A 56,163-nucleotide genomic window follows, 5' to 3' on the forward strand; every position below is an offset into this window, starting at 1 on the left:
TGTTCACGCCGCACCTGGTGCCGATGACCCGCGGCATCCTCGCCACCCTCTATTGCCGCGGCCGCGCCAGCACGGGCCAGTGCCTGGCGGCGGCCCGGCGCTTCTATGCCGGGCGGGCCTTCGTCCGTGTGACCGACGCGCCGCCGCAGACCAAGTGGGCCACCGGCTCGAACCTCGCCTTTGTCAGCTATGCGGCCGATCCGGAGCGGAACCTGGTGATCGCGATGGGGGTGGTGGACAATCTCGGCAAGGGCGCGGCCGGCCAGGCGGTGCAGAACGCGAACCTGATCTGCGGCCTGCCGGAAACCGCGGGACTGGAGGGGGCGCCTCTCTGGCCCTGAGGCAAGCGGGCCCCGGGGGCGCTGTGCGGCCCGCCTCCCGGGCCCCGCCCGGGGCGGGGGCCGAAGCCGGGGCTCCGCCTGCGGCGGGCGGCGGATGCCTCGGCCCCCGCGCCGCGGGACGGTCCGGCGGCCGACCCTCGCAGCCGGGACGGAGCGCCGGGCTCCGGCGGGGCCGCCCGGCGCAGGCCAAGCGGCGGGCATGAAAAAAGCCGGGCAACGGGTGCCCGGCTTCGTTCGGTCGGCATGGCGGCCCTGGCCTCAGGCGGCGGCGGCGCGCCCGGCCTGGGGGTCGAGGCGGTAGCCGCCACCCTCGGTCAGCAGCAGGGCGGCGTTGGCCGGGTCCGGCTCGATCTTCTGCCGCAGGCGGTAGATGTGCGTCTCCAGCGTGTGCGTGGTGACGGCGGCGTTGTAGCCCCACACCTCGTTCAGCAGGATCTGCCGCGCCACCGGCCGGCCGCCGGCCCGGTAGAGGAACTTCAGGATCGCGGCTTCCTTCTCGGTCAGCCGGATCTTGCGGTTCTTCACCGGCTCCATGAGCATCTTCGCCGAGGGGCGGAAGGTGTAGGGGCCGATGACGAAGACCGCGTCCTCCGAATTGTCGAAGACGCGGAGCTGGGCGCGCAGCCGCGCCAGCAGCTCGCCCACGCGGAAGGGCTTGGCGATGTAGTCGTTGGCGCCGGAATCGAGCCCCCGCACCACATCCTGCTCGCCATCCGCGCCGGTCAGCATGATGATGGGGATCTTCACCCCCTCCTGCCGCAGGCGTGCGCAGAGCTCGCGGCCGTCGCCATCGGGCAGGCCGATGTCGAGCAGCACGGCGTCGCACCGCGAATCGGGCGAGAGCAGCTGTGTCGCCGCCTCGTTCGCCGTGGCGGCTTCCAGAGGCGCGAATTCACCATCCAACGCCAATTGCTCGGACAACGTCGCGCGCAGCGCGTCATCGTCGTCCACGATCAGGATCGGCCGCGGGCCGGTCATGCGCTCTCCCGACTTAGCCTATTGCAAAACATGGCTTCTACCTCCCGGAGTTAGCCGGGCAGCCGGAAGGCCACCAAGCCCTATCCTGACCGTGATGGCCTCACAGGGCAAGACCCACCACCGCGATACGATCATGGGATTCATTTTTCACCACTTTTCTGGGTGGGGTGGCAAGCTGGAACCAAGCGCCACATTGGGGATAACGGAAGACACACCCCATGTGCATGGCTCCCGTGAGAGGCGGAGCGGCACGGGGGCGAGCGGCACACGGAAGGCATCGGATGACCAGCACTGGAAATGTCGCGCCGGATCTGCGGCATGAGGCGGAACTCGGCGCGATCGTGCCGGATGCCGTGGCACTGGCCCTGCGGGCGGTGCATCGCGCGGCCAGCGAGCTGCGCCGCGGCACGCCGGTCCTGATCGCCGAGGCCGGGGCCACGGCCGGGGGGCCGCGCGGCGCGCCGCTGGTGGTGGCCGCCGCCGAGACCGTGGGCGCGCGCGGCCTGGCCGAGATCGCCGCCGCCGCGCTTTCGCCGCCCCTGCTGCTGCTGGCGCCGGTGCGGGCCGCGGCGGTGCTGCAGCGGCCCGTCGCCACCGGCCGGGCGCCGGCCCACGGGCCGGAGGGCCGCCGGCTGGAGGAGGGCGCGGTGGCGCTGCGGCTGCCCGCCGCGCTGCTGGCGCCCGAGGCGCTGCGGCGCCTGGCCGACCCGGTGGCCGAGCGGCTACTGCCCGAGATGCCCGAGTTGCAGGCCACGCCCCCCCTGGCGCCGGCGGCGCTGGCGCTGGCCAAGCTGGGGCGGCTGCTGCCCGCCCTGGTGGTGGCCCCGGCGCGGGAGGATGCCGCCGCCACGCTCGACCTGCTGACCGTGCCGGCGGCCGAGGTGCTGGCCTATCCCGCCGCCGCCGCCACCAGCCTGACGCGCGTGGCCGAGGCGCGGGTGCCGCTCGAGGATTCCGCCGAGAGCCGCATCGTCGCCTTCCGCGCGGCCGATGGCGGCATCGAGCACCTCGCCATCCTGGTGGGCGAGCCGGAGAAGCTGGCGGCGGCGGGCGGCGCGCCGCTGGTGCGCGCCCATTCCGAATGCTTCACCGGCGACCTGCTGGGCAGCCTGCGCTGCGATTGCGGCCCGCAGCTGCGCGGCGCCATCCGCCGCATGGCGCAGGAGGGGGCCGGCGTGCTGCTCTACCTGGCGCAGGAGGGGCGCGGCATCGGTCTCGTCAACAAGCTGCGCGCCTACACGCTGCAGGACCAGGGGCTGGACACCCTGGATGCCAACCGGGCACTCGGCTACGGCGCCGACGAGCGCGGCTTCCTGGTGGCGGCCACCATGCTGGAGCAGCTCGGCATCCGCCGGGTGCGGCTGCTGACCAACAACCCGGACAAGATGGCCGGCCTCGCCGCCTGCGGCATCGCGGTGGAGGGGCGGGAGGCGCACCAGTTCGAGGCCAATGGCGTGAACGACGGCTACCTGGCGACCAAGGCGGCGCGCTTCGGCCACCTGCTGGGCTGAGGCCGCCGGCGCGGGCGGCGGGGGATCCCTCCCCGCCACCCCCCTCCCCGCCACCTCCCTCCCCGCCACCCCTTGCCAAACCCGGCCGCCGCCGCATCCTGCGGGCATGGCCAGCACCGACCCGAACACCGCACTCGTCTTCCCCGATGGCCGCCTGACGCTGCGCGGCACCACCTGGCGCTGCGCCCTCGGCAAGGGCGGCGTGCGCGCGCACAAGGAGGAGGGGGACGGCGCCACCCCCGCCGGTCCGCTGCCGCTGCGCCGCGTGCTCTACCGCGCCGACCGCGGCGCCCCGCCCCGCTGCGCCGTGCCGGTGGAGCCGGTCGCGCCCGAGGATGGCTGGTGCGACGATTCCTCCCACCCCGCCTACAACACCCGCATCCGCCTGCCGCACGACGCCCGGCACGAGGAATTGTGGCGGCAGGACAGCCTCTACGACATCGTCGGCGTGCTGGGCTGGAATGACGCGCCGGTGGTGCGCGGGCGGGGCAGCGCCATCTTCCTGCACCTCGCCCGGCCGGGCTACGCCCCCACCGAGGGCTGCATCGCGCTGGAGGCGGGCGACCTCCGCGCCCTGCTGGCCGCGGGCGTCACCGGCTTCCACGTCCTCGCCCCCTGAAGGCCCCGCCCCATGCCCGAGCTTCCCGAGGTGGAGACGGTGATGCGCGGCCTGGCCGCCGTGCTGGAGGGCCGCACCCTGGTGCGCGCCGCGACCCACCGCGCCGGCATGCGCTGGCCCTTCCCCGAGGGGCTGGCGCAGCGCCTGACCGGCGCGCGGGTGGAGGGCTTCCGCCGCCGCGGCAAGTACATGCTGATGCGCCTCTCGGGCGGCGATTCGGCGCTGATCCACCTCGGCATGTCCGGCCGCATGGTGGCCCGCCCCGCCCGCGCCAACGCGCCCCCGCCCGCGCATGAGCACCTGCTGCTGGAGACCGATGACGGGCAGGTGGTGGGCTTCGTCGACCCGCGCCGCTTCGGCAGCGTGGACCTGGTGCCCACCGCCGCCGAGGACGCCCACAGGCTGCTCGCCGGCATGGGGCCGGAGCCGCTGGAGGCGGGCTTCACCGCCGCCATCCTCTCCGCCGCCCTGGCCGGCCGGCGGACGCCCATCAAGGCCGCGCTGCTCGACCAGCGCGTGGTGGCCGGGCTCGGCAACATCTACGTGGCCGAGGCGCTGTTCCGCGCCGGGCTCTCGCCCCGCCGGCTGGCGCACACCGTCGCCGGCGCGCGCGCGGCGCGGCTGGTGCCCGCCATCAGGGCCGTGCTGGAGGAAGCAATCGCCGCCGGCGGCTCCTCGCTCCGCGACTATGTGCAGGCCGATGGCGAGCTGGGCCACTTCCAGGACCGCTTCCAGGTCTATGACCGCGCGGGCGCGCCCTGCCCGCTCTGCCCCGGCCCGCCGGGCTGCGGCGGCGTCTCGCGCATCGTCCAATCGGGCCGCAGCACCTTCTTCTGCGCCCGCACCCAACGCTGAGAGGAACGCGCCCATGGCCGAGTACACGATGATCCTGACCGAGACCCAGGGGCCCGCCGGCATCATCCGGCTGAACCGCCCGGCGGCGCTGAACGCGCTGTGCAACACCCTGACGCGGGAGATGGCGGCGGCGCTGCGCGACTTCGACGCCGACCCCGCCATCGCCGCCATCATCATCACCGGCAGCGAGAAGGCCTTCGCGGCGGGAGCCGACATCAAGGAGATGCAGCACCTCCGCCACCCGGAGACCTACACGGCCGACTTCATCGCCGAGAGCTGGGAGGCGGTGCTGACGGTGCGCAAGCCCGTCATCGCCGCCGTGGCCGGCTTCGCCCTGGGCGGCGGCTGCGAGCTGGCGATGATGTGCGACATGATCCTGGCCGCCGACACGGCGAGGTTCGGCCAGCCGGAGATCAACCTCGGCATCATCCCCGGCGCGGGGGGCAGCCAGCGGCTGACGCGCGCCATCGGCAAGTCCAAGGCCATGGAGATGGTGCTGACGGGGCGGATGATGCCGGCCGAGGAGGCGGAGCGCGCCGGGCTGGTGGCGCGGGTGGTGCCGGCGGCCGAGCTGCTGCCCGAGGCGGTGAAGGTGGCGGAGAAGATCGGCGCCCTCTCCGCTCCCGCCGTGGCGATGGCCAAGGAGGCGGTGAACGCCGCCTTCGAGCTGCCGCTGCGCGAGGGGGTGCGGCTGGAGCGCCGCCTGTTCCTCAGCCTGTTCGGCACGGAGGGGCAGAAGGAGGGCATGGCCGCCTTCGTCGAGAAGCGGAAGCCGGCCTTCCGCGGCTGAGGCGGCTGAGGCGGCGCCATTCGCCGCCATCCGGCGGCCGGGGAGGGCCGCCGCCGCGCCGTGGCGGCCCGAGTCCCGGCCCTCTCGCTCCCCCCGCCCGCGAGGCCGCCGGGCGGGGCGGAAAGCCGGATTCGCCCTGGCCCCAGGGGCGCCGCGGCCGCCATGTGCCCCCACCGGGGCGGCCATGCCACGCGGCGGAAGCGGCTGCGCATTGACTCTGCGCCCCCCCGGCGGCTAGAAACCGCGCCTTCCCGCAGTGGTCCCGGGCTCGCCTGGGTTGCCTGCGTTCCTGAGACACAGACGACTGGTTCGAAACACCGCCATGGCGAACACGGCTTCCGCGCGCAAGCGCATCCGACAGACGGCCACTCGCAACGAGCGCAATCGCGCCCGCCGCTCGCGCGTTGGCACCTTCCTCACCAAGGTCGAGAAGGCTATTGCGGGGGGCGACAAGGCCGCCGCGCAGGCCGCCTTCAAGGACGCGCAGCCCGAAATGCAGCGCGCCGTGACCAAGGGCGTGCTCCACCTGAACACGGTGGCCCGCAAGCTTTCCCGCCTGACCTCGCGGATCAAGGCCCTGGACTCCGCCCAGGCCTGACCTCACCCCGCACACTGCGGGGTGACCGGCCGGGAGCGATGTTCCGAGCAAGAACCCGTTGCGCCCAGGGCGCAGCGGGGGATAGCCTCCCGGAACAGCCGGCCGGACTAGAAGTATCAGTTTACATCACGGCGTTACCGGTCGTCTTTCATCTGTCGGGTTCACTCCTGAATCCGACAGCATAAAGGCGGAATGGTGAATTGCGCCTGATATCCGACGCGCTGCAGGACTGTTTCCGCCTCTGGCTCCGCCTTCCCGGGCGGAAAGACCGGACAGGAGGCGTGCGTCTCCACATCGGTTTCTCGTTGCCCCGTGAGGGGATGCATCAGGCCGGCCAAAGGCCAAGACATAGGGTGGCAGGTGCTTCGCATGGAGAATGAGCTCGGCACTCCCTCCTCCGTCGCGCCGGGACAGGTGACGGAAGCCTGGGCCCGGATCCGCGGGCGCCTGCGCGAGGAAGTGGGCGAGGTCGAGTATCGCAGCTGGCTGCGCCAGATGACCCTCTCCGCCATCGAGGGCGAGGAGGCGGTCATCCTGCTGCCCACGCGCTTCCTGCGCGACTGGGTGCGCAACCACTATGGCGACCGCCTGCGCAGCCTCTGGGGCGCCGAGAATCTCGGCGTCCGCCGCATCGACATCCGCGTGGCCCCCGAGAGCCGCTCGCTGGAGGCCGCCGAGGCCGCGCCGCAGGCGGATGGCCTGGCCGGCGCCGCGCCCGTGGCGCGCGCGCACCAGACCACCCTGCCGCTGGCCGAGCCGCTCTCCTCCCCGCCGCGCGGGCCGGAGCCGCGCGTCCCCGAGTCGCGCAACGACTGGGCGGCGCCGCTCGACCCGCGCTTCACCTTCGACAGCTTCGTGGTGGGCAAGCCGAACGAGTTCGCCCATGCCTGCGCCCGCCGCGTGGCGGAGAAGCCGGCCAGCCCGGGCTTCAACCCGCTCTTCCTCTATGGCGGCGTCGGCCTCGGCAAGACGCACCTGATGCATGCCATCGCCTGGGCGATCTCCTTCAACGGCCAGCGCAACGTCGCCTACATGTCGGCCGAGAAGTTCATGTACCGCTTCATCGCCGCGCTGCGCTCGCAGAGCACGATGGAGTTCAAGGAAAGCCTCCGCTCCGTCGACGTGCTGATGATCGACGATCTGCAATTCCTGATCGGCAAGGACAACACGCAGGAGGAGTTCTTCCACACCTTCAACGCGCTGGTGGATGCCGGTAAGCAGATCGTCGTCTCCGCCGACAAGTCGCCCTCCGACCTCTCGGGGCTGGAGGACCGGCTGCGGACGCGGCTCGGCTGCGGCATGGTGGCGGACATCCACGCCACCACCTACGAGTTGCGCATCTCCATCCTCCAGGCCAAGGCCCAGGGGGCGGAGGTGGAGGTGCCGCCGCGCGTGCTGGAGTTCCTGGCGCACAAGATCACCTCCAACGTGCGGGAGCTGGAGGGCGCGCTGAACCGGCTGATCGCCCACGCCAACCTGTTCGGCCGGCCGATCACGCTGGAATCGGCGCAGGAGGTGCTGCACGACATCCTGCGCGCCCATGATCGCCGCGTGACGATCGAGGAGATCCAGCGCAAGGTGGCGGAGCACTACAACATCCGCCTCACCGACATGTCCTCGGCCCGCCGCGCCCGCAACGTGGCCCGGCCGCGCCAGGTGGCGATGTACCTGGCCAAGCAGCTCACCTCCCGCTCGCTGCCCGAGATCGGCCGCCGCTTCGGCAACCGCGACCACACCACGGTGATGCACGCCGTCTCCCGCGTGGCGGAGCTGATGCAGTCCGACAGCACCTTCGCCGAGGATGTCGAGCTGCTGCGGCGGATGCTGGAGAATTAAGAACTTCTTTTTCTGAAGAAAAAGAAGCAAAAAGACTTTGTCAGTTTGGCGCCGCGCTGAACTGACAAAAGTTTTTTGGTTCTTTTTTCCAAAAAAGAACGTCTCTCACTTCCTGCTGTATCGCGGCACCGCTCCCTCTTCGCGGACCACCCTCCCCTCCGCCACCAGCCGGTTCAGATGCGCCAGCGTCTCGCCCAGGGCGAAGCCGCGCGGCCGGTGTTCCTTCACGCGCGGGAACAGCACGCCGGACGCCTCGTAGGCGGTGAGCGGCGTGGCGCAGGCGGCTTCCAGCGTGCCGAGTCGCTCCGCATGGTGCGCCGCCAGCACATCGATCCGCTCATGCAGCCCGAGGAAGGGCTCGCCATGCGAGGGCAGCACCAGCGTCCCCGCCGGCAGGGCGCGCAGCCTGGCGTTCGAGTCGAGGAAATCGCGCAGCGGGTCCGCCTCCGGCTCGGTGGCGCCGACGCCGACATAGGGGCTGATGCGCGGCAGGATCTGGTCCGCCGCGATCAGCACGCCGAGTTCGGCGCAGTGCAGCGCCGCCATCTCCGGCGCATGGCCGCCGCCGGTCATCACCCGCCACTCCTGGCCACCGATGGCGATCCGGTCATCCTGGGCGATGCGGCGGTACTGTCGGGGCAGCGGCATCACGGCGCGGGCGTAGAGCGGGCCGCGCGCGGCGAGGAAGGCCAGGTAGTCCTCCGGCGCGCCCAGGGCGGCCGCGAAGTCGAGCTGCTGCGCCGACATGCCCTCATCCGTGTCGAGGCAGAGGAAGCGGGCCATCAGGTACTCGGCGCGCGGCATCAGCAGCGCGGCGCCGGTGCGCTCGCACAGCCAGCCGGCGAAGCCCACATGGTCGGGGTGGAAATGCGTGGCCAGCAGGCGGGTGACGGGGCGGCCCTCCAGCCCCTCCTCCAGGATGCGGGTCCAGAGGCCGACCGACTCGTCGGTGCGCGCCCCGGCATCGACGGCCAGCCAGCCCGCGCCATCCGCCAGCAGCCAGAGGTTCACATGGCCGGGCGGGAAGGGCAGCGGCATCCGCGCCCAGCGCAGCCCGGGCCGGATCTCGGCCACGGCGCCGGGCTCGGGCGGCGGGGGCAGGGTGGCTTCGGCCTCGGTCATGCGGCGTTCCTCCAGGCGGGATTTGCTGCCATCCTCCGCCGGCATGGCGGATCACGCCAGCCCGCCCTTCGCAATGCAGCAAAGCGGTGCAAGACTCGGCCCGCCAGCAGGCCGACAAGGAAACGACCCATGCACCACGGCACCCAGCCCGTCCCGGGCCGGCCGAGCCCCGCCGCCGGAGCGGCCGGCGCCTCGCTCGGCGGGCCCCCGGCCTACCGTGTCTTCCCGCGCGCCGAATGGGCGGAGCTGCGCGCCAACACGCCGCTCTCCCTGTCGGACGAGGACATCGCCGGGCTGCGCGGCCTGACGGAGCAGCTGTCGCTGAAGGAGGTGGCGGATGTGTTCCTCCCCCTCTCCCGCCTGCTGAACCTGCAGGTGGCGGCGGCGCGCGGGCTCGGCGTGGTGCAGGACACCTTCCTCGGCCGCCCGGTGGTGCCGCCGCCCTACATCATCGGCATCGCCGGCAGCGTGGCGGTGGGCAAGAGCACCTTCGCCCGCGTGCTGCAGGCCATCCTGGCCCGCTGGCCGGACCACCCGAAGGTGGAGCTGATCACCACGGACGGCTTCCTCTACCCGACGGCGGTGCTGGAGGAGCGCGGGCTGATGGGGCGCAAGGGCTTCCCCGAGAGCTACGACCTGCGGCGGATGATCGCCTTCCTCAGCGCCGTGAAGGCGGGCGCGCCGGAGGTGGCGGCGCCGGTCTATTCCCACCTCACCTACGACATCATCCCCGGCAAGCAGCAGATGGTGCGGCGGCCGGACATCCTGATCTTCGAGGGGCTGAACGTGCTGCAGCCCTCCGCCGGCGCGCCGCTGCTGGCCTCGGACTTCTTCGACTTCTCGGTCTATGTCGATGCGGAGGAGCGGCACATCGCGGAGTGGTACATCCAGCGCTTCCTGCTGCTGCAGCGCACCGCCTTCCAGAAGCCCACCTCCTACTTCCACCGCTACAAGGACCTGCCGGAGCAGGAGGCGATCGCGGTGGCGCAGAACATCTGGCGGCAGATCAACCTCGTGAACCTGCACGAGAACATCCAGCCGACGCGGGAGCGCGCGCGCCTGGTGCTGCACAAGAGCGCCAACCACAGCGTGGACGAGATCTGGCTGCGGCGCATGTAGCAGGGGCGGGGCAGCCGCGCGGTCTTTCACGGGAAATACTTGAAACCCTTGCGCCGCCGCGCAGCGGGCGGCCGAATCATGACGCAGCGGTGAACAGTCCGCACAAGAAATTACAGCATTTTCACATCGCTGCCTTAGTAAAACCCTCCTCCATTGAACTCGTCGTGAAGGCGCGCATTGCCCCCCTCGCAATGCGTAATTTTTGAGTAAAGTCCAGCTTATGCGCCATGGCCGGGCGCGACGTCTCAATTCGCGAAGCGTTGCCCAGCCCTGACATCCTGCCGACGGGGGAGACTTCAGACCCATGCTGTTCAACTCGGCCGTCTTCATTGCCGGCTTCCTGCCTGTTGTTTTGCTTGGGTTTTTCCTGTTCGCAGGCACGGGCCGGCAGCGGCTGGCGGGCCTCTGGCTGACCCTCGCCTCGCTGGTGTTCTATGGCTGGTGGGACCCGCATTACGTGCCGCTCCTGCTGGCCAGCATGACCGCCAACTATTGCCTGGGCGGATACTTGCTGAAGCATCCCTCCCGCGCGGTTCTGGTGCTGGGCATTGCCGGCAACCTGCTGCTGCTCGGCTACTACAAGTACACCGGCTTCCTGCTGAGCAGCGTCGACCAGGCCTTCGGGCTGGAGTGGACGGTGCCCAACATCATCCTGCCGCTGGCCATCTCCTTCTTCACCTTCCAGCAGATCGCCTACCTGTCGGACGCGCATGACGGCGCGGTGGTGGAGCACGACTTCCTCAACTACTGCCTGTTCATCACCTTCTTCCCCCACCTGATCGCCGGCCCCATCACCCACCACCGGGAGATGCTGTCGCAGTTCAGCAACCCGGACAATTTCCGGCCGCGCTTCGACAACATCTCGGTCGGCGCCACGCTGTTCCTGCTCGGCCTGTTCAAGAAGGTGGTGTTCGCCGACCCGATGGGCGCCGAGGCCGCCCCCGTCTTCGCCGCCGCGGCCGATGGCGTGCAGCTTGGGCTGCTCGACTCCTGGGGCGGCGCGCTCTCCTACACGCTGCAGATCTACTTCGACTTCTCGGGCTACACCGACATGGCGATCGGCCTCGGCCTGCTGTTCGGCATCAGCCTGCCGCCGAATTTCGACAGCCCCTACAAGGCGCGCAACGTCATCGAATACTGGTCGCGCTGGCACATGACGCTGACGCGCTTCCTGACCGCCTATGTCTACAACCCCATCGTCATGCGCATCACCCGCGCCCGGGCGGCCGCCGGCAAGCCGCTGCCGCGCCGCGGCAAGATGACGGCCGGCACCTTCCTGGCGCTGGTCGCCTGGCCGACGGTGCTGACCATGTTCATCTCCGGCGTCTGGCACGGGGCGGGCTGGCAGTTCGTGGCCTTCGGCCTGCTGCACGGCTTCTACCTGGTGGTGGCGCATGCCTGGCGGGCCTGGAAGGCGCGCACCGGCCGGCCGCTCGACAGCGACAGCTGGGCGAAGAACGCGGTGGCCATCCTGTTCACCTTCCTCTGCATCAACGTGGCGATGGTGTTCTTCCGCGCCCCGCACCTCACCGGCGCGCTGAACCTGCTGGCCGGCATGGCGGGGCTGAACGGCGTCACCCTGCCGCCCTCCATCGCCGGGCTGCCGGTGGTGGGCGCGGTGGCGGGGGCGCTCGGCATCGGCGCCGAGCCGGGGGCGTTCTTCCGCCCCATGCTGGGCCTGCACATCGCGCTGCTGCTGGCCATCGTCTGGGGCCTGCCCAACACCCAGCAGTTCATGCGCCACTACCGCACGGCGCTGAACTGGCGGCCGCGCATGAACTGGCTGCAGCCGGTGCTGCCCTTCGCCACCTGGCGGCCCACCGCCGCCTACGGCGTGGTGATCGGCCTCGCCGGCTTCTACGCCCTGGCGCGGGCCTTCTCCGCCGCGCCCACCGAATTCCTCTACTTCCAGTTCTGAGGCGGATTCCATGGAACAGCTCCCCTGGCTGCCGGCCCATGCCGATCTCGGCGCAGCCCTCAGCGCGGCCCGCCGGCTGGAGCCGGCGGCGCGCTTCGCGGAAGCCGTGCGCCTCGCCGGCTACCGGCGCGACTTCACCCTCACCGGCCGCATCGACCGGCTGGCGACCGACGGCCTGGCCGACCCGGCGCTGCGCGAGGGCGTGCGCCCGGCGCTGACGCCGCTGCGGCTGGCCATCCTCTCCTCCCACACCGTGGACCACCTGGTGCCGGCCATCCGCGTCTCGGGGCTGGACCGGCGGGTGGCGCTCTCGGTGCATGTCGCCCCCTACGGCATGTACCGGCAGGCGCTGCTGGGCGAGGACCCGGAGCTGGCCGCCTTCGCCCCCCAGCTGATCCTGCTGGCGCTGGATGCACGCGACGCGCCGATCGACCTGCCGCTGGACAGCGACGAGGCCACCGTGGAGGCCGCCGTGCAGGCGCGCATCGACGAGTTGCGCACCCTCTGGCGCCGCGCCCGCGCCCGCTACGGCGCGCAGGTGGTGCAGCAGACCCTGGTGCCGGCCGACCCGCTGCTGTTCGGCTCCTTCGAGGCGCTGGTGCCGGCGGCGCCGCACAGCGTCATCGAGCGGCTGAACACCGCCATCCGCGCCGCCGCGCGGCAGGAGGGCGTGCTGCTGCTCGACCTCGCCTGGCAGGCGGCGCGCCTCGGCCATGCCTCGGGTCTGGCCGACCCGGTGCGCTGGCACCAGGCCAAGCAGCTGGTCAGCCCGGCGCTGGCGCCGCTCTATGGCGACCTCGTCGCCCGCATCGCCGGTGCCGTCGCCGGCACCTCGCGCAAATGCCTGGTGCTCGACCTCGACAACACCCTCTGGGGCGGCGTCATCGGCGATGACGGGCTGGACGGCATCCGGCTGGGCCAGGGCAATGCCACGGGCGAGGCCTTCCTCGCCTTCCAGCGCTACGCCGCGGCGCTTGGCCGGCGCGGCATCATCCTGGCCGTGTGCAGCAAGAACAACCCGGAAGTGGCCGAGGAGGTGTTCGCCAAGCACCCCGAGATGGCACTGCGGCGCGGCGACATCGCCTGCTTCGTCGCCAACTGGAACGACAAGGCCGGCAACCTCCGCCACATCGCCAAGACGCTGAACATCGGCCTCGACAGCCTCGTCTTCGTCGACGACAACCCGGCCGAGCGCGAGATCATCCGCCGCGAGCTGCCGGAGGTGGCGGTGCCGGAGGTGACGGAGGACGTCTCGGACTACCCCGCCATCGTCGGCGCCGCGGGCTATTTCGAGGCGGCCGGCTTCACCGCCGATGACGCGGCCCGCGCCCGCTCCTACGCGCTGAACGCCGAGCGGCAGGCGGCGCTGGAGCAGGCGACCGACATCACCGGCTATCTCCGCAGCCTCGCCATGAAGATGACGGCGCGGCGCGTCGGCCCCGCCGAGCTGCCGCGCGTGACGCAGCTCATCAACAAGACCAACCAGTTCAACCTGACCACCCGCCGCTACACGGATGCCGACACGGCCCGCTTCGCCGCCGACCCGGAGACGCTGCTGCTCTCGCTCCGCCTCAGCGACCGCTTCGGCGACAACGGGCTGATCGCGGTGCTGATGGCCCGCCCCGACCCGGCCCTGCCCCCCGGCGAGCTGCTGATCGACACCTGGCTGATGAGCTGCCGCGTGCTCGGCCGCCAGGTGGAGGAGGCCTCGCTCGGCGTGCTGCTGGAGCATGCCAGCCAGCGCGGCGTGAAGGCGCTCGTCGGCGAGTATCGCCCCACCGCCAAGAACGGCATGGTGGCCCGGCACTATGAGAAGCTGGGCTTCGCCCCGGTACCCGCGCCGGAGGGCGCCGAATCCGGCGCCACCTTCTGGCGCTACGAACTGCGCGCCGCCGAGGCGCCCGCCCATTACATCGAAGTGGAAGCCGCATGACCGAGGCCCAGATCTACGACGCCCTGACCGAAGTGTTCCAGGACGTGTTCGACGACGACGACATCCGCCTGACCTCCGGCACCACGGCGGCCGATGTCCCGGGCTGGGACAGCCAGGCGCATGTGAACCTCGTGGTGGCGGCCGAGATGCGCTTCGGCGTCCGCTTCCGCACCGCCGAGCTCGAGTCGCTGCACAATGTGGGCGACTTCGTGCAGCTCATCGCCAGCAAGCAGCAGGGAGCCCGGTAGCCATGGCCGCATCTCCTCCCGGCCATGGGCCGGGGGCGGCACCGCCCTCCCCGCCCGTGCCGCCGCGCTACCTGAGCGCGCTGTTCGCCAGCGCCTTCCTGGCGCTGCTGGGCTTCTACGGCCTGCTGTTCGGCCTCCGCGCCACCGGCCACCTGCCGCCGCCGGCCTTCGCCAACTCCATCTGCGTCGATGAGAAGCTGGCCTTCCACCGCACCCACCCGGCGCCGGGCGCCACCCTGCTGGTGGTCGGCTCCTCCGTGGCGTGGCGGCATTTCGACGGCGACGCGGTGGTGGAGCGCGCCCCTCAGGCGGTGCCGCTGAGCGGCGCCTTCTGCGGCCTCTCGGCCAACCAGAGCGTGTTCGCCGCCAACTGGTTCCTCGACCGCCAGCCCGCCGTGCGCGAGGTGCTGCTGATCACCTCGCCGCAGGATTTCGAGAACTGCACCACCAGCCGCACCACGCTGTTCGACGGCGCGGACGCGGCCGCCTATGTGGACGGCGCCTCCCCCTGGCCCTTCTACATGCGCTACTTCGCGCCCACCTCGCTGCTGCGCAACGCCAGCGAGATCGCCGCCAAGCGCAGCGGCGAGAACTGGATCGACCCGCTGGTGTTCGACCGCTACGGCAGCGGCCCGCTGGACACGCCGCGCAACCGCGAGACGCTGCTCTACGGCATGGTGCGGACGCTGGACCAGGCCTGCTTCGATTCGGTGGCCAGGCTCGGCCAGCGGCTGCAGGGCGAAGGCAAGCGGCTGCTGGTGGCCTCCACCCCGCTCAACCCCGCCTGGAAGGCCGAGGGCGACCCGCAGGGCCGGACGGTGGCCGAGTTCAACCAGCGCATGGAGGCGGCGCTCGCCCCCTCCGGCGGCACCTTCTGGGATGGCGACGCCGCCCAGGTGGTGGGCCCCGAGGCCTTCTTCGACGCCATCCACCTGCGCTGGTCCGCCGCCCGCACCTATTCGGACGCGCTGGCCGAGGCGCTGAAGCTCGGTTCGGTCGCGCCGCCGCGCCCCACCCTGCTGTCCGAGCAGCGCGCCCCCTGAGGAGGGGGCGCCCTTCCCCGGCGCCGGAGAAAGGCGCCGGGGAGAAAGGCGCCGGGGAGAAAAGCGCCAGACATGACAAAGGCGGCCGTTGGCCGCCTTTTCCGTCTTCAGATTCGGTCTGTGCCGGGAGCCGCGCGGCGGGTGGTGGAGCTGAGGGGAATCGAACCCCTGACCTCCTCATTGCGAACGAGGCGCTCTCCCATCTGAGCTACAGCCCCACACTCGCGCGGTGGGCGGCTTATCCCCGAGGTCGCGGCACGAGTCAAGCGGTGCTTGCCGTGGAGCCGCGCGCTTCGTATCTCAGGGCCTCACGTGAAGGGGATGGCGATGTACGCGGTGTTTTGGTTCGTCGATCAGGCAATCGGCCTCTATGTGTGGGCGCTCATCATCGCCGCCGTGTTCAGCCTGCTGGTCGCGTTCAACGTGCTCGACACCCGCAACCGCTTCGTCTGGGCGGTGGGCGACTTCCTCCACAAGATCACCGAGCCGGCGCTGCGGCCGATCCGCAACTTCATGCCCAATCTCGGCGGCATCGACATCTCGCCGATGATCCTGATCCTGCTGCTCTACGCCTTCCGCATCTTCCTCTGGACCACCCTCTGGCCGCTGGTGGCGGGCTGAGCGGACGCTGGACGAAGGGCTGGCGCGCGGTGGAGGGGGGCGTGGAGCTGCGCGTGAAGGCGCAGCCCCGGGCCCGCCGCCCCGGCCTCGGCGGCTGGGCCGATTCGGCCACCGGCCCGCGCCTGCGGCTGGCGGTGAACGCGGCGCCCGAGGATGGCCGCGCCAACCGCGCCCTCTGCGCCCTGCTGGCCGAGGCGCTGCATGTCCCCCCTTCCGCCATCGCGGTGGTGCAGGGCGCCACGTCGCGGGAAAAGACCTGCCGCATCCTGGGCGACCCCGCCCGGCTGAGCGAGCAACTGGAGACCCTGGCATGACCGCGAGCATCATCGACGGCAAGGCCGTGGCCGCGGCGCTGCGCGCGCGCCTGGCCGAGCGCGTGAAGGCCCTGCCCTACACCCCCGGCCTGCGCGTGGTGCGCGTGGGCGAGGACCCGGCGAGCGGCGTCTATGTCCGCAACAAGGACCGCGCGGCGCGCGAGGCGGGGCTCGACAGCGCCACGCTCCAGCTGCCCGAGGAGACACCCGAGGCCGAGCTGCTGGCCCTGGTGCGCCGGCTGAACGAGGACCCGGCGGTGGACGGCATCCTGGTGCAGTTGCCGCTGCCCCGGCAGATCGACGCCGCCAAGGTGCTGGCCGCCATCGACCCGGCCAAGGACGTGGACGGCTTCCACGCCATGAACGCCGGCAAGCTCGCCACCGGGCAGCCCGGGCTGGTGCCCTGCACGCCGAAGGGGGTGATGCACCTGCTCGCCGCCGCCGGCACCGCCATCGCCGGGGCGCGCGCCGTGGTGCTCGGGCGCTCCAACATCGTCGGCAAGCCGATGGCCGCGCTGCTGCTGGCGGCCGACGCCACCGTGACCGTGGTGCATTCCCGCACGCGCGACCTCGCCTCGGAATGCCGCCGCGCCGAGATCCTGGTCGCCGCCGTGGGGCGGCCGGAGATGGTGAAGGGCGACTGGATCGCCGAAGGCGCCACCGTCATCGATGTCGGCATCAACCGCCTGGCCAATGGCGGGCTGGTGGGCGACGTGGACTTCGCCGCCGCGCGCGAGCGGGCCGCGGCCATCACCCCCGTGCCGGGCGGCGTCGGGCCCATGACCATCGCCTGCCTGCTGGAGAACACGGTGGACGCGGCGGTCGCGCGGCGGAAGTAAAAAAGTCAGCGTTCTTTTTTGGAAAAAAGAACCAAAAAACTTTCTGCAGTTTGGCGCTCGCGGGCGGATGGCGCGGCGCCAGACCCGGAAAGTCTCTTTGCCTCTTTTTCTTCAGAGAAAGAAGATGACTTCAGATTGTCACCGCGCCGCCACGGGGTTGCAGCGCGGCGGCGCTAGGCGGGGCCGCGCAACACCAGCCGGACCCTGTTCATGACCGACAAGCCCATCCTTGGCGCCGCCCTCACCCTCAAGGGCATCACCCAGCACCGCGACTGGCTGCTGGAGAAGCAGCGCGACCTGGAGATCCAGGACCTGCACAGCGCCGAGGTGCTGGACGGCGACTGGCGCCCGGTGGCCGAGCGGCTGCGCGCGCTGCTGGACGGGCACACCGGCCGCGTCGGCCTGCACGGGCCGTTCTGGGGCTTCAAGATCGACAGCCACGACCCCGAGATCCGCGCCGTGGTGCGCCGCCGCCTGCTGCAGGGGCTCGAGGCCTGCGCTGCGGTGGGCGCCACGCAGATGGTGGTCCACTCCCCCTACACCACCTGGGACCACGCCAACCTCGACGCCTTCCCCGGCGCCCGCGAGCAGCAGATCGAGCGCGTGCACCTGACGCTGCGCGACGTCGTCGCCCGCGCCGAGTCGCAGGGCTGCGAGCTGGTCATCGAGAACATCGAGGACAAGGAGCCGCGCGACCGCATCGCCCTCGCCGCCTCCTTCGGCAGCCCGGCGGTGCAGGTCTCGCTGGATACCGGCCACGCCCACTACGCGCATGTCAGCACCGGCGCGCCGCCGGTGGACGTGCATGTGAACCTGGCGGGCGAGGCGCTGCGCCATGTCCACCTGCAGGACACGGACGGCCATGCCGACCGCCACTGGCAGCCGGGCGAGGGCACCATCCGCTGGCCGGGCCTGTTCGCCGCCCTCGCCCGCCTCGCCGGCCGGCCGCGCCTGATCCTGGAGGTGCGCGACCAGACCAGCCTGCGCCGCGGCGCCGCGCATCTCGAGGCGCTCGGCCTGGCGGAGTAGGGCCGGGCTCAGAGCCGGGCCGCGCAGGCCTCCGGCGCGAAGCTGACGCGCCGGTCCAGCGCGTCGGTCGCGTCATCCGTGCCGGTGCCGATGAGCGGCTGGCTGGCTCCCACACCCTCCGCCACGGTGCGCGGCCGCAGCGCCGGCCGCTCGGCGACCAGCCGCCCGCGCACCGCCTCGGCCCGCGCCGCCGGCCCGGTCGGGCTGGCATGGCCGGTCAGCGCCAGGCAGAAGGGGCGCGGCTCGGTCTGCCGGGCGATCTGCCGCAGCCACATCGGGTAGTCGCCGCTGATGGCGGGGTCGGCCCAGAAGGCGGTGGTGCCGGGGCGGAAGAGGAACTTCACCGCCAGCTCGCCCCGGTCCAGCCCCTGCGCCACCACCGCGCCGAAGGCGGCCTCGGCCTCCCCGTCGCGGCCCAGCGCCTTGTTGGCGAGGTAGAGGCCGTTGCGCACGCGCAGCTGGTCGCCCCCCGGCAGCGCCGAGGCCGCCTCGTAGGCGGCCAGCGCCGCCGCCGGATTGCCGGCCTCGTAGGCGCGCACCCCGTCGGCGGCATGGGCCTGGGCGCGCAGGGCGCGCAGATAGGCGGGGTCGATCGCCTCGCCCGGGTCGCCGGCGCAGGTGCGGAGATAGGCGGCGGTCAGCGGCTCGCGGTTCCAGGCGGGGCTGTCGCGGAAGAAGGCGGTGGGGGTCATGTCCACATCCGGGCCGCGCACCCAGGCCGTCTCGTGGCTGACGATGCGGCCGGTGCGGAGATCCCCCAGCACCGCCCAGATCCGGTAGACCTGCGGGAAGGGCGCCTCGCTCGCCGGGATGACGCCGGCCTCCGCCACCGGCGTGATGGCGCCGAGCAGGATCAGCGGCTGGTCGTCCAGCGCGGCGGTGCCGAAGGGGCGCAGGTTGAACGCCGGGTAGCGCTCCCGCACCAGCGTGCCGATGCGCTGCTCCATGCCGCGCGTCACCGCCGTCTGCTGGCCGGTGGCGCGGTCGATCAGCGGGTCCACCACCAGGTCGTGGCGGCCGGAGGGGCCGGGCGGCTCGAGCCGGGCGCGGTCGAGCAGCGCCACGGTCAGGCTCAGCACCGCCTCGTCGAGCGGCTGCGCGGTGCGGGGCGGCTTGGGCGCGTCGGAGACGCGCATCGGCAGGGCCTCCGGCGCGGGCGGGGCGGCGGGGGTGGTGCCGCAGCCGGCCAGCAGGAGCAGCCCGCACAGCGCCGCGCCGAGGGATCTAGCGGCAGCCGCCACGGAGGAAGCGTCGGTCGGCATAGGAAGGCTCCTCGCCCAGTTGAACCCTGACAATGATGGACCGGCAGCGCCGCTCGGCCGGGCTGGCGGCCCGGGCTGGAGCGGCGGAGGTGGCGGCGCGCGCCGGCGGTGGGGGTGGCGGCGGCGCCATGGCCAGGAGCGGCGGCGCGCCTTCCGCCTGCGGTGCCGCCTTTGGCGCGGCGGCGCGCAGGGTGGGGCCGGGGGGCGGCACGGCGGCCGGTTCCGGCGCCGCCAGCGGCAACGGCCCGCCGGGCGGCGTGGCGGCGAGCACCCGCGCTTCCGGCAGCGCCTCGGCCGGCTCCTCGGGCAGGGCGGGATCGGGCAGGGCAGGCTCGGGCAGGGCGATGCTGTCCAGCCGGGCGTCCAGGGAATCCGCCTGGCGCATCAGCGCATCCACCTCGGCCAGCAGGGCCGCCACCCTCTGCTCGCTGGTGGCGGGGGACTCCGGCGCCGCCGCCACGGAAGCGGCGGATCCGGGAGGGGCAGATCCGGGGGTGGAGACGGCACCGGGGAGCGCGGGCGGGGCCTGCTCCGCCGGCCGGGTGGCCGACCAGAGCAGCCCCAGAACCAGCGCCGAGATGCCGCCCGCCGCGATGGTGGCCAGCACGTGGCGCCAGCCGCCGCGCTCCGCGGGCCGCGCCTGTTGCTGCTGCTCGGCCATGCTGCCGCTTCCTTCCGCCTGCGCCCGGGCATGGCGGGCCCTGCACGGCGGACCCCGCACGGCCCGGCCGCGCCAAACGGCCACCATGTCCTGATCTGTGAGGAAAGGTGAAGGGCAAGGGCGCGTGACCTCGCCGCCCTGTGATGCGCGGCGTGAGACGCGCAGGGGGAGGGGCGCGGCCCCTCCCCTCCGGCTTCAGCGCCGGATGGCGGCGTGCCCGGCGAAGCAGGCCATGTCCAGGATCTGGTTGACGCTGCTGCCCATGTTGATGATCTGCACCGGCTGCGAGAGCCCCACCATCAGCGGCCCGATGGTGGTGGCGCTGGTCAGGTGCGGCACCGCCTTGGTCAGGATGTGGGCGGCGTGCAGCCCGGGCATCACCAGCACATTGGCCGGGCCGGCGAGGCGGCAGAACGGGTAGAGCGCCCGCAGCTGCGGGTTCAGCGCCACGTCGGCCGCCATCTCGCCATCGTACTCGAAGTCGGTCTCCTGCGCGTCCAGCAACTTCACCGCCTCGCGCACCGGGCCGGTGATGGTGCCGCCCGGGTCGCCGAAGGTGGAGAAGGAGAGGAAGGCCACGCGCGGCTCCAGCCCCAGCTTGCGCGCCTCGGCGGCCGACTGGCGGGCGATGGAGGCGAGCGTCGCCGCATCGGGGCGCTCATGGATGGCGGTGTCGGCCACCAGCACGGTGCCGGCGCGGCGGGAGAGCATCAGCGTCAGGCCGAACAGCACCGTCTCCGGCGCCGGGTCGATGACGTTCGTCACCCCCTCCAGCGTGGCGGAGGTGGAGCGGGTGATGCCGGAGACCATGGCATCGGCGTCGCCCATCGCCACCATGCAGGCGGCGAAGGTGTTGCGGTCCTGGTTCACCAGGCGCTGGCAGTCGCGGAACAGGAAGCCCTGGCGCTGGCGGCGCTGGTAGAGGAACTCGGCATAGCGCGTGTTGCTGTCCGAGAGGCGGGCGTTGTGGATCTCGATGCCCTCGGGCAGCGGGATGCCGAGCGCCGCCACCGTGGCCATCACCCGGTCCTCGCGCCCGACCAGCACCGGCGTGCCGTAGCCGGCGTTGCGGAAGGCGATGGCGGCGCGGATGACCTTCTCCTCCTCGCCCTCCGCGAACACGACCTTCTGCGGGTTGGCGCGCAGCCGCTCGGTGATGGCCTCCAGCGCGTTGGCGCCGGCGTCGAGCCGGCCGCTCAGGCTGCGGGCGTAGCGCTTGAGGTCGGGCAGCGGCTTGCGCGCCACGCCGGATTCCATCGCCGCCTTCGCCACGGCGGGGGAGACGCGGGCGATCAGCCGCGGGTCGAAGGCGTGCGGGATGATGTAGTTGGGGCCGAAGCGCAGGCCGGAGCCGCCGCCGGCGCCCGCCACCTCCTCCGGCACGTCCTCGCGCGCCAGCATGGCCAGCGCCTCGGCCGCCGCGATCTTCATCGGGTCGTTGATGGTGCTGGCCCGCACGTCCAGCGCGCCGCGGAAGATGAAGGGGAAGCCCAGGACGTTGTTCACCTGGTTCGGGTAGTCCGAGCGCCCGGTGGCGATGATGACGTCCTCCCGCACCGCCCGCGCCTCGTCCGGCGTGATCTCGGGGTCGGGGTTGGCCATGGCGAAGATGATCGGGTTGGGCGCCATGGCGCGCACCATGTCGGCCGTCACGGCGCCCTTCACGGAGAGGCCGAAGAAGGCGTCCGCCCCCTCCAGCGCCTGGGAGAGGGTGCGGCGGTCGGTGGTGACGGCGTGGGCCGACTTCCACTGGTTCATCCCCTCCGTGCGGCCACGCCAGAGCACGCCCTTGGTGTCGCACATCAGGATGTTTTCGGGCCGCATGCCCATGGCCTTCACCAGCTCGGCGCAGGCGATGGCCGCCGAGCCGGCGCCGTTGATGACCAGCTTCGTCTCGGACAGCGCGCGCCCGGTCAGGTGGCAGGCATTGATGAGGCCGGCGGCGGCGACGATGGCGGTGCCGTGCTGGTCGTCATGGAACACCGGGATGTCCATCAGCTCGCGCAGGCGCTGCTCGATGACGAAGCATTCCGGCGCCTTGATGTCCTCCAGGTTGATGCCGCCGAAGGAGGGGCCGAGGTAGCGCACGGCGTTGACGAAGGCGTCCACATCCTCGGTGTCGATGCAGAGGTCGATGGAATCGACATCGGCGAAGCGCTTGAACAGCGCCGCCTTGCCCTCCATCACCGGCTTGCCGGCCAGCGCGCCGAGGTTGCCGAGCCCCAGCACGGCGGTGCCGTTGGAGATGACGGCCACCATGTTGCCCTTGGCCGTGTAGTCGTAGGCGAGGGAGGGGTCGCGGTGGATGTGCAGGCAGGGCTCGGCCACGCCGGGGGAATAGGCCAGGCTGAGGTCGCGCGCCGTGGTCAACGGCTTGGTCAGCCGGATCTCGAGCTTGCCCGGCTTGCCCTCGGCGTGCAGGGCCAGCGCCTCCTCGGCGGTGATGCGGGCGGTGCGCGTGTCGCCCACCGGCAGCTTCTTCGTGTCGTCCATCGCTTCTGCGGGCTCCCGTGCTTCCCCCCCTTTATGTCGGCGCAGAGCGATACACGAAAGGCAGGCGCTTCGCAGGTGCGGCATGGAAGGTGCCGCACCATTCTAGCATCGCGGCCTTAGCGGGCGGTTAACCGCCGCGCCTCAGGCGCGCCGCACGCTCCACGGATAGGGCGCGGTGCCCTCCAGGATGCCGGTGAGGCTGGAGCGGAAGGCGGTGCGCAACGTGAACTGGCCGAGCGGCACGGTGGCCACCTCCTCCAGCCCGAGCCGCCCCAGCGCCTGCGCGGCCTTGCGCTGCGCCGCCGGGTCCGTGGCGTAGAGCCATTCCTGGGTCAGCGCCTCGGCGCGCTCGCTCTTCCACCAGCCGAACCAGCCATCCTCCCCCTGCCCGCGGATCAGCGGCGACATGGCGGGGTTGCCGTAGAAGGTGGCGGGGCCGGTGGTGTGGAAGATGCTCCAGCCGCCCTTCTCCACCGGCTCGCGCGAGCTGCGCCGCTGGATCACGGTGCCCCAGTCGGTTTCCGCCAGCTCCACGTTCATGCCGATGCGGCGCAGCGCGTCCGCCGTCACCTGGCCGAGCGGCCCGATGTCGGGGAAGTCGGTCGGGTTGATGATGACCGCCTTCTGGTCGGCGTAGCCCGCCTCCTTCAGCATGGCGCGGGCGCGGTCCAGGTCGCCCGGCATCAGGTCGGCATGGTCCTGGTAATAGGGGGTGCGCTTGGGCCAGATGCTGCGCGTGTCGGTCCAGGCGGAGCTGTCATCCCCCTGGGAGGCGCGCATGTAGTTCTCCTGGATGACGGAGGCGAGCACGGCGCGGCGCAGCCTCACATCGTCGAAGGGCGGCTGCAGGCAGTTCAGCCGCGCCAGCGCCAGGCGGCCGGCCTTGTCCGTCACTTCGCGGCGGATCTGCCGGTTGCGCGCCAGCATCGGCTGCAGGTCGGCCAGCGGGCGCTCCCACCAATCCACCTCGCCATTCATCAGCGCGCCGGCGGCGGTGGCCGCGTCGGGAATGATGTGCCACTCGATGCGCCGGAAATGCGCCACCTTGGCCCCCGCCGCCCAGTCCGGCGCCTCCTGGCGTGGCACGTAGCCGTCGAACTTCTCATAGGCCACGCGGCTGCCGGAATTGAACTCGCCGGCCAGGAAGCGGTAGGGGCCGGAGCCCACCATCTCGGTGATGGCCTTGCCGGCATCGGTCTGCGCCAGCCGCTCGGGCATGATGAAGGCGGCGCTGGTGTCCTTGCCCAGCGCGCTGAGCAGCAGCGGGAAGGCGCGGTCCAGCCGGATCTCGAAGGTGCGGTCGTCCACCACGCGCCATTCGCGCGTGACCCTGGCGAGAAGCTGGCCGAAGGGGTCGCGCACCGCCCAGCGCTTCAGGCTGGCCACGCAGTCCCGCGCCCGCACCGGCTCGCCATCGTGGAACTTCAGCCCCTCGCGCAGGCGGATGCGCCAGAGCTTGCCATCCTCCAGCACCTCGTGGCCCTCGGCCATCTGCGGCTGGGGCTCCTGCGCCGCGTTCAGCGCGTAGAGCGTGTCGAACACGTAGTAGCCGTGGTTGCCGGTGACGGTGGCGGTGGTCCAGATCGGGTCCAGCGCCGTCAGGTTGGCCTGCGGCACGAAGCGCATCGTGCTGGCGCGGCTGTCCTGGCCGAGGGCGGGGGCGGCGAGGCCGCCGCCCAGCAGGGCCGTGGCGGCGCCACTCTTCAACAGGGTCCGGCGATGCATGGGCGTTCCTCCTTCGGCTTGACGCGGCGCGCAGGGTGCCGGCGGGGGCGGCACGCGGCAACCCCGCCGCCGCTCTGGACCCGTGCGCCCGCCCCGCCCTAGGAAGAGGCGCATGAACGCCGCCGCCCCCCTCGCCGCCCTCCCCTCCGCCGAGGGCGCCACCCCCGCCATGGCCCAGTGGTTCGCCGCCAAGCAGGCGCACCCGGAGGCGCTGGTGTTCTTCCGCATGGGCGACTTCTTCGAGCTGTTCTTCGACGACGCGCAGCGCGCCGGGGAGGCGCTGGGCCTGGCCGTCTCCCACCGCGGCGAGCATCGCGGCCAGCCGATCCCGATGGCCGGCGTGCCGGTGCACGCGCTGGAGAACTACCTGGCGCGGCTGATCCGGCATGGCTTCCGCGTCGCCATCTGCGAGCAGCGGGAGACGCCGGAGCAGGCCAAGGCGCGCAAGGCACCGACCATAAGGCGCGAGGTGGTCCGCCTCGTCACCCCCGGCACGCTGACCGAGGAGGCGCTGCTGGAGGGCGGCCGCGCCGCCTGGCTGCTGGCGCTGGCGCGCGTCGAGGGCGAGTTGGCGGCCGGGAGTCTGGGGGCGGCCTGGGCCGACCTCTCCACCGGCGCCTTCGCCTGCGAGGCGCTGCCCGTGGCGGAACTCCCCGCCCTGCTGGCGCGGCTCGACCCGGCCGAGATCGTGCTGCCCGAGGATCTCGACGCGCTGCCCGCCCTGGCCGCCTGGGCCGAACGCCTCAGCCACCGCCCGGCGGCGCGCGACCCGGCGCGGCAGGTGGCGGAATTCTACGGCGTGGCGGCGCTGGACGGCTTCGGCGGCTTCGGCGAGGCCGAGCTGGCCGCCTGCGCCCTGGTGCTGGACTATCTCCGCGCCACCCAGGGCGAGGCCGCGCCGCGCCTGCGCCCGCCGGAGCCGCAGGGCGGGCGCGAGGTGCTGCGGATGGACGCCGCCACCCGCCGCAGCCTGGAGATCCTGAAGAGCGAGCGCGGCGAGACGCGCAACTGCCTGGCCGCGGCGGTGGACCGCACCCTGACCGCCCCCGGCTGCCGCGAACTGGCCGCGCGCCTCGCCGCGCCGCTGACCGACGCCGCCGCCATCGGCGCCCGGCACGATTCGGTGGCCGCCCTGCTGGCCGACACGCCGCTGCGCGCGACGCTGCGCGGCGCCCTGCGCGGCGCGCCGGACATGGCGCGCGCCCTGGCCCGGCTGGCGCTGGACCGCTTCGCCCCGCGCGACCTCGCCGCGCTGCGCGATGGGCTGGCGCGCGCCGAGGCCATGGCCGACGCGCTGGAGCGGCCCGGCATCCCCGCGCTGCTGGCGGCGGCGCGCGCGGCGCTCCGCCCGGAGGGCTCGCCCCGCGCCGAGCTGGCCCGCGCCCTCTGCCCCGAGCTGCCCGCCCGGCTGGAGGACGGCAACATCGTCGCCCCCGGCTATGATGGCGAGCTGGACGCGCTGAAGCGGCTGCGCGACAACGCGCGCGGCGCCATCGCCGCCATGCAGATGCGCCTGGCCCAGGATTGGGGCGTGGCCAGCCTGAAGATCCGCCACCACCAGCAATTCGGCTTCCTGGCCGAGATGCCCGCCGCCGCCGGCGAGAAGCTGCTGCGCGACCCGCCCGCCGCGCTGCGCGAAGGCCCCTATGCGCCGATGCACCGGCAGACCATGGCCAATGCCCACCGCTTCACCTGCGCCGCGCTCGCCGAGCTGGACCGCAAGCTCTCGGCCGCCGGCGAGCAGGCGGCGCGGCGCGAGGCGGCGGTGGTGCGGCACCTGCGCGCCCTCTGCCTGGAGGCCGCCCGCCCGATCGACGCCGCCGCCGCCGCCCTGGCCGAGCTGGATATCCACGCGGCGGCGGCCGAGCTGGCGGCGGGCGGCGCCTGGTGCCGGCCCGAGCTGGTGGAGCGGCCCGAGTTCCGCATCCGCCAGGGGCGCCACCCGGTGGTGGAGGCGGCGCTGGCCCGGCAGCGCGGAAGCGGCGCCTTCGTGCCGAACGATGCCGACCTCTCGCCCGGCCAGCGCCTGTGCCTGCTGACGGGCCCGAACATGGCCGGCAAGTCCACCTTCCTGCGGCAGAACGCGCTGATGGTGGTGCTGGCCCAGGCCGGGCTGTTCGTGCCGGCCGGGAGCGCGCGCCTCGGGCTGGTGGACCGGCTGTTCTCGCGCGTCGGCGCCGCCGACGACATCGCCGGCGGCCGCTCCACCTTCATGGTGGAGATGACCGAGACGGCGGCCATCCTGAACCAGGCCACCGCCCGCAGCCTCGTGGTGCTGGATGAGGTGGGGCGCGGCACCGCCACCTGGGACGGGCTCGCCATCGCCTGGAGCGTGCTGGAGGCACTGCACGACCGCATCCGCTGCCGCGCGATCTTCGCTACGCATTTCCACGAGCTGACGGCGCTGGCACCGAAGCTGCCCGAGTTGCAGCTCGCCACCATGCAGGTGCGCGAGCATCGCGGCGAGGTGGTGTTCCAGCACCTCGTCGGCGCGGGGGCGGCCGAGAAATCCTGGGGGCTGCATGTGGCGCGGCTGGCAGGGGTGCCGCGCCCGGTGGTGACGCGCGCCGGCGCCGTGCTGGCGGCGCTGGAGGCGCGCGCGGCGGGGCTGGAGCCGCTGGCCGAGGAGATGCCGCTCTTCGGCCAGGTGGCGGAGCGCGATACTGCCCCGCCCGCCCCCGCTTCCCCTGCCGGGGTGTCGGAGGGCCCGCTGCACGCGGCGCTGGCGGAGATCGACCCCGATGCCCTCACTCCGCGCGCGGCGCTGGAAGCGCTCTACCGGCTGAAGCAGATGGCCGCCGCCCTGCCAGGGTAGGGCGGCATCCACGGCGGCAACATTGCGGGAAAATTTGCTGCGAAGCGGCAAAGTCGCCACCCTGCGTGCTCACGAAGCTGTTGCGGGAACGCCGGGCGCGATAACATGCTTCAAATGAGAAGCTCCGGCGCCCTGCCAGACGCGTTTGCCGCCCCCTCCGGCTCCTCCGCCGGAAAGCCGCGGCCGCTGCCCGATATCGTTCTCGACCTGATCCCCCGCCCCGGCGAGCCGGTGACGCGGGAGGCGGCGCTGCTGCTGCTGCTGCGGCGGCAGCTCGGGCGCATCCAGTCGCGCGTGCAGGAGGCGTTCGAGGCGCACGCCCTCTCCGGCCTCACCGCCGCGCGGATGCTGGGCGAGCTGACGGACGGGCTGATCTACGCCATCCACGCCTACACCCTGGCCCAGGTGGCGCCCGAGCAGGGGGAGCCCGGCGCCAACCCCTTCGCCACCACCACCGAGCCGCCCTTCGTGCTGGCCGCCACCGGCGGCTACGGGCGCGGCGTGCTGGGGCCGTATTCCGACATCGACCTGCTGTTCCTGTCCGACCGGCCGCTCGGGCCGCGCGGGCGGCGGGCGGTGGAGTTCATGCTCTACCTGCTGTGGGACCTCGGGCTGAAGGTGGGCCACGCCACCCGCAGCATCCATGAGTGCCTGGAGGATGCGCGGGCCGACGCCACCATCCAGACCGCCCTGCTCGACGGCCGCTTTCTGGCCGGCGACGCGGCGGTGTTCGCCCACTTCGAGGAGGCTTTCGCCCAGGCCCGGCAGGATTGGGGCATCGGCCAGTTCCTCGCCGCCAAGCGGGCCGAGCGCACCGCCCGCCACAAGCGCTATGGCGACAGCCCCTACCTGGTGGAGCCGCACCTGAAGGAAGGGCGCGGCGGCCTGCGCGACATCCAGACCATGTACTGGCTGGCCCGCTACGCCTTCGGCGTGAAGCGGATGCCGGAGCTGGTGGGCGCCGACAGCCCCGGCGGCGGCCTGCTGACGGCGCGCGAGGCGCGCGCCTTCAAGCGCGCCTGGGACTTCCTCTGGACGGTGCGCTTCCACCTCCACTACGTCACCGGCCGCGCCGAGGAGCGCCTGACCTTCGACCTGCAGCCCGTCGTCGGCGCCCGCATGGGCTATACGCGGCACGGCAAGCAGGACGGGGTGGAGCGCTTCATGAAGCACCTCTTCCTCACCGCCCGCGACGTGGTGCGCCTCTCCCGCCTGCTGGAGCCGGCGATCGAGCGCGCCTCGCTCGGCCTGCCGGCGGTGAGCAAGCCCTCCGACGCGGCGCTGACCGCCGCGGGCGTCGCGGTGGCCGACGGCAAGCTGCTCTTCGCCCCCGACCGGGTGGTGGAGGAGGAGCCCGCCATCATGCTGCGGCTGGTGCGCGCGGCGCGCGACCGGGGGATGGAGCTGCACCCGCTGGCGCACCGGGCGCTGATCCGCGCCGCCCACCGCGCCCAGGCGCTGCGCGGCGACGCCGAGGCCAACACCCTGTTCCTCGACCTGCTGGCGGGCCGCGATTCGGCGCGCTGGATCCGGGTGCTGAACGAGGTGGGCTTCCTCTCCCGCTTCATCCCGGACTGGGCGCGCATCGTCGGGCTGATGCAGTTCGACACCTACCATGTGTTCACCGTGGAGGAGCACACGATCGAGGCGATCGCCGTGCTCAACCAGCTGGAGCAGGGCGAGCTGGGCGAGGCCGCGCCGGTGGCGAGCGAGCTGGTGGGGCAGGTGCATTCCCGCCGCGCCCTCTATGTGGCGGTGCTGCTGCACGACATCGCCAAGGGCCGCGGCGGCGACCATTCCGAGATCGGCGCCGGGCTGGCGCTGGAGATCTGCCCCCGCCTCGGCCTGACGCCGGAGGAGACGGAGACCGTCTCCTGGCTGGTGCTGAACCACCTCCTCGTCAGCCAGACCGCCTTCAAGCGCGACATCGACGACCCCAAGACCATCCTCGACATCGCCGAGGTGGTGCAGTCGCCCGAGCGGCTGCGGCTGCTGCTGGTGCTGACGGTGGCCGACATGCGCGCGGTGGGCCCCAAGGTGTGGAACGGCTGGAAGGCCACGCTGCTGCGCGAGCTGTACTGGCGCGTGGCCGAGGTGCTGGCCGGCGGCCTCTCCGTGCCGGAGCGGGACGTGCGCGTGGCGCGCGCCAAGCAGGCCGCCGCCGCCATGCTGGAGGACCAGCCGAAGGCGGTGGTGGAGCATTTCCTCGGCCTCGGCTACCCCGGCTACTGGCTCTCCTTCGACCCGGAGAGCCATGCCCGCCACGCCGGCATGATCCGCGAGGCGGAGGCCACCGGCGCGCCGCTCTCCGTCTGCACCCGGGTGCTGGAGGCGCGGGCGGTGACGGAGGTCACGGTCTACTGCTCAGACCATCCCGGGCTGTTCAGCCGCATCGCCGGCGCGCTGGCGGTGGCCGGCGCCACCATCGTCGATGCCCGCATCCACACCATGACCAACGGCATGGCGCTGGACACGCTCTGGGTGCAGGACGCGCAGGGCGGGGCGTTCGACGCCTCGCACAAGCTGGCCCGCCTCTCGGTGCTGATCGAGCAGGCGCTCTCCGGCCGGCTCAACCTGGTGCAGGAGATCCGCAAGGTGCGGCGGGAGCCGGCGCGGCTGCGCGCCGTGCAGGTGCCCGGGCGCGTGGTGATCGACAATTTCGCCAGCAACACCCACACCGTCATCGAGCTGAACGGGCGCGACCGGCCCGGCCTGCTGCACGACGTCACCGCCGCCATCTCCGAGCAGGGGCTGCAGATCGCCTCCGCCCACATCACCACCTACGGCGTGCGGGCGGTGGACGTGTTCTACGTGAAGGACGTGTTCGGGCTGAAGATCGAGAACGAGCGCAAGCTCGCCTCGCTGCGCGCGGCGCTGCTGGCCGCGCTGGGCGGGCCGGGGGACGAGGCGGGGGCGGATTAAGAAGTTCTTTTTCGGAAAACAGAACCAAAAAACTTTTGTCGGTTGGCGACGCGCCGGCTGATGGCATGACGCCAGACTGACAAAGTCTTTTTGCTTCTTTTTCTTCAGAAAAAGAAGAATCTTCCTGGGAGAAACAGCCGTGCACATCACCTCTCCGGCCTTCAAGGAGAATGCCGCCCGCGCCCTGGGTGATGCGCGGCTGCAGAAGGCGCTCTCGCGCACCGGCTCGCACGCCAAGCGGGCGCGCGCCGTGGCCGCCCTGCCCGAGTTCGAGCGGCTGCGCGACACGGGGCGGGACATCAAGAACCACACCCTGGCCAACCTCGACTTCTACCTGGAGGCCTATGCGGCGAAGGTGGAGGCGGCGGGCGGCCATGTGCACTGGTGCAGCACCGCCGACGAGGCGCGCGCCGCCGTGCTGGAGATCTGCCGCAAGGCGGGCGCCCGCACCGTCACCAAGGGCAAGTCGATGATCTCCGAGGAACTCGGGATCAACGACCACCTGGAGGCGCATGGCATCCGCCCCGTCGAGACCGACCTCGGCGAGTACATCCTGCAGCTGCGGCGGGAGCCGCCCTCGCACATCATCGGCCCCGCCTTCCACCTGAACCGGGAGGACTGGGAGGAGAGCTTCCGCCGCAGCCACACCGACCTGCCGGCGGACCGCGTCTTCCACGAGCGGCGGGACATCCTGGCCGAGGCCCGCACCCGGCTGCGCGAGGCCTTCCTCGCCGCCGATGTCGGCATCACCGGCGCCAACTTCCTCATCGCCGAGACCGGCTCCTCCGTCATCGTGACGAACGAGGGCAATGGCGACCTGACGCAGACCCTGCCGCGCGTGCATGTGGTGCTGGCCAGCATCGAGAAGGTGGTGCCGACGCTCGAGGACTGCACCAGCCTGCTGCGGCTGCTGGCGCGCTCCGCCACGGGGCAGGACTTCTCCGTCTACACCACCTTCTCCACCGGCGCCCGCCGCCCGGCCGACCTCGACGGGCCGGAGGAATACCATGTGGTGCTGGTGGACAATGGCCGCTCCGCCATGGTCGGCACCGAGTTCCAGGAGATGCTGCGCTGCATCCGCTGCGCCGCCTGCATGAACCACTGCCCGGTCTATGGCGCCACCGGCGGGCACGCCTATGGCTGGGTCTATCCCGGCCCGATGGGCAGCGTGCTCACCCCCTCGCTGGTCGGCGTGGACAAGGCGGCGCACCTGCCCAACGCCTCCTCCTTCTGCGGCCGGTGCGAGAGCGTCTGCCCGGTGAAGATCCCGCTGCCCAAGATGATGCGCCACTGGCGGGAGCGGGAGTTCGAGCGCCACCTGACCCCGGCCACGCAGCGCCGCGCGCTGGGGCTGTGGGCCTGGTTCGCCCGGCGGCCCGGCGCCTACCGGCTGGCCGCGCGGCTCGGCCTCGGCGCGCTGGGGCTGCTGGCGCGCGGGCGGGGCGCCTTCACCTGGCTGCCCGGCGCCGGCGGCTGGACCAAGGGGCGCGACCTGCCGGCGCCCGAGCCGGGCGGCACCTTCATGGACCGCTACGCCCGCCAGAAGCGGGGGGCCGGTCGGTGAGCCGCGAAGCCATCCTCGGTTCCATCCGCCGCGGCCTCAAGCGCGGCGCGCTGCCGGAGGACCAGCAGGCGATGTTGCGCGGCCGCATGGCCCAGCACCCGCGCCACCTCATCCCCGCCCGTTCCCGCCTGCCGCACCCGGAGCAGGTGGCGCTGTTCATCGCGCGGGTGGAGGCCGAGTTCGGCACGGTGGAGCGGGTGCCCGAGGCCGCCCAGGTGCCGCAGGCGGTGGCCGACTACCTCGCCGGCCAGAACCTGCCGCCGCGCCTCGCCATGGCGCCGCACCCGGCGCTGCTGGCCCTGCCCTGGGCGGCCCTGCCGCTGCTCTCGGTGGAGGCGCGCCGCGCCGAGGCGTCGGACCTGGTGGCGGTGCAGCACGGCTTCGCCGGCGTCGCCGAGACGGGCACGCTGATGCTGCCCTCCGCGCCCGAGCGCCCGACCACGCTGAACCTGCTGGCCGAGACGGCCATCGTGGTGCTGCGCAGCGCCGACATCGTCGGCGCCTATGAGGAGGCGTGGGACCGGCTGCGCGCCGGAGGGCCGATGCCGCGCAACGTGATGCTGGTGACCGGCCCCTCGCGCAGCGCCGACATCGAGCAGACGCTGGAGCTGGGCGCGCATGGCCCCCGCCGCCTGCATGTCATCCTGGTGGACGGCTAGGGCCGGCTTCACTAATGGAGGGCGCCGGGTGAAACGCCGGCGCCCCGCCGGGTTTCTGCCAGGGGTTCCAGGGGCCGCATCCCCTGGCCCTTTTCCCTCGATCGCCCATCTAGGACCGCAATGCCCCGCCGTGGCCGAACCCTCACCCCGGAAGAGCGTGCCATGTGGCGCGCCTACGCGGCCGCGGTGAAGCCCCTGCCGGGCCATGCCCTGCCGCCGCTGCCGGCCGCGCCGGTGGCGGAGCCGCCGCCGCCCGTGCCGCTGCCGCCCGCCACCCTGCCCGCCGCGCCCCCGGCCCCGCGGCCCTCCCCCTCGGCGCTGCATGTGGGGCACCAGCCCGGCGGGCTGGACCACCAGCGCTGGAAGGATCTGCGCCGCGGCCGCACCCGCCCGGAGCGGACGCTCGACCTGCACGGCCGCCGCGCGCAGGAGGCCTATCTGGCGGTGCGGGGCTTCCTGTTCTCCGCCCATGCCCAGGGGCTGCGCTGCGTGGCGGTGGTGACGGGCAAGGGCCCGGCGCCGGATGGCGGCGTGCTGCGGCGGGAGCTGCCGCACTGGCTGAACGCGCCCGACCTGCGGCCGCTGCTGCTCGGCGCGGCGCACCCGGTGCCGAACCAGGGGGTGGTGCATCTGCTGCTGCGCCGCCGCCGCGCCCCCTGAGGCGCCGCGCATGACCCCCTTCGGCGCCCGGCTGCGCGCGCTGCGCGAGGACCGGGGCGTGACGCTGCAGCAGCTCGCCGCCGCGCTGCATGTGTCGGCGGCCTATCTCTCGGCGCTGGAGCACGGGCGGCGCGGCCGGCCCTCGGCGGGGCTGATCCACCAGGTGAACGAGTATTTCGAGCTGATCTGGGACGATGCGGAGGAGATGGTTCGCCTCGCCCGCCTCTCCCACCCGCGCGTGACGCTCGACACCGCCGGCCTCTCGCCGGAGGCGACCGAACTGGCCAACCTGCTCGCCGCGCGCATCCGCACCCTGCCGCCCGAGACGCTGCGCGCGATGCGGCGGCTGCTGGGCGAATAGCGCCGCTGGCGCAGGGCGAATAGCGCCGCTGGCGTGGCGCGCGCGGCGGGCGTAGCGTGCCGCGCATGTCGAACTGGCACGTCGCTTCCGAAACAGGGGTCCTGACGGACGTCCTCGTCTGCCCCCCGGATCATTACCGGTGGATCCCCACCAACAGCATCGCCCGCCGCACCCTGTCGGAGAACCGGCAGACGCCGGCGCCGGCGCATCTGGCCGCCCAGCACGCCGAGCTGGTGGCGGCGATGCAGGAGGCCGGCGTCACCATCCACCGGCTGACGCCGGAGCCGCACCTGCCCTACATGGCCTATACGCGGGACAGCGTGGTGATGACCCACCGGGGCGCCGTGCTGTGCCAGCTCGAGCGGCCGCAGCGCCGCGGCGAATATGCCGCGCTGATCGACTTCCACGCCGCCCATGGCAGCGCCTTCTGGCGGAAATCCTCCGCCGGCACGCTGGAGGGGGGCGACATCCACATCCTCCGCCCCGGCCTGGCGCTGATCGGCCATTCGGGCGGCCGCACGGACGAGGCGGGGGCGGAGCAGTTCGCCGGCTGGCTGCGCGCCGAGGGCTGGGAGGTGCGCCTCGAGCCGTTCGACGAGCACTTCCTGCATCTCGACGTGCTGTTCTGCATGGCCGCCCCCGGCCTCGCCGTGGCCTGCACCGAGGTGCTGGACGACACGCTGCTCGGCTGGCTGGCCGACCATGGCATCCGCTGCATCCCCGTCTCCTACCGCGAGGTGATGCAGCTCGGCTGCAACGTGCTGGCGCTGGGCGGGGGGCGTGTTATCTCCGCGCGCGGCAACCAGGGGCTGAACGCCGCGCTGCGCGCCGAGGGCCTCACCGTGCTCGACCCCGAATTGTCGCTGTTCACCCTGGGTGGCGGCGGCCCGCATTGCCTGACCTGCCCGCTGGCGCGGGTGGAGGAGACCGCATGACCCCCCTTCTCGACATCACGCCGCTCGACACCACGCCGCTCGACACGGTGCTGGCCGCCGCCCGCGACTTCCTGGGCGAGCGCCTCTCCACCAACGCCTCCATCCGCGAGCAGCATTCGCGCGGCGAGGACGCCAACCCGCCGGTGCTGCCGGACGCGGTGGCCTTCGTGGAGAGCACGGAGGAGGTCTCCCGCCTGCTGGCGCTGTGCCACGCGCAGGGCGTGCCGGTGACGCCCTTCGGCGCCGGCACCAGCCTGGAGGGGCACGTGGTGCCCGTCCGGCGCGGCATCAGCCTCGACCTCAGCCGCATGAACGCGGTGCTGGAGGTGAATGCCGAGGACATGGACTGCCTGGTGGAGCCGGGCGTCACCCGCCACCAGCTGAACGACTTCCTGCGCGACCAGGGGCTGTTCTTCCCGGTGGACCCCGGCAGCCACTGCACGCTGGGCGGCATGGTGGCCACCCGCGCCAGCGGCACCAACGCCGTGCGCTACGGCACCATGCGCGAGGCGGTGATGGGCCTCGAGGTGGTGCTGGCCGATGGCCGCGTCATCACCACCGGCGGCCGCACCCGCAAGGCCGCCAATGGCTACGACCTGACGCGGCTGATGATCGGCTCCGAGGGCACGCTCGGCGTCGTCACCAAGATCCGCCTGCGGCTGCACGGCATCCCGGAGGCGACCACCGCCGCCGTCTGCCAGTTCGACAGCCTGCAGGCGGCGGTCGAGACCGTCATCATGACGATGCAGGCGGGCATCCCGGTGGCGCGCATCGAGCTGGCGGATGCCGAGCAGATGCGCGCCTCCATCGCCTATTCGAAGCTGCCCTACGCGCCGCTGCCGACGCTGTTCCTGGAGTTCCACGGCAGCCCGAACGGCGTGCGCGAGCAGGCCGAGGCGGTGGAGGCGCTGGCCGCCGAGATGGGCGGCAAGGGCTTCGCCTGGGCCGAGGACGCCGAGACGCGCGGCCGGCTGTGGAAGGCCCGGCACGACGCCTGGTGGGCGGCCAACGCCCTCTACCCGGGCTGCCGCGGCATCACCACCGATGTCTGCGTGCCGATCTCCCGCCTGGCCGAGGCCATCACCGGCGCCAAGGCGCTGGCCGAGGCGGCGGGGCAGAACACCTGCATCGTCGGCCATGTCGGCGACGGCAACTACCACGTCGTCATCCTGTTCCCGGCCGACGACCCGGAAGGGCTGGAGAAGGCCTGGGCGCTGGACCGGCAGATCGTGGCGCAGGGGCTGGCGCTGGGCGGCACCTGCTCGGGCGAGCACGGCATCGGCCTCGGCAAGCGGGAGTTCCTGGTGCAGGAGCACGGCGCCGAGGTGCTGGACATCATGCGCGGGCTGAAGGCCACGCTGGACCCGAAGGGGATCCTCAATCCCGGCAAGCTGTTCCTGAACTAGATCTCTTCTTTTTCTGAAGAAAAAGAAGCAAAAAGACTTTGTCAGCTTGGCGGTGCGCCATCAGCCAGCGCGGCGCCAACTGACAAAAGTTTTTTGGTTCTTTTTTCTTAACCCGCCTTGGCGTAGCCGGCGCGCAGCTCCATCGCGCGGCGCGTCGGGTTGCGGGGCGCGCGCCGGGCCGGGCGGCCGCGCGCATCCAGGCGCTGCGGCGGGCCTTCGCGCAGGAAGCGCAGCAGCGCCGCCGCCGCCGCCTCCAGCGCGGCGCGCCCTTCCGGCGCCAGCGTGGCGCTGCCGGGCAGGAAGCGGATCTTCCCCTCCCGCACCACCGGCCGGCCGGGGCCGAACTCGGTCACCTTCATCGCCCGCTCCAGCATGGCGAGGTGGTCCGACTCGCTGAAGGGCACGCTGGTGGTGATATCCACCGTCCAGCTTTTCAGCCGCGCCCAGAGCGCCCAGCCATGGATGTCGCGGGTTTCGAGCCCTTCGGCGGCGAGCGGCGCGATGGCCGCGCGCAGATGCTCCAGCACCACGGCGCGGCGCTCCTCCCAGAGACCGCGAACGGCCTCCGTAGGAAAATATTCAGACATTCTCTCAAGCTCCCGGTGGCATGGGCAAGGCCGGAGCGCGCCTGGCGCAACCGAGTCGCAGCCGGCGAACATCTCCATCCGCAGCGGCGTTTCAGGGCCGCGCGACGCTCCGTGCCGCTGGCCACCCGCCATCGGCACAAGCCCAATGTGGGAATTTAAGCCTTCCTTGGCAAGCCCAAATGGTCACTCTTTGTTCTCTTTTTCCGGAGCAGCCGCGCGCCCTTCCCACCCCCGCGCCACCGGCACGGCCGATGTGTAACAGCGACGTGACTTGCCAGGGCACAAGCCCTTGGAATGGCATGATGTTCTTCTTACGTTCAGTACTTTCACGGAGTGTTGCCGGCCCATGTCGCTGCCACGCCAGCTGCGCACGCATCAGCGCCGCCTCGCCGGGGTGGTGGCCGCCATCGCCGAGGGGCGCACCCCGGCACGGGACATCCTGGCCGCCGTGACGCCGGGCGGCGGCAAGTCGCTGCTGCCGGTGATCGCGGCGGCGCGGCTGAAGGCGGCGGGGCTGATCGACCGCGTCTGCTGGGTGGTGCCGCGCGACAGCCTGCGCCTGCAGGCCGAGGAGGCCTTCGCCGACCCCGCCTGGCGCGCCGCGCTGGGCCACGGCCTCACGGTGCGGGCGGCGGAGAACGCGCCCGACCCCTGCCGCGGGCTGGATGGCTATGTCACCACCTACCAGGGCATCGCCGCCGCGCCGGCGCTGCACCTGGCCGAGTTCCGCCGCCACCGCACCCTGCTGGTGGTGGACGAGATGCACCACCTGCCCGCCCTGCCCGAGACCGACCCCATGGCGGCGGCCCAGGCGGAGGCGGCGCCGGAGGAGGACCTCGCCGGCGCCTGGTCGCGCGCGCTGCTGCCGCTGCTGGAATGCGCGGCGGTGCGGCTGCTGCTCTCCGGCACGCTGGAGCGGGCGGATGGGCGCGGCATCCTCTGGCTGCCCTACCGCAGCGGCCCGCGCGCCCGCACGCGGGAGGTGGAGCTCGATGCGCCGGGCTGGGCCGTCATCGGCTACAGCCGGGCGCAGGCGCTGGCCGAGCGCGCCGTGCTGCCCGTCACCTTCGGCGCCATGGATGGGGAGGCGCGCTGGCGGGACGAGGACGGCCACAGCCTCGGTCCGCACCGCCTTGCCAACCGCTTCCCGGACGAGACGACGCGCCCCGCCCTGTTCACCGCGCTGCGCACCGGCTTCGCCGAGGCGCTGCTGCACGAGGCCTTCCTGGCCACGCGCGACCTGCGCGCGCGCCGCCGGCAGGCGCGCGGCCTGCCGCCCGGCACCACGGCGCGGGGCCTGGGCAAGCTGCTGGTGGTGGCGCCGGACCAGGCCACGGCGCGGCACTATCTCGGCCTGCTGCGGCGCTGGGTGCCGGCGCGCGAGGCGGAGGAGGCGGTGGCGCTCGCTACCTCCGACAGCGGCGACGCGCAGCAGACGCTGGCCGCCTTCCGGCTGCGGCCGCAGCCCTCCATCCTGGTGACGGTGGCGATGGCCTATGAGGGGCTGGACGCGCCGGAGGTGGCGGTGGTGGCGGCGCTGACGCATATCCGCTCCCGCCCCTGGCTGGAGCAGATGGTGGCGCGCGCCACGCGGGTGGACCCGCAGGCCGGCCCCTACGAGCAGCAGCGCGCGCTGGTCTTCCACCCCGATGACCCGCTCTTCGGCCGCTTCCGCCTGCGCATGGAGACCGAGCAGGGCACGCTGGCGCGCCGGCCGAAGCCGCGCCGCGCGCCGGGCGTGCTGCCGCTCTGGCTGCGCGACCAGCTGCCGCCGCGCGAGGGCATCACCCCGCTCGAATCCAACGCCCTGGCGCTGCGCTTCGACACGCTGGCCCCCGGCCCCGAGCTGGCGCTGAAGCGCCCCGGGCTGGAGGCGGCGGCCGATGCGCCGGAGGCGCCCTCGGTGGCGGAGCGGCGGCTGCGCGCGCGCATCGGCGAGATGGTGGCGGCGCAGGCGGTGGAGGACGAGGCGATGCTGCAGGGCCCACGCTCGGGCCTGGGCGGCCCCGGCCTCTACCACCGCTACAACGCCACGCTGAAGCGGGTGCTGGGCAACCGGAGCCGCGCGCAGATGAGCCTGCTGGAGCTGGAGGCCGCCATCGGCTGGCTGGAGCGCAACCGGCTGGCCGAGCACCAGCACCTGCTGGCCGGCGACCCGCGCTATGCCTGGACCGCCCGCAAGCGCGCCGAGTGGAGCCCCCCGGCCCGGCGCGGCGGCACGGCGCGGGCGGCGGAGGCGCCCCGCCGCCGGCAAGGCGGCTGAAGCGGCGCAAAATCTAAAGCAAAATTAATGAAATTGCCTCGACCTCGGCTTTTATGGCTAAGGGGCGTCGGGCAGTGCCGGGGAGGCCTGCGTCGCCATCCCAGGCCAGCCCGGAGGCCGCCGCGCGCGGCTCGCCCGCTGGCCGGCGGACCGGCGGCGCGGGGCAATGGCGGGGTCGTTCCGGTGCGTGACAGGACAGCCAATCTGCCCGAAAATAGTCGTGAGCCGGCAGGTTGAAGCCGGTCCAGTCCAAGGAGTCTTCGGCGCAATGATCCGTCGTCAATTGCTGGCTGGCGGGGCCGTCATGGGGGCCTCGGCCCTGGCCGCCCCTGCCATCGCCCAGACCGCTCCCGAAATCCGCTGGCGCCTCGCAAGCTCCTTCCCGCGCTCGCTCGACACCATCTACGGCGCCGGCGAGCACGTGGCCAAGCGCGTCGCCGCGCTGACCGACAACCGGTTCCAGATCCGCGCCTTCCCGGCCGGCGAGCTGGTGCCCGGGCTGCAGGTGGCGGACGCCGTGCAGAACGGCACGGTGGAGTGCGCCCACACCGCCTCCTACTACTTCGTCGGCAAGGACCCGACCTTCGCCTTCGACGGCGCCGTGCCCTTCGGCATGAACATGCGCCAGACCAACGCCTGGCTACAGCAGGGCGGCGGGCGCGACGTGTTGAAAGAGTTCTTCGCCACCTACAACATGGTCTCCATCCCGGCCGGCAACACGGGCGCGCAGATGGGCGGCTGGTTCCGCAAGGAGATCAAGACCGTCAAGGACCTGGAGGGGCTGAAGTTCCGCGTCGGCGGCTTCGCCGGCAACGTGCTGCAGAAGCTCGGCGTGGTGCCGCAGCAGATCGCCGGCGGCGACATCTACCCGGCGCTGGAGAAGGGCACGATCGACGCCGCCGAGTGGATCGGCCCCTATGACGACGAGAAGCTCGGCTTCAACCGCGTCGCGCCCTTCTACTACTACCCGGGCTGGTGGGAGGGGTGCCTCAACCTCTCCATGTTCATCAACAAGGCGAAGTACGAGGAGCTGCCGCAGCTCTACAAGGAGGCGCTGGAGAGCGCCTGCCGCGACGCCACCATCGAGACGATGGCGAAGTACGACGTGCAGAACCCGCCCGCGCTGCGCCGGCTGATCGCCGGCGGCGCGCAGCTCCGCCCCTTCCCGCGCGACGTGATGCAGGCGAGCTACAAGGCGGCCTTCGAGCTGTATGACGAGACGGCGGCGAAGAACGAGACCTTCAAGAAGGTCTATGCCCACTGGAAGGCCTTCCGCGACGAGCAGTATGGCTGGTTCCGCGTGGCCGAGTACAGCTTCGACCAGTTCGTCTATGCCATGTACGGCCAGGAGGCGCAGGCGCGCCGCTGACCGCGACGCCGGCGCCGCCCCCGCGGGCGGCGCCGGCCCTCTTCAACTTCCAACCCGGAGGGTTCCGGCGAATGGGTGCCCTGCTTGGCTTCAGTCGGGCGATGGACCGTATCAACACGAGCATGGGCGTCGTCGCCTACTGGCTGGTCCTGCTGGCCGTCGTGACCAGCGCCGGCAATGCCGTGGTGCGCTACGCGTTCAGTTATTCCTCGAACGCCTGGCTGGAGGTGCAGTGGTACTTCTTCGCCGGCATCGTCATGCTCGGCGCGGCGCCGACGCTGCTGCGCAACGAGCATGTGCGGGTGGACCTGGTGTTCGGCAACCTGTCGGAGCGCAAGCGGCTCTGGGTCGATGTGTTCGGCCTGGTGCTGTTCCTGCTGCCCGCCATGGGGCTGATGGCCTGGATGACCTGGCCCTTCTTCCTCGACAGCTTCCAGCGCATGGAGGAATCCTCCAATGCCGGCGGGCTGATCCGCTGGCCGGTGAAGCTGATCCTGCCGGTCGGCTTCGTGCTGATCTGGCTGCAGGGCCTGTCCGAGCTGATCAAGCGGGTGGCGCTGCTGCGCGGCATCCGGCCCGATGCCGAGGTGGTCACCGAATACCACCGCCCCGACCAATAAATCCCACCCGTAGCGCGGAAACCTCACCCCGATGGTAACTCTCGAGATGATGCCGCCGCTGATGTTCGGCGGCCTCGTCATCTTCCTGCTGATCGGCTTCCCGGTGGCCTTCTCGCTGGCCGCGGTCGGGCTGTTCTTCGGCTTCTTCTCGATCGAGCTGGGCTTCTTCACCACGGCCTATCTCGGCAACCTGCCCTTCCGCGTGTTCGGCATCATGTCGAACGAGCTGCTGCTCTCCATCCCCTTCTTCACGCTGATGGGGGCGGTGCTGGAGCGCTGCGGGCTGGCGGAGGACCTGCTGGAGGGCACCGGCCAGCTCTTCGGCAAGATCCCGGGCGGCCTGGCCGTCGCGGTGGTGCTGGTGGGCGCGGTGCTCGGCGCCATCACCGGCACGGTGGCGGCCAGCGTCATCGCCATGGGCATGATCAGCCTGCCGGTGATGCTGCGCTACGGCTACGACATGCGCATCGCCACCGGCGTCATCGCCGCCTCCGGCACCATCGCGCAGCTGATCCCGCCCTCGCTGGTGCTGATCCTGCTGGGCGACCAGCTCGGCAAGAGCGTCGGCGACATGTATGCCGGCGCCATCGGCCCCTCGCTGCTGCAGATCTCGCTGTTCCTGCTGTTCATCGCGGGCGTCGCCATCCTGCAGCCGCACCGCGTGCCGCCGCTGCCGCCCGAGGCGCTGGGGCCGCGCGGCTGGCCGCTCTACTGGCGCGTCATCAAGGGCATGGTGCCCTCGATCGTGCTCATCTTCCTGGTGCTGGGCACCATCTTCCTGGGCCTCGCCACGCCGACCGAGGCGGGCGCCATGGGCGCCTGCGGCGCCATCCTGCTGGCCGCCATCAACCGCCGCCTCACCTGGCCGCTGATGCGCCAGGCGATGGAGAACACCATGCGCCTGACGGCCATGGTCATCTTCATCCTGGTGGGCTCCACCGTGTTCTCCCTGGTGTTCCAGGGCGTCGATGGCGGAATCTGGATCGAGCACATGCTCTCCCACCTGCCGGGCGGGCAGACGGGCTTCCTGATCTTCGTCAACATCTTCGTCTTCTTCCTGGCCTTCTTCCTCGACTTCTTCGAGATCGTCTTCATCGTGGTGCCGCTGCTCGGGCCCGTGGCGGCGAAGCTCGACATCAACCTGGTCTGGTTCGGCGTGCTGCTCTGCGTGAACCTGCAGACTAGCTTCATGCACCCGCCCTTCGGCTTCGCGCTGTTCTACCTGCGCGGCGTGGCGCCCAAGACGGTGCTGACGCGGGACATCTACTGGGGCGCCATCCCCTGGCTGTGCCTGCAGCTGGTGCTGGTGGCCATCGTCATCCTCTGGCCGGAGAGCGTCACCTACTGGCTGGACAAGGGCACCGGCGTCGACCCCGGCAGCGTGGTGATCGACGTGCCGATGCCCGACATGAACGACGAGGCGGCACCGCTGATCTTCAAGTGAGATTGGCGCCGCGCTGAACGGGGGAAGGCCCGCGCCACACCGGCGCGGGCCTTTTTTCATGCCCCCGGCGCGGCCGGGGGCGCCGCCATGCCGCGCGTGCGCCACAGCGAGTAGAGGATGCCCGCCGCCAGGATGGCGAAGGTGACGCCGAGCGAGAGGGCGGGCGGCACCTTGCCGGTCTCGGGGAAGAGCAGGTCCGCCACGAAGATCTTGCCGCCGATGAACACCAGCAGCACCGAGAGCGCGTATTTCAGGTAGTGGAAGCGGTGCACCATGGCCGAGAGCGCGAAGTAGAGCGCGCGCAGGCCGAGGATGGCGAAGATGTTCGAGGTGTAGACGATGAAGGGGTCGGTGGTGATGGCGAAGATCGCCGGCACCGAATCCACCGCGAAGATGACGTCCGCCACCTCCACCAGCACCAGCGCCAGGAAGAGCGGCGTCATGAACAGGGCCGGGCGGCCGGTGGCCGGGTCCGGCTGGCGGATGAAGAAGCGCTCGCCGTGCAGCCCCTCCGTCACGCGGAAGCGGCGGCGGATGAGGCGGAGCAGCGGGTTGCCGGCGATGTCCGGCTTGGCGTCCGCCATCCGCCACATCTTGATGCCGGTGAGGATGAGGAAGCCGGCGAACAGGTAGAGCACCCAGGCGAATTGCTGCACGATGGCGGCGCCGAGGCCGATCATGACGGCGCGCAGCACGATGACGCCGAGGATGCCCCAGAACAGCACGCGGTGCTGGTAGAGGCGGGGCACGGCGAAGTAGCCGAAGATCATGGCGATGACGAAGACATTGTCCATCGCCAGCGTCTTCTCGACGATGAAGCCGGTCCAGTAGAGCTGGGCGGCGGTGGCGCCGTCGAGCGCGCCCTCCAGGGGCGGGCGGAGATGGTCGAAGGAATACCAGACCCAGCCGCCGAACAGCAGGCCGAGGCCGATATAGACGGCGGAGAGGATCAGGCTCTCGCGCACGCCGATCTCGCGGCTCTCGCGGTGCAGGACCCCGAGGTCGAGCACCAGCAGGGTGACGACGAGCGCCATGAAGGCGAGCCACATCCAGACGGGCGTGGCCAGGAAGCTGGCTGTGAGGAATTCCAAGGTCGGCTCCGGCATGGTCGGGCCCCTCCGGCGGAGGGGCGGGATCAAGCGATGTGTCCGACATCGCAGGCGCCGCGGGGCGCGCTGCCAGAGGGAACCGGACGCCGGATGACGTGGCCCGGCCCAGGCTCCGTTCAAGACGGCGGCGCGGGCGGCGCGCCGATTTTCCCGCCCCGCCCGTTCCTCCCGCCTTCCCCGCCCCTCAGTCCAGCACGCCGCGGATCAGGGCGATGCGCGTCGTCTCGCCGGTGATGCCGAAATCGTCGTCGTTGACGAGGACCAGGGTGCGGTCCGGCAGGATGGCGATGCCCTCGATCTTGCCGGGCAGCTCGGGGTGGTCGGCGCTGTCCAGCACCAGCCGCTTGGCCAGCGGCACGAGGCCGGTGCCCGAGAGGCCGGTGCCCGAGAGGTCGTTGCGCTGCTCCAGGCTGGGGCGGGTGGCCGCGTCGTCCCAGGCGGTGCCGGCGATGTCGGTGGCGCCCTGGTCCAGCCGCACCTCGTAGAGCTTGGTGGTGCGCTCGGTGCGCTCCAGCACCAGCAGCCGCTCGGGCCCGAGCCAGGCCAGCTCGGAGATGCGCGGGTCGCTCTGCCGCTCGGAGGGATCGTTGCGGAAGCTGCGCGGGTCGTCGAGCTGGTAGACCCATTCGCCCGTCACCCGCCCGGCGGTGGGGTCGAAGCGGAGCAGCCGGGTGTTGCGCGCGGCGCGGTAGGCGGCGGCGTCCGGGTTGGCCAGCGGGTTCTGCAGGATGGCGTAGAGGGTGGCGCCGTCCGGCGTGCCGGCCATGCTCTCGATGCCGCGGTTGGACTGGCGCCGGGCCAGGATGGCCGGCAGGCCGGGCTCGATGCGGTAGCCCGCGCCGGCGAACTCGCCCTCCGTGCCGGCGGGGACGACGCGGCGCAGGATGCGGCCATCGGCCGCCACCTCGACCAGCGAGGGGCCGTTCTCCTCGCCCACCCAGAAGCGGCCATCGGGCAGGCGCAGCAGCCCCTCGGCGTCGATGGCGGCGGGGTCGTGCGGCAGGGCGCGGCCGGTGCCGTCCAGCGGCGTCTCGGTGCGGCCGGGCAGCGGGTTGGTCAGGCCGCTGACGGGCCGGCCGTCGGGCCGCTTCAGCGCGATGGCCTCGAAGAGGCGGAAGCGCTTCTCGGCGGGCAGGAGCTGCACGCCGTAGAAGGTGGGGGCGTAGCGCGGCACCGGGTAGAGGCGGCCGCGCCGGTCCTCGGCGCAGATCGCCTCCGGCTTCAGGCCGGTGACCGGCTCGGCATCGGCGCAGGCGATGTTCGGGCCACGGTCGGAGAGGGTGTAGAGGATGTCCGCCGGGTCGCCCGGGCGATGGTGGGCGGCGCTGCCGATGCCCACCGAGAGCTCCAGCGCCCGGCCACCCGGGAAGGTGTGGCGGCCGAGGCGCAGCGCCGGGTCGTCGCTCTCCAGCATGGTGATCTCGGGCGCCGCGAGGGCGGGGGCGGCGAGGACGGGAAGCAGCAGGCCGCAGGTGAGCAGAAGGCGTCGCATGGTGGGAATCCGCGCATGGGAGATGGCGCGGACCCTAGCGGCCGCCTCAGGCGCTGCCGCGTGACCCTTCCATGACAGCCGCGTCCTCCGCATGGCCGGCGGCCCAGGCGGCGCGGCGCATCCGGTCCTCGCCCGCCACCGCCAGCCCCAGCAGCGGGCCGAACTTGAAGCCATGGCCGGAGAAGCCGCTCATCACCAGTGCCCGGGGCCCGATCGGCTCCAGCAGGAAGCGCTCCTCTGGCTCCACGTCGTAGTAGCAGGCGCGGGCGCCGAGCACGCGGTAGCCCGCCGCGCCGCGCAGCCGGGGGCGGGCCAGGGCGAGGATGGCCTCCGCCTCGGCCGGGCTGGCCTCGCGCGGGTCGTCGGCCTCGCCCTGGCAGGAGAAGCGGTGGTCGCCGATCTTCAGCGCCGTGCCTGCCACCGGCGGCACGGCGTAGAAGCCGCCCCGCTCGGAGAGGTCGAGCAGCATCGGCGCGGCGGCCCAGGCGGCGCGGTGCTCCGGCGGCGGCTCCAGATAGACGACGATCTGCCGCGAGGGCGTGACGCGCGCGGCGAGGCCAGGCAGGAAGCGCGGCGCCCAGGGGCCGGCGGCCACCACCAGCAGGTCTCCGCCCAGGGTGGTGCCGTCCTCCAGCGCCAGGGTGGCGCGTTCCGGGTCGGCCGAACGCGCGCGGGCGCGGCGGAAGGCGACGCCGCGCGCCGCCAGATGCGCCGCCAGCGCCGCCACGATGCGCCGCGCCAGCAGCACGCCGCCCGGCGCCATGTGGAAGGCCTCCCTCACCCCCGCCGCGGTGAGCATGGGAAAGCGCCGCTCCAGCGCGGCGGGGTCGAGATCGGTGAAGGCATGGCCGTCGGCGGCCAGGGCGGCGCGGCTCTCGGCCAGCCAGCCGGGGCCGGATTCCCCGCCGCCTCCCCCGCCCAGGGCCAGCACGCCGGTCGGCACGTGCAGCGTCTCGCCGAGGTCGGCCCAGAGCCGGTCCCAGGCGGCGTAGGCGGCGTCCACCATCCGCATGTAGCCGCGCTCGGCGCCATAGGCGTGGCGGATCAGGCGGTGGTCGTCGACGCTGGCGCCGCGCGGGTTGGGGCAGTCATCCTGCTCCACCACGGTGACGGACCAGCCCGCCCGGGACAGGCCCCAGGCGGCGGAGAGGCCCATGATCCCGGCCCCGAGGACAAGCGCGTTCGGCATGGCGCGCAGCATGACGCGGCGGGGCGGAAAGGCAACGGCCTGGCGGCCCGCCTCTCAGGCCGGCGCCACCGAGAGGGCGATCAGCCCCTCCAGCGCCTCGCCGGGCGCCAGCACGCGCATGGCGCCGTGCGGGGCCAGGAAGGGGCGGTTGATGACATCCGGCACATGGCTCACCGGCTCCAGGCAGAGCACCGGATGGTCGGCGGGCGCGTAGAATTGCAGGTTGTGCGCCCAGTCGCCGCTGGCGCGCAGCGTCAGCGCCATGTCCGGGCGGCGCAGCTCGGCCAGCCCGTCCCAGCCGGCGAAATGCGCGTCGGTGCCGAGCCAGTCCAGCTCGCCGCCCTCCAGCCCGGCGCTGTCCTGCGCGGCGACGGGCAGCTTGCGCGCATCGCGCAGGAAGGTGGCGCGCGCGGCGAAGCGGAGGGTGCAGCCGGGCGGCCGCGCGAACCAGGGGTGCCAGCCGAAGCCCATCGGGCAGGGCGCGGTGCCGGCGTTGCGCACCGTCATGGCCAGGCGCAGCCCTTCCGGCCCCAGCGCCACGCGCAGCCGGGCGTGGTAGTGGAACGGCCCGCGGGCAAGGGACTGGGTCAGCACCGCCACCGCCGCGCCCCGCTCCTCCACCTGCCAGGGCGCGAGGCGGGAGAGGCCGTGCAGCGCGTTGCCCTCCTGCGGATGGGTCAGCGGGAAGACATGGGTGGCGCCGGCCCAGGGGAAGCGGCCGCCATCGAGGCGGTTGGTCCAGGGCAGCATCCAGAAGGCGCCGGCCGGGGTGGAATTGGGGTCGCGGCCGGCGAGCGGCGCCAGGATGGGGCGCCCTTCATGCTCCAGCGCGACGAAGGCGGCGCCCTCCTCCGGGCTCAGCTCGGCCCGCCAGGGACCGGATTCGAGGCGCATGGAAGCTTCCTTGGCGGTGCGGCGGGGGAAGGATAGGCCTCCCCCGCCCCGCGCGCCAGACCGGGGCGGGGCCGGTCAGTCGAGGGCGAAGGTCTCGCGCGGGCTGGGCCCGGCGCGGCTGTAGTCGCTGGCGCAGTAGGCGCCACCCTGGTAGCGCTCGGTCACCGGGTTGCCGGAGACCTTGCCGCCCACCTGCTCGCGGAACGCCTCGGCGCTGTCCTGCGGCTGCCAGCCGATGCGGTCGCGGTGGTCGGTGCCCCAATAGGTGGCGGGGTTGTCGCTGGCGCCCCAGATCACGGCATGGCCGACCTTCGGCGCCGCGATGAAGTCGGCGCAGAGCCGCGCCAGGTCGGCGAAGGAGAGCCAGGTGGAGAGCATCCGGGCATCCACCGGCTCGGGGAAGCAGGAGCCGATGCGGACGTTGAGGTTCTCCACCCCGTGCTTGTCCCAGTAGAGCCGGCCCATCAGCTCGCCATAGGCCTTGGAGAGGCCGTAGAAGCTGTCGGGGCGGAAGGCGCAGTCGGCATCCAGCTTCGCGGCGTTGCCCGAGGGGCGCTCATGGAAGCCGATGCTGTGGTTGGAGCTGGCGAACAGCACCCGCGCCCCCTCGCGCCGCGCCGCCTCGTAGACGTGGTAGAGGCCGCGGATGTTGGGGTCCAGCACCTCCTCGAAGGGCCGGTCGACCGAGACGCCGCCGAAATGCAGGATCGCCTGGCAGCCCTCGGCGATGCGCATCATCGCCAGCCCGTCGCCGAGATCCACGGTGGTGAACCTGGCCCCTTCCGGCAGGGGGTCGGGGAAGGGCTTGATGTCGGTCAGCACCAGGCTGTGGCCGCGCGCCGACAGCTCGGCCGCCAGCATGCGGCCGAGATTGCCGGAGGCGCCGGTCAGCAGGACGGGCTTTTGCGAAGCGGTCATCGGGTTGCGGTCCTCAGGAATTCAACGGCCGCGCGTCACTGGCCGTAGCCGAGCAGCAGGCGCGGCAGGGTGAGGGAAACAGCGGGCCAGTAGGTGGTCAAGGCCAGCGCCACCAGGATGGCGCCATAGAACGGCCAGATGCCCTTCATTGTCTGCTCGATGCGGATCTTGCCGATGGCGCAGCCGACGAACAGCACCGCGCCGACCGGCGGCGTGGTAAGGCCGAGGCCGAGATTCATCATCACCACCATGCCGAACTGCACCGGGTCCATGCCCAGCGCCTGCACCACGGGCAGGAAGATGGGCGTGGTGATCAGGATCAGCGCCGCCATGTCCATGACGCAGCCGAGCAGCAGCAGCGCCACGTTGATCAGCAGCAGGATGACGATGGGGTTGTCGCTGATTGCCAGCATCCCGCGCGTCAGCATGTCGGCGAAGCCGTAGAGGGCGAGCAGGTAGGCGAAGGCCGTGGCGGTGCCCACCAGCAGCAGCACCACGGCGGTGGTGCGCACCGAGGCGGCGAGGGCGATCTTGAAGGTTTCCCAGGTCAGGCCGCGATAGACGATCAGCGTGGTCAGCACCGCCCAGATGGCGCCGAAGGCGGCCGATTCGGTGACGGTGAACACGCCGCCCAGCACGCCGCCCAGGATGATGACGCCGGTCATCAGCCCCGGCAGGGCGTCGAGGAAGGTCATCAGCAGGTGGCGGAAGCCCTGCCACTGCTCGGCCGGGTAGCCGCGCCGCACCGCCAGCACATAGGCGGCAACCGCGAGGCAGGCGCACATGATGACGCCCGGCACGATGCCGGCGAAGAACAGCGCCGAGACCGAGATGCCGCCCCCCGCCGCCAGGCTGTAGAGGATCATGTTGTGGCTGGGCGGGATCATGATGCCGGCGATCGAGGCCGTGACGGTCACGTTCACCGCGTAGTCGGTGTCGTAGCCCTTCTGCTTCATCGCCGGGATCAGCACGGTGCCGAGCGCCGAGGCGTCGGCCACCGCCGAGCCGGAGATGCCGCCGAACAGCATGGAGGCGGCGACGTTCACCAGGCCGAGCCCGCCGCGCATCCAGCCCACCAGCCCGGCCGCCACAGCGATCAGCCGGCGGGCGATGCCGCCATGCATCATGATCTCGCCGGCGAAGATGAAGAACGGGATGGCGAGCAGGGAGAACATGCTCATCCCCGACGTCATCTGCTGGAACACCACGGCGGGGCTGATGCCCTCCCACAGGAAGCCGGCCAGCGCGGCGAGGCCCAGCGTGAAGGCCACCGGCACCCCCATGACGATGCCGGCGAAGAAGACGAGGAAGAGAAGGATCAGGCCGATTTCCACGCAGGGCTACTCCAGCGACAGGGCGGCGCGCTGCTCCGTGTGGCGGTGCCGCAGCGCGAGCAGGACCTGCTCGATTGAGAACAGGGTGATGAGCGCGCCGCAGAGGGTCAGCGGCAGGTAGGTCCAGATCTGGCTGATGCCGAGCAGCGGGATGCGGATGCCCTGGCTGGTCGCCACCAGCTCCCAGGACCACCAGGCCATGGCGAGGCCGAACAGGCCCACGACAACGTCGGAGGCCAGCTCCGCCGCCCAGCGTGCCGGCGCCGGCAGCGCGTCGCGGAAGCCAAGGACGGAGAGGTGGAAGCGCTCGCGCACCCCCACGGCGGCGACCGGCAGCACGATGCCAAGGACGATGAGGACGGCGGCCCGCTCCACCCAGGTGGGCGTGTCGTTCAGCACGTAGCGGCCGAACACCATCCAGCCGGTGATGGCCACCAGCAGCACCATGGCGGCGGAGGCCAGGACGATGACGATGCGGGCGAGAATATCGAGCAGGCGCGAGAAGGCTGCCATCGCGGCGGGGCTCCCTGCATGGCGCGGATGGAAAAAGGGCGCGGCACCCGGTGGGATGCCGCGCCCCGGCCTGTCAGGGCGTCTCGCGGATGCGGCGGACCAGGTCGGCCATGCGCGGGTCGGTCGCGTACTTCTTGTAGACCGGCTCCATCAGCTGCTGCCACGGGCCGCGGTCGGTGATGTCGGTCACCTGCGCGCCGCCGGCGATCACCTTCTCCCGGCTCACCCGCTCGCGCTCCGCCCAGAGCTGGCGCTGGTACTGCGCCGATTCGCGGGCGGCGGCACGGAGCATGTCCTTGTCGGCCTGGTTCAGCCGGCGCCAGCGCAGGGAGGAGACCGCCAGCACCTCCGGCACGTTGGAGTGCTCAGTGGTGGCGAAGTACTTGGCCACCTCGAAGTGGCGGGTGCTCTCGTAGGAGGGCCAGTTGTTCTCGGCGCCATCGATGACGCCGGATTGCAGCGAGGTGTACACCTCGCCGAAGGGCAGCGGCGTCGCGTTGGCGCCCAGCGCCTTGATGATGTCGATCCACAGGTCCGAGGTCTGCACGCGGATCTTCATGCCGCGCAGGTCGGCCGGCACCTTCACCGGGCGGATGGTGTACATGCTGCGCGCGCCGGCGTCGTACCAGGCCAGCGGCACGATGCCGGCATTGGCCAGGTCCTCGGCCACCGTGTCGCCGATCGGGCCGTCCACCACCGTGTGCTGGTGCGCCACGGAGCGGAACAGGAAGGGCAGCGTCAGCACCTGCGTGCTGGGGACGATGTTGTTCAGCCCGCTCATGTTGAACTCGGCGAAGTCGATCGAGCCCAGCCGCATCTGCTGGATCGCCTCGTCCTGCTGGCCGAGCTGCGCCGAATGGAAGGTCTTCATCCGGATGCGGTTGTTGCTGCGCTGGGCCACCAGCTCGGTGAAGCGGTCCATGCCCTTGGAGACGGGGTAGTCCGGCGGGTGGATGTTCCAGCCGCGCCATTCCTGCGCCTGGCTGGGCGTGGAGGTCCAGCCCAGCAGCGCCACCGCGGCCGCGGCCGCCCAATTCATCAGACGTCGGGTCATCATACTTCCCCCCGCATGTTTTCGTTGGGGAAAGCGTGCCTCCGAAACGGCCCGGTTGTCAAACTCCCCGATCGCGGTCTCTTGCCCTGCGCCGCCACCCGCCGCAGCATGCCCGCCCCTTCCTCCGCCGCCGCCAGGATCGCCCTTTCCGCATGCCGCACCGCGCCGCCAGCTTCGCCCCCACCCTCTCCCAGGCCGCCCAGGACCTTGCCACCGGCCGCACCACCGCCCTGGCGCTGACCGAGGCCGCCCTGGCCCGCATCGCCGACCCCACCGGCGAGGGCGCGCGGGCCTTCGTGGCGGTGCAGGCGGAGCAGGCCCTGGCCACGGCCCGCGCCATGGATTCGCTGCGCGCCGCCGGCCGCGCCCCCTCCCCCTGGGCCGGCATCCCGATCTCCATCAAGGACCTGTTCGACCAGCAGGGCGTGCCCACCCGCGCCGGCGCCGTGGCGCTGGACGACGCAGCCCCCGCCACGGCCACCGCCCCCGCCGTGGCGCGGCTGGAGCGCGCCGGCTTCGTCGTGCTCGGCCGCACCAACATGGTGGAGTTCGCCTTCAGCGGCCTGGGCGTGAACCCGCACCACGGCACGCCGCTCTCGCCCTGGGACCGCGCCACGGGGCGGCTGCCCGGCGGCTCCTCCTCCGGCGCCGCCGTGGCGGTGGCCGAGGGCATGGGCCTCGGCGCGCTGGGCTCCGACACCGGCGGCTCCTGCCGCGTGCCGGCGGCGCTGTGCGGCATCGTCGGCTACAAGCCCACCGCGAAGCGGGTGCCGCTGGAAGGCGTGCTGCCGCTCTCCTTCTCGCTCGACAGCATCGGGCCGCTGGCCAACACCGCCGGCTGCTGCGCCGTGCTGCACGCGCTGATGGCCGGCGCCGGGCACGCCGCGCCGCCGCCCGCCCGCCCGGTGGCCGGGCTGCGCCTCGGCATCCCCGAGGACACCTTCCTGTTCGAGGGGGTGGAGCCGGCGGTGCTGGCCGCCTTCGACCGCGCCGTGGCGCGGCTGGAACAGGCCGGCGCACGCATCGAGCGCTTCGCCCTGCCGGAGCTGGCCGAGATCCCGAAGGCGAATGCCACGGGCGGCTTCGCGGCGGTGGAAGCCTATGCCTGGCACCGCGCCCTGCTCGCCCGCGCCGCCGACCGCTACGACCCGCGCATCCGGGCCCGCATCCAGCGCGGCGCGGCGATGAGCGCCGCCGACTACATCGCCCTGCAACAGGACCGCGCCCGCATCATCGCCGCCACGGCGGCGCGCACCGCGCCCTATGACGCGGTGCTCTGCCCGACCACCGCCCTGACCCCGCCCGCCCTCTCCGAGGTGGCGGAGGAGGCCGAGTACAACCGCATCAACCTGCTGCTGCTGCGCAACACGGCGGCCTTCAACTTCCTCGACCGCTGCAGCATCAGCCTGCCCTGCCATGCCCCGGGCGAGGCCCCGGTGGGGCTGATGCTGACCGGCGCCCATGACGGCGACGCCGCGCTGTTCGCCATTGCCGTGGCGGTGGAGGCGGCCCTGGCGGCCTGAGCTTGGCAGCCTGAGAGCGCCGGCCTGAGAGTGCGATCCGGGGCTTCCCTTGCCGGCCGCATCCGGCTAAAGAAGCCCCTGGCGAGGACCCGTAGCTCAGCTGGATAGAGCGTTGCCCTCCGAAGGCAAAGGTCGTACGTTCGAATCGTATCGGGTCCGCCAATCTTTTCAGTGCCTTAGGCGAATTCAAGCACCAAGGCAGGTTGCTGGTGTCACCACAGAGTCACCAGCAGGGCGGTTAGACCGCAGAACCTCAGAGACGATTCGCTTGGTTGGGCTCGCTTTGGCGGGCCTTTTCTGCGTCTGAGGCCGCGGAAGCAGGGTGGAACCAATCGACGAATTTTATCTTCCCCCAACTCCTCATGGTCAGCTCCACCTATGCTGCGTTCCATGCCACTGGGGCAGAGATGACCACCACGCTGCGGATCGAGCCCAAAAAGCTGGAGACGCTGAAGATCATGGCCCATCGACGCGGGATGAGGGTCAAGGAGATGGTGCTGGTGGCTATCGACGAGTACGTGACCAGGGCCTGAAGGTAGACAGATGGCTAAGTGGGACTCTCAGCTTCGGCGCCTTGCTGACATGAAGGGCGCTGCTTTCATTCCCTGTCGGGCAGATGAGCGTCAGGCCTTGAAGGCCGCTGCCCTCAATATGGCCCAGCGGCTTCGTGCGGAGCATGTAGGAGTTGATGAGACGCGCGCCGACGGCCTGAAGATTAGCTTCGGAAGGGTGGCTCAATGAGCTGCGGCGCCAAGGCAAGCGGGATGGGCCGGTCAGCCTGGATTAGGTATCAGTGTATCCAAGGATTGGAGGAGGGTTGAATGGGTTTGCCGCCGCCCGAAAACTACCTGGTCACCCAGCAGACCTCCGTGCGGACCGTCACGGGAAGCACGGCGCCATTGGAACCAGGCCATGTGGTCGTCATGCGTGACGACTTCGCCGAAAACATCAATTATATCGGGCACATTTCTATCAGCGCCGTCTATGGCGAGGTGAAGCGCCTTGTGGCCTCTGGCCATATGAGGCGCATGAAGTAGCGCCCAGGAATGGCAGTTGCCGAACTCGATGGAGAAGATGGTCGAAGGAAGGTGCGGCACTGTGCCGCACCTTCTCGACGGGTATCACGCGCGCAACAGCGCTTTTAATGGCCTTTTTTAAGGGCCTCGTCGCGCGCTTCCTCCTCAGCCGCCTTGCGGTAGCTGTGGATCTCAGTTCGATAGATCGCCTCGAACAGAGGGCGGAGTTGCGGCTCCGGGTGGTTGATCATGCGCTCGACAAAAGCGAGGCGAGAGCGAGCGGTTTCCATCAGGGTCTCCTGTGTTGAATGGAAGCCAGACCTTCGCGTCACGACCACGTAGGCAGCGCAAAAAATCGTAATGCAGGCTGAAAATTTTGTACGGATCGGTCACGCAAGGGGCGCGAAACGCTACCCCCCCCTGGCCCTCTGACCGCCGCCTTCACCTTTAGCAAAGCCTCTTCCTGCTGCCGATCAGGGTCGCGTAGGACCTAGAAACCCCGTGAAGTCCCCCTTCAGCGCCTTGAGGAGAGCCTGCCCGGACTGCGAGTTGTAGGCCCCCCGGGCAAAGGTCTGGTTGACCGGCTGCCCCTCAGTCGGCGCGGCCTGCGAACTCGTCCCGCTGGACTTGCCCGCCGGCTTGTTGGTCTCGCCAGCCCGGCCCCGGGCAGGTGCCTGCGCCGGCGCCTCCGGCACCTCCGCCGTCCGCAGCCGCGCCTTCCGCACCTTCACCAGCTCGCCGCGCACCTGCAGCCAGTTGCCGCCGCGCTCGTCGTTGGACCGGATGGCGTTGAGGTTCGTGAACCCCATGTCGGTGTAGATCATCTGGCCGGTGCTGATGGTCACCAGGGCTCGGGCCTTGTGCATGGAGCGGAGCATGTCCACCGCGTCCACCAGCTTCAGCGCGCCGCCACCAGCGAAGGAGAAGGCCATGACGCTGGCGGTGCTGACCATGCCGGAGATGCGGACCGTCTCCACGCCCTGGGTGATGTGGTCGGAGATGATCGTGCCATCCTCGACGGGATAGCGCGTCACCTCGGCCACCAGATCGACCTCCTCGCTGACCAGCACGTCCAGCACCAGGCTGCCGAGGCGCGTTCGCCGATCTGCGAAGGAGAGGACCGTCATCATCGCGATTCAACCCCCGGATGCGCCATCCGGGCCCCCCTCGCCTCGCGAGCCATGTTCTCCAGCCAGTATTCCCGGAATAGGGCTCGATCCATGCCGCGCTGAGTTGCCGCGGCGACCTCGGGGCCAGAGACGCCGGTCGCGTTCACCGTGACGTTGTTCGTCACCGTCGCGCTGTTGTTCTGAGTGCTCACCGTGCTCCCGGCCGGGTTGAAGCGGCGCAGATAGTTGTCGTTGAGCGCTCCCAGCATGTCCCCGCCCTTGGGCAGGAGAAGCTCCGTGCCGTCCGGCTCGATGATGCGCTGGCGCATGCCGAGAGCGCCCAGGAACGGGCGCATCGTGTCATAGAACCAGTTGGTCGCGGGGCTGGCTGTCTCCTCGCCGCCGGCACCTCCGGCTTGCCGGCGACGTTCGGCAGGATCCTGCGAAGATGTCAGATTAAGCCCCAGCGCTCCCTTCACCCAGTCCGGCCAGCCGGCAATGATGTCGTTCCAGAACTGCTTGAGATAGGCCTTCAGCCAGTCCCACGCGGCCTTGACCCTGCCCGGCACGCTGGCGAGGGTATTGCTGACCTCGTCGAACGCCGATTTCAGCGGTGCCACCACCGAGTCAAAGTCACCGAACCAATCGCCGAAGAGGGTCTTGGTCCCGTCGTTCTTCACCCACTTGATGAAGTCGTCGATCATCGCGCCAGCGAGGACGATGGCCGCGCTGAAGGCCAGGAACGGGGCGGCCAGCACCGCAGCGCGGACGATCAGCGCAGAGAGCGCGCCGTTCAGCGCCAGGGTGACGCCGGTGACGAACACGATGCCATAGCCCAGCGCGCGAAGGATGCTCTCCAGCCCGCCCAGCTCGTTCACCACACGGCCAATGCTGGGAATGTAGCTGCGCCACTGGTCGATCTTCTGGCCCACCGCCTCAATGCCGCGCGCGAGGATCTCCGTGAAGCGGAACGCCCGCTCCAGCTCGGCGGTGAAGCGATCGACAGCCACGCCGCTGCGGGCCATCGCCAGGCCGACCGTGACCCGCATCCGGCCAAACTCATCCCGGCCCGCCTTGGCGGCCTGCAGCATGGCGGGGAGGACGTTCTTCGCGGTCAGCTTCCCCTCGCTGCCCAGCTCCTTGAGCTTGTCGCTCGTCGTCCCCAGCGCCTCGGCAAAGGTGCTGACCAGCGTCGGCGAGGCGTTCTCCAGGAACGAACCGAGCTCCTCGCCCTGGAAGACGTTGGCGTTGATCGCCTGGCCAAGCTGCTGGAAGACGCTGCCGCTTTCCTGCGCGGTGGCACCTGCGGCCAGGAGGCCTTTCTGCAGCCCGTCGATGAGCGAGATCGTATCGCTCATGCCGTAGCCCAGCTTCTGCATCGCCGGGCTGAACCGCATGAACGCTTTCGAGCTCTCATCCACCGCGATGCCGGTTTCCCGCGCGGAGGTGTAGAGCCCTTCGAAGGCCTGGGTGGCCTCCACTGCGCTGGCGGTCGAGGCCCCCAGCCGGTTCATGGTGGTGGTGTAAGCGTCACCAGCCTGCACGATCTTGTCGATGCTGAAGGCGGCGGCGAGGGCGGTGCCTATGCCGATCGCGACGGCCGACGCCTTGCGGGCAAAGCCATCAATGCGGCCTTCCCACTTCTTCGCTTCGCGGTCATCGACATCGAAGTTGAGGAGGGTGGTGAGTTCCCGAACAACAGTCACGCACGGCCTCCCTTCGCCTGAAGCGCGAAAGCGATCGAGGCCTGGCGCTGCAGCGCCTTGCGCACCATCGGGCCGATCTTCCCCTGCAGCACCTCCAGCTTGCCGCCGAGTTCCTTGGCCTCAGCCTGCAAAGTGTCGCGGCGCACCTCCTCGCGCTTGATGAGGTCTTCGAGCAGGCGGATCTCAATGAGATCCACAGCGCCGCCCTTCAGGAAGGAAGCCTGCATCGCCTCCATGCGGGCGTAGGCGCGGCGCAAGGCGGCATGGCAGGCATCACCCTCCTGCTTCAGGAGGGGGAGGCGCTGCGTGGCGGCCAGGAACTCCGCATGGGCGGCGGAGAGGCCGGGGATCCTCTCGCCCGATCTCTCTCGACAACTCGCTTTCGCATCACCCATGGCGCAGGCGCTCCCAGTTGTCGGCAAGGCCGCAATCCTCCGGCCATCCCTGCGCCCGGTTCCGCGCCTTGAACTCCTCGACCCGGCGGTTGAAGGCCTCGGCCGCCTGGCGCTGCTTGGCCTCCGCCTCAGCGGTGGCAGCGGCCTTGCGGTCAGCCTCCAGCAGGTCACTCAGAAGCCGCCGGCGCTCGACGGCGGCCGGGGCATGCTGCTGCACCTGGTCGGGGCCGTTCCATTCGACGCTCCAGCGCGAGAGCCGGTCATGCGCCTCCCAAGCCGCGTTGCGCTCGCGCTGTGCCTCCTCCGCCGCCTTCACTGCGGCGTCGTAGCGTGCCTGCGCCGCTTCAGCCGTCAGCCGGAGGGGATGGCAAGCCAGAGCCATCAGCGCCTGCTCCGCCTCCTGGAGCTGCTTCAGCACCGCCGGCGCGGCCTCGCGCAGCAGCATCAGCGC

The 56,163-nt window shown here is 71.7% G+C and carries 51 protein-coding genes and 2 tRNA genes (1 of these 53 only partly in view); 32 read left to right on the top strand and 21 right to left on the bottom strand.

Features of this window, described 5'->3' with window-relative positions:
* Nucleotides 1–341: Asd/ArgC dimerization domain-containing protein (locus CR165_RS20335; RefSeq protein ID WP_281262115.1), on the top strand; the 341-nt coding region annotated here is incomplete at its 5' end.
* A 258-nt stretch (nt 342–599) separates the two neighbouring features.
* On the opposite strand, the gene CR165_RS20340 is transcribed toward CR165_RS20335, so the two are convergent.
* Nucleotides 600–1,319 carry a response regulator transcription factor gene (locus CR165_RS20340; RefSeq protein ID WP_109518774.1) on the bottom strand — a complete coding sequence of 240 codons (720 nt, stop codon included), beginning with the start codon at nt 1,317–1,319 and terminating at the stop codon, nt 600–602.
* 281 nt (nt 1,320–1,600) lie between these two features.
* On the opposite strand from CR165_RS20340, the gene CR165_RS20345 reads away from it, so the two are divergent.
* From CR165_RS20345 to dnaA, 6 genes are all read left to right on the top strand, one after another.
* Nucleotides 1,601–2,830: a GTP cyclohydrolase II gene (locus CR165_RS20345; RefSeq protein WP_109518775.1), complete on the top strand. Its 1,230-nt coding sequence runs from the start codon at nt 1,601–1,603 to the stop codon at nt 2,828–2,830.
* Nucleotides 2,831–2,936: 106 nt separating this feature from the next.
* Complete coding sequence (locus tag CR165_RS20350) at nt 2,937–3,449, top strand: L,D-transpeptidase family protein (RefSeq protein ID WP_109518776.1); 513 nt, start codon at nt 2,937–2,939, stop codon at nt 3,447–3,449.
* Nucleotides 3,450–3,461: 12 nt separating this feature from the next.
* A complete protein-coding gene (gene mutM, locus CR165_RS20355) occupies nt 3,462–4,304 on the top strand; it encodes a bifunctional DNA-formamidopyrimidine glycosylase/DNA-(apurinic or apyrimidinic site) lyase (protein WP_109518777.1) in 843 nt (280 codons plus the stop codon).
* Between the two features lie 13 nt (nt 4,305–4,317).
* The gene (locus tag CR165_RS20360) at nt 4,318–5,094 is read left to right on the top strand and encodes an enoyl-CoA hydratase (RefSeq protein WP_109518778.1); all 777 of its coding nucleotides are present in this window, start codon (nt 4,318–4,320) and stop codon (nt 5,092–5,094) included.
* A 322-nt stretch (nt 5,095–5,416) separates the two neighbouring features.
* On the top strand, nt 5,417–5,692 hold the full coding sequence (rpsT, locus tag CR165_RS20365; protein ID WP_109518779.1) for a 30S ribosomal protein S20: 276 nt from the start codon (nt 5,417–5,419) through the stop codon (nt 5,690–5,692).
* Nucleotides 5,693–6,061: 369 nt separating this feature from the next.
* Nucleotides 6,062–7,528: a chromosomal replication initiator protein DnaA gene (gene dnaA, locus CR165_RS20370; protein ID WP_109518780.1), complete on the top strand. Its 1,467-nt coding sequence runs from the start codon at nt 6,062–6,064 to the stop codon at nt 7,526–7,528.
* Nucleotides 7,529–7,633: 105 nt separating this feature from the next.
* Here dnaA and CR165_RS20375 read toward each other — a convergent pair whose 3' ends face one another.
* The gene (locus tag CR165_RS20375; RefSeq protein WP_109518830.1) at nt 7,634–8,650 is read right to left on the bottom strand and encodes an MBL fold metallo-hydrolase; all 1,017 of its coding nucleotides are present in this window, start codon (nt 8,648–8,650) and stop codon (nt 7,634–7,636) included.
* A gap of 129 nt (nt 8,651–8,779) precedes the next feature.
* Between CR165_RS20375 and coaA the strand changes: the two genes are divergently transcribed.
* From coaA to CR165_RS20400, 5 genes are all read left to right on the top strand, one after another.
* Nucleotides 8,780–9,769 carry a type I pantothenate kinase gene (gene coaA / locus CR165_RS20380; RefSeq protein ID WP_109518781.1) on the top strand — a complete coding sequence of 330 codons (990 nt, stop codon included), beginning with the start codon at nt 8,780–8,782 and terminating at the stop codon, nt 9,767–9,769.
* A 304-nt stretch (nt 9,770–10,073) separates the two neighbouring features.
* The gene (locus CR165_RS20385) at nt 10,074–11,687 is read left to right on the top strand and encodes an MBOAT family O-acyltransferase (protein WP_109518782.1); all 1,614 of its coding nucleotides are present in this window, start codon (nt 10,074–10,076) and stop codon (nt 11,685–11,687) included.
* A gap of 10 nt (nt 11,688–11,697) precedes the next feature.
* A complete protein-coding gene (locus tag CR165_RS20390) occupies nt 11,698–13,620 on the top strand; it encodes an HAD-IIIC family phosphatase (protein ID WP_109518783.1) in 1,923 nt (640 codons plus the stop codon).
* Nucleotides 13,617–13,868 (top strand): acyl carrier protein, encoded by a 252-nt coding sequence (locus tag CR165_RS20395; RefSeq protein WP_109518784.1) that lies wholly within the window; start codon nt 13,617–13,619, stop codon nt 13,866–13,868. The genes CR165_RS20390 and CR165_RS20395 overlap by 4 nt, the downstream gene beginning before the upstream one ends.
* Before the next feature lie 2 nt (nt 13,869–13,870).
* Nucleotides 13,871–14,911, top strand: coding sequence for a hypothetical protein (locus CR165_RS20400; RefSeq protein WP_146201957.1), 1,041 nt, complete (start codon nt 13,871–13,873; stop codon nt 14,909–14,911).
* Between the two features lie 142 nt (nt 14,912–15,053).
* Here CR165_RS20400 and CR165_RS20405 read toward each other — a convergent pair.
* Nucleotides 15,054–15,129 (bottom strand) — tRNA-Ala (locus CR165_RS20405).
* 109 nt (nt 15,130–15,238) lie between these two features.
* Between CR165_RS20405 and CR165_RS25165 the strand changes: the two genes are divergently transcribed.
* The 4 genes from CR165_RS25165 (at nt 15,239) to CR165_RS20425 (ending at nt 17,714) form a co-directional block, all read left to right on the top strand.
* Nucleotides 15,239–15,532 carry a YggT family protein gene (locus CR165_RS25165; protein ID WP_109518786.1) on the top strand — a complete coding sequence of 98 codons (294 nt, stop codon included), beginning with the start codon at nt 15,239–15,241 and terminating at the stop codon, nt 15,530–15,532.
* 41 nt (nt 15,533–15,573) lie between these two features.
* Entirely contained in the window at nt 15,574–15,846 is a 273-nt protein-coding gene (locus CR165_RS25170) for a DUF167 domain-containing protein (protein WP_181378262.1), read from the top strand.
* Entirely contained in the window at nt 15,843–16,685 is an 843-nt protein-coding gene (folD, locus tag CR165_RS20420; RefSeq protein ID WP_109518787.1) for a bifunctional methylenetetrahydrofolate dehydrogenase/methenyltetrahydrofolate cyclohydrolase FolD, read from the top strand. The genes CR165_RS25170 and folD overlap by 4 nt, the downstream gene beginning before the upstream one ends.
* 210 nt (nt 16,686–16,895) lie before the next feature.
* Nucleotides 16,896–17,714 (top strand): sugar phosphate isomerase/epimerase family protein, encoded by an 819-nt coding sequence (locus CR165_RS20425; protein ID WP_109518788.1) that lies wholly within the window; start codon nt 16,896–16,898, stop codon nt 17,712–17,714.
* A gap of 8 nt (nt 17,715–17,722) precedes the next feature.
* Here CR165_RS20425 and CR165_RS20430 read toward each other — a convergent pair whose 3' ends face one another.
* From CR165_RS20430 to CR165_RS20445, 4 genes are all read right to left on the bottom strand, one after another.
* Nucleotides 17,723–18,976 (bottom strand): OmpA family protein, encoded by a 1,254-nt coding sequence (locus CR165_RS20430; RefSeq protein WP_109518789.1) that lies wholly within the window; start codon nt 18,974–18,976, stop codon nt 17,723–17,725.
* Complete coding sequence (locus CR165_RS20435; RefSeq protein ID WP_109518790.1) at nt 18,939–19,637, bottom strand: hypothetical protein; 699 nt, start codon at nt 19,635–19,637, stop codon at nt 18,939–18,941. The genes CR165_RS20430 and CR165_RS20435 overlap by 38 nt, the downstream gene beginning before the upstream one ends.
* A 195-nt stretch (nt 19,638–19,832) precedes the next feature.
* Complete coding sequence (locus tag CR165_RS20440) at nt 19,833–22,130, bottom strand: NADP-dependent malic enzyme (RefSeq protein WP_109518791.1); 2,298 nt, start codon at nt 22,128–22,130, stop codon at nt 19,833–19,835.
* Between the two features lie 141 nt (nt 22,131–22,271).
* The gene (locus tag CR165_RS20445; protein ID WP_109518792.1) at nt 22,272–23,855 is read right to left on the bottom strand and encodes an ABC transporter substrate-binding protein; all 1,584 of its coding nucleotides are present in this window, start codon (nt 23,853–23,855) and stop codon (nt 22,272–22,274) included.
* Nucleotides 23,856–23,967: 112 nt separating this feature from the next.
* On the opposite strand from CR165_RS20445, the gene mutS reads away from it, so the two are divergent.
* The 8 genes from mutS (at nt 23,968) to CR165_RS20485 (ending at nt 35,177) form a co-directional block, all read left to right on the top strand.
* Nucleotides 23,968–26,670 (top strand): DNA mismatch repair protein MutS, encoded by a 2,703-nt coding sequence (mutS, locus tag CR165_RS20450; RefSeq protein WP_109518793.1) that lies wholly within the window; start codon nt 23,968–23,970, stop codon nt 26,668–26,670.
* A gap of 114 nt (nt 26,671–26,784) precedes the next feature.
* The gene (locus tag CR165_RS20455; protein ID WP_109518794.1) at nt 26,785–29,592 is read left to right on the top strand and encodes a [protein-PII] uridylyltransferase; all 2,808 of its coding nucleotides are present in this window, start codon (nt 26,785–26,787) and stop codon (nt 29,590–29,592) included.
* Between the two features lie 139 nt (nt 29,593–29,731).
* Complete coding sequence (locus CR165_RS20460; RefSeq protein WP_109518795.1) at nt 29,732–31,156, top strand: lactate utilization protein B; 1,425 nt, start codon at nt 29,732–29,734, stop codon at nt 31,154–31,156.
* On the top strand, nt 31,153–31,815 hold the full coding sequence (locus CR165_RS20465) for a LutC/YkgG family protein (RefSeq protein WP_245906626.1): 663 nt from the start codon (nt 31,153–31,155) through the stop codon (nt 31,813–31,815). The genes CR165_RS20460 and CR165_RS20465 overlap by 4 nt, the downstream gene beginning before the upstream one ends.
* Nucleotides 31,816–31,977: 162 nt before the next feature.
* The gene (locus tag CR165_RS20470; RefSeq protein WP_245906627.1) at nt 31,978–32,475 is read left to right on the top strand and encodes a Smr/MutS family protein; all 498 of its coding nucleotides are present in this window, start codon (nt 31,978–31,980) and stop codon (nt 32,473–32,475) included.
* A 10-nt stretch (nt 32,476–32,485) separates the two neighbouring features.
* Entirely contained in the window at nt 32,486–32,836 is a 351-nt protein-coding gene (locus CR165_RS20475) for a helix-turn-helix domain-containing protein (RefSeq protein WP_109518797.1), read from the top strand.
* Between the two features lie 65 nt (nt 32,837–32,901).
* A complete protein-coding gene (locus CR165_RS20480) occupies nt 32,902–33,771 on the top strand; it encodes a dimethylarginine dimethylaminohydrolase family protein (RefSeq protein ID WP_109518798.1) in 870 nt (289 codons plus the stop codon).
* Nucleotides 33,768–35,177, top strand: a complete 1,410-nt coding sequence (locus tag CR165_RS20485; protein ID WP_109518799.1) for an FAD-binding oxidoreductase — start codon at nt 33,768–33,770, stop codon at nt 35,175–35,177. The genes CR165_RS20480 and CR165_RS20485 overlap by 4 nt, the downstream gene beginning before the upstream one ends.
* A 107-nt stretch (nt 35,178–35,284) precedes the next feature.
* Here the strand turns inward: CR165_RS20485 and CR165_RS20490 are convergent, their stop codons facing one another.
* Nucleotides 35,285–35,764, bottom strand: a complete 480-nt coding sequence (locus tag CR165_RS20490; protein WP_146201959.1) for a hypothetical protein — start codon at nt 35,762–35,764, stop codon at nt 35,285–35,287.
* A gap of 346 nt (nt 35,765–36,110) precedes the next feature.
* Here CR165_RS20490 and CR165_RS20495 point away from each other — a divergent pair, with 346 nt between their 5' ends.
* The 4 genes from CR165_RS20495 (at nt 36,111) to CR165_RS20510 (ending at nt 41,460) form a co-directional block, all read left to right on the top strand.
* Nucleotides 36,111–38,027 (top strand): DEAD/DEAH box helicase, encoded by a 1,917-nt coding sequence (locus tag CR165_RS20495; RefSeq protein WP_109518801.1) that lies wholly within the window; start codon nt 36,111–36,113, stop codon nt 38,025–38,027.
* 268 nt (nt 38,028–38,295) lie between these two features.
* A complete protein-coding gene (locus tag CR165_RS20500) occupies nt 38,296–39,396 on the top strand; it encodes a TRAP transporter substrate-binding protein (protein ID WP_109518802.1) in 1,101 nt (366 codons plus the stop codon).
* A gap of 71 nt (nt 39,397–39,467) precedes the next feature.
* Entirely contained in the window at nt 39,468–40,016 is a 549-nt protein-coding gene (locus CR165_RS20505; RefSeq protein ID WP_109518803.1) for a TRAP transporter small permease subunit, read from the top strand.
* Nucleotides 40,017–40,047: 31 nt separating this feature from the next.
* Complete coding sequence (locus tag CR165_RS20510; RefSeq protein WP_109518804.1) at nt 40,048–41,460, top strand: TRAP transporter large permease; 1,413 nt, start codon at nt 40,048–40,050, stop codon at nt 41,458–41,460.
* 56 nt (nt 41,461–41,516) lie between these two features.
* Here the strand turns inward: CR165_RS20510 and CR165_RS20515 are convergent, their stop codons facing one another.
* The 8 genes from CR165_RS20515 to CR165_RS20550 form a co-directional block, all read right to left on the bottom strand.
* Complete coding sequence (locus tag CR165_RS20515; RefSeq protein WP_109518805.1) at nt 41,517–42,566, bottom strand: TerC family protein; 1,050 nt, start codon at nt 42,564–42,566, stop codon at nt 41,517–41,519.
* 187 nt (nt 42,567–42,753) lie between these two features.
* Complete coding sequence (locus CR165_RS20520) at nt 42,754–44,061, bottom strand: esterase-like activity of phytase family protein (RefSeq protein WP_109518806.1); 1,308 nt, start codon at nt 44,059–44,061, stop codon at nt 42,754–42,756.
* Nucleotides 44,062–44,107: 46 nt separating this feature from the next.
* On the bottom strand, nt 44,108–45,250 hold the full coding sequence (locus CR165_RS20525) for an FAD-dependent oxidoreductase (RefSeq protein ID WP_181378263.1): 1,143 nt from the start codon (nt 45,248–45,250) through the stop codon (nt 44,108–44,110).
* A 54-nt stretch (nt 45,251–45,304) separates the two neighbouring features.
* Nucleotides 45,305–46,144, bottom strand: coding sequence for an aldose epimerase family protein (locus CR165_RS20530; RefSeq protein WP_109518808.1), 840 nt, complete (start codon nt 46,142–46,144; stop codon nt 45,305–45,307).
* Nucleotides 46,145–46,219: 75 nt separating this feature from the next.
* Nucleotides 46,220–47,062, bottom strand: coding sequence for an NAD-dependent epimerase/dehydratase family protein (locus tag CR165_RS20535; RefSeq protein ID WP_109518809.1), 843 nt, complete (start codon nt 47,060–47,062; stop codon nt 46,220–46,222).
* 35 nt (nt 47,063–47,097) lie between these two features.
* Nucleotides 47,098–48,396, bottom strand: a complete 1,299-nt coding sequence (locus tag CR165_RS20540; RefSeq protein WP_367604281.1) for a TRAP transporter large permease — start codon at nt 48,394–48,396, stop codon at nt 47,098–47,100.
* A 6-nt stretch (nt 48,397–48,402) separates the two neighbouring features.
* Nucleotides 48,403–48,909: a TRAP transporter small permease gene (locus CR165_RS20545; protein ID WP_109518810.1), complete on the bottom strand. Its 507-nt coding sequence runs from the start codon at nt 48,907–48,909 to the stop codon at nt 48,403–48,405.
* Nucleotides 48,910–48,982: 73 nt separating this feature from the next.
* Nucleotides 48,983–49,963, bottom strand: a complete 981-nt coding sequence (locus CR165_RS20550; protein WP_245906629.1) for a TRAP transporter substrate-binding protein — start codon at nt 49,961–49,963, stop codon at nt 48,983–48,985.
* Nucleotides 49,964–50,115: 152 nt separating this feature from the next.
* Here CR165_RS20550 and CR165_RS20555 point away from each other — a divergent pair, with 152 nt between their 5' ends.
* From CR165_RS20555 to CR165_RS20565, 4 genes are all read left to right on the top strand, one after another.
* The gene (locus CR165_RS20555; RefSeq protein WP_109518812.1) at nt 50,116–51,486 is read left to right on the top strand and encodes an amidase; all 1,371 of its coding nucleotides are present in this window, start codon (nt 50,116–50,118) and stop codon (nt 51,484–51,486) included.
* Between the two features lie 85 nt (nt 51,487–51,571).
* Nucleotides 51,572–51,648, top strand: a tRNA-Arg gene (locus CR165_RS20560).
* A 245-nt stretch (nt 51,649–51,893) separates the two neighbouring features.
* Nucleotides 51,894–52,019: a hypothetical protein gene (locus tag CR165_RS26050; protein WP_281262116.1), complete on the top strand. Its 126-nt coding sequence runs from the start codon at nt 51,894–51,896 to the stop codon at nt 52,017–52,019.
* Nucleotides 52,020–52,307: 288 nt separating this feature from the next.
* Complete coding sequence (locus CR165_RS20565) at nt 52,308–52,523, top strand: hypothetical protein (protein WP_109518813.1); 216 nt, start codon at nt 52,308–52,310, stop codon at nt 52,521–52,523.
* A 104-nt stretch (nt 52,524–52,627) separates the two neighbouring features.
* On the opposite strand, the gene CR165_RS25175 is transcribed toward CR165_RS20565, so the two are convergent.
* The 5 genes from CR165_RS25175 to CR165_RS20585 all read right to left on the bottom strand — a co-directional run.
* Entirely contained in the window at nt 52,628–52,792 is a 165-nt protein-coding gene (locus CR165_RS25175) for a hypothetical protein (protein ID WP_181378264.1), read from the bottom strand.
* Nucleotides 52,793–52,975: 183 nt separating this feature from the next.
* Entirely contained in the window at nt 52,976–53,629 is a 654-nt protein-coding gene (locus CR165_RS20570; RefSeq protein WP_109518814.1) for a phage baseplate protein, read from the bottom strand.
* Nucleotides 53,629–55,317, bottom strand: coding sequence for a tape measure protein (locus CR165_RS20575; protein ID WP_109518815.1), 1,689 nt, complete (start codon nt 55,315–55,317; stop codon nt 53,629–53,631). Before CR165_RS20575 ends, CR165_RS20570 begins: the two co-directional genes overlap by 1 nt.
* A complete protein-coding gene (locus CR165_RS20580; protein WP_146201960.1) occupies nt 55,314–55,712 on the bottom strand; it encodes a hypothetical protein in 399 nt (132 codons plus the stop codon). Before CR165_RS20580 ends, CR165_RS20575 begins: the two co-directional genes overlap by 4 nt.
* A protein-coding gene (locus CR165_RS20585; RefSeq protein WP_109518817.1) for a hypothetical protein crosses the window boundary here: on the bottom strand, nt 55,705–56,163 show its 3' portion. The gene runs 246 nt beyond the window's last position; the window shows 459 of its 705 coding nt (coding positions 247–705); its start codon lies off the right edge, out of view; its stop codon occupies nt 55,705–55,707. The genes CR165_RS20580 and CR165_RS20585 overlap by 8 nt, the downstream gene beginning before the upstream one ends.

Source organism: Teichococcus aestuarii (assembly GCF_003116135.1).
Taxonomy (GTDB): domain Bacteria; phylum Pseudomonadota; class Alphaproteobacteria; order Acetobacterales; family Acetobacteraceae; genus Pseudoroseomonas; species Pseudoroseomonas aestuarii.

Coding starts and splice junctions, on each gene's coding strand:
- CR165_RS20500 (WP_109518802.1), top strand. CDS start 38,296: ATGATCCGTCGTCAATTGCTGGCTGGCGGGGCCGTCATGGGGGCCTCG.
- CR165_RS20475 (WP_109518797.1), top strand. CDS start 32,486: ATGACCCCCTTCGGCGCCCGGCTGCGCGCGCTGCGCGAGGACCGGGGC.
- CR165_RS20350 (WP_109518776.1), top strand. CDS start 2,937: ATGGCCAGCACCGACCCGAACACCGCACTCGTCTTCCCCGATGGCCGC.
- CR165_RS20510 (WP_109518804.1), top strand. CDS start 40,048: ATGGTAACTCTCGAGATGATGCCGCCGCTGATGTTCGGCGGCCTCGTC.
- CR165_RS20535 (WP_109518809.1), bottom strand. CDS start 47,062: ATGACCGCTTCGCAAAAGCCCGTCCTGCTGACCGGCGCCTCCGGCAAT.
- CR165_RS20505 (WP_109518803.1), top strand. CDS start 39,468: ATGGGTGCCCTGCTTGGCTTCAGTCGGGCGATGGACCGTATCAACACG.
- CR165_RS20525 (WP_181378263.1), bottom strand. CDS start 45,250: ATGCCGAACGCGCTTGTCCTCGGGGCCGGGATCATGGGCCTCTCCGCC.
- CR165_RS26050 (WP_281262116.1), top strand. CDS start 51,894: ATGACCACCACGCTGCGGATCGAGCCCAAAAAGCTGGAGACGCTGAAG.
- CR165_RS20455 (WP_109518794.1), top strand. CDS start 26,785: ATGAGAAGCTCCGGCGCCCTGCCAGACGCGTTTGCCGCCCCCTCCGGC.
- dnaA (WP_109518780.1), top strand. CDS start 6,062: ATGGAGAATGAGCTCGGCACTCCCTCCTCCGTCGCGCCGGGACAGGTG.
- mutS (WP_109518793.1), top strand. CDS start 23,968: ATGAACGCCGCCGCCCCCCTCGCCGCCCTCCCCTCCGCCGAGGGCGCC.
- CR165_RS20445 (WP_109518792.1), bottom strand. CDS start 23,855: ATGCATCGCCGGACCCTGTTGAAGAGTGGCGCCGCCACGGCCCTGCTG.
- CR165_RS20400 (WP_146201957.1), top strand. CDS start 13,871: ATGGCCGCATCTCCTCCCGGCCATGGGCCGGGGGCGGCACCGCCCTCC.
- CR165_RS20570 (WP_109518814.1), bottom strand. CDS start 53,629: ATGACGGTCCTCTCCTTCGCAGATCGGCGAACGCGCCTCGGCAGCCTG.
- rpsT (WP_109518779.1), top strand. CDS start 5,417: ATGGCGAACACGGCTTCCGCGCGCAAGCGCATCCGACAGACGGCCACT.
- CR165_RS20345 (WP_109518775.1), top strand. CDS start 1,601: ATGACCAGCACTGGAAATGTCGCGCCGGATCTGCGGCATGAGGCGGAA.
- mutM (WP_109518777.1), top strand. CDS start 3,462: ATGCCCGAGCTTCCCGAGGTGGAGACGGTGATGCGCGGCCTGGCCGCC.
- CR165_RS20430 (WP_109518789.1), bottom strand. CDS start 18,976: ATGCCGACCGACGCTTCCTCCGTGGCGGCTGCCGCTAGATCCCTCGGC.
- CR165_RS20395 (WP_109518784.1), top strand. CDS start 13,617: ATGACCGAGGCCCAGATCTACGACGCCCTGACCGAAGTGTTCCAGGAC.
- coaA (WP_109518781.1), top strand. CDS start 8,780: ATGCACCACGGCACCCAGCCCGTCCCGGGCCGGCCGAGCCCCGCCGCC.
- CR165_RS20385 (WP_109518782.1), top strand. CDS start 10,074: ATGCTGTTCAACTCGGCCGTCTTCATTGCCGGCTTCCTGCCTGTTGTT.
- CR165_RS20555 (WP_109518812.1), top strand. CDS start 50,116: ATGCCGCACCGCGCCGCCAGCTTCGCCCCCACCCTCTCCCAGGCCGCC.
- CR165_RS20485 (WP_109518799.1), top strand. CDS start 33,768: ATGACCCCCCTTCTCGACATCACGCCGCTCGACACCACGCCGCTCGAC.
- CR165_RS20490 (WP_146201959.1), bottom strand. CDS start 35,764: ATGTCTGAATATTTTCCTACGGAGGCCGTTCGCGGTCTCTGGGAGGAG.
- folD (WP_109518787.1), top strand. CDS start 15,843: ATGACCGCGAGCATCATCGACGGCAAGGCCGTGGCCGCGGCGCTGCGC.
- CR165_RS20515 (WP_109518805.1), bottom strand. CDS start 42,566: ATGCCGGAGCCGACCTTGGAATTCCTCACAGCCAGCTTCCTGGCCACG.
- CR165_RS20550 (WP_245906629.1), bottom strand. CDS start 49,963: ATGACCCGACGTCTGATGAATTGGGCGGCCGCGGCCGCGGTGGCGCTG.
- CR165_RS20340 (WP_109518774.1), bottom strand. CDS start 1,319: ATGACCGGCCCGCGGCCGATCCTGATCGTGGACGACGATGACGCGCTG.
- CR165_RS25165 (WP_109518786.1), top strand. CDS start 15,239: ATGTACGCGGTGTTTTGGTTCGTCGATCAGGCAATCGGCCTCTATGTG.
- CR165_RS20530 (WP_109518808.1), bottom strand. CDS start 46,144: ATGCGCCTCGAATCCGGTCCCTGGCGGGCCGAGCTGAGCCCGGAGGAG.
- CR165_RS20495 (WP_109518801.1), top strand. CDS start 36,111: ATGTCGCTGCCACGCCAGCTGCGCACGCATCAGCGCCGCCTCGCCGGG.
- CR165_RS20520 (WP_109518806.1), bottom strand. CDS start 44,061: ATGCGACGCCTTCTGCTCACCTGCGGCCTGCTGCTTCCCGTCCTCGCC.
- CR165_RS20375 (WP_109518830.1), bottom strand. CDS start 8,650: ATGACCGAGGCCGAAGCCACCCTGCCCCCGCCGCCCGAGCCCGGCGCC.
- CR165_RS20565 (WP_109518813.1), top strand. CDS start 52,308: ATGGGTTTGCCGCCGCCCGAAAACTACCTGGTCACCCAGCAGACCTCC.
- CR165_RS20580 (WP_146201960.1), bottom strand. CDS start 55,712: ATGGGTGATGCGAAAGCGAGTTGTCGAGAGAGATCGGGCGAGAGGATC.
- CR165_RS20545 (WP_109518810.1), bottom strand. CDS start 48,909: ATGGCAGCCTTCTCGCGCCTGCTCGATATTCTCGCCCGCATCGTCATC.
- CR165_RS20440 (WP_109518791.1), bottom strand. CDS start 22,130: ATGGACGACACGAAGAAGCTGCCGGTGGGCGACACGCGCACCGCCCGC.
- CR165_RS20435 (WP_109518790.1), bottom strand. CDS start 19,637: ATGGCCGAGCAGCAGCAACAGGCGCGGCCCGCGGAGCGCGGCGGCTGG.
- CR165_RS20470 (WP_245906627.1), top strand. CDS start 31,978: ATGTGGCGCGCCTACGCGGCCGCGGTGAAGCCCCTGCCGGGCCATGCC.
- CR165_RS25175 (WP_181378264.1), bottom strand. CDS start 52,792: ATGGAAACCGCTCGCTCTCGCCTCGCTTTTGTCGAGCGCATGATCAAC.
- CR165_RS20390 (WP_109518783.1), top strand. CDS start 11,698: ATGGAACAGCTCCCCTGGCTGCCGGCCCATGCCGATCTCGGCGCAGCC.
- CR165_RS20360 (WP_109518778.1), top strand. CDS start 4,318: ATGGCCGAGTACACGATGATCCTGACCGAGACCCAGGGGCCCGCCGGC.
- CR165_RS20480 (WP_109518798.1), top strand. CDS start 32,902: ATGTCGAACTGGCACGTCGCTTCCGAAACAGGGGTCCTGACGGACGTC.
- CR165_RS20425 (WP_109518788.1), top strand. CDS start 16,896: ATGACCGACAAGCCCATCCTTGGCGCCGCCCTCACCCTCAAGGGCATC.